The following is a 55262-nucleotide window of genomic DNA, read 5'->3' on the forward strand; positions in this document are numbered from 1 at the left end:
ACGATGATCAGATAGATGATCGCCGCCCAGATATACGACTGAAAGTCGAAGGTGCGCGCATAGGTGAGCCGGGTGATGCCCATCAAATCGTAGACCGTGATGATGGCGACGATTGCCGAGCCCTTGATCATCAGGATGATCTCGTTGCCATACGGGCGCAACGCGACGATCAGCGCCTGCGGCAGGATGATCTTCCACATCGTCTGCAGTTTGTGCAGGCCGAGCGAGGCGGCACCTTCCCACTGGCCCCTCGGCACGCTCTCGATTGCGCCACGCAAAATCTCGGCCTGGTACGCGGCCGTATTCAGCGAAAAGGCGAAGATCGCGCAGTTGAACGCTTCGCGGAAGAAGCCCCACAGTCCGACCATCTCGAGCTCCGGCCGGAAGGAGCCGACCCCATAGTAGACCAGGAAGGTCTGCGCCAACAGCGGCGTGCCGCGAAAGAAATAGACATAGGCATAGGCGAACCCCGAAAGGATCGGGTTCTTCGACATGCGTGCATAGGCGATCGGCACCGACAGGATCGCGCCAAGCACAATCGAGATGGCAACCAGCAACAGGGTGATGCCGAGGCCGGATATGTAGCCGGGTGCATATTTCTGGAAGAACTCCGGGTTCCACGCAGCGACCAGGTAGACGACCATGCCAATGCCGAGAGCGATCCACAGGCCGACCAGGACATGGCCGAGGATGCGTTGGCGCGACCAGCCGCGTGCGGGCGGCGGCGGCCGGTCGACCTTCAGCGTGTCGGTGGCAAGGCTCATCTCTTGACCTCGCTGCCGCCGACCGCTCGTTCGATCGCCTTGATGCCGAAGGAGGAGACGATCGCCAGCAGGAGATAGATGAGGCCGGCAAAACCGTAAAACAGGAAGGCATGCTTGGTGACGCGCGCGGCAACCCCGCTCTGCCGGAGGATCTCGTTGAGGCCGACGGCCGAGACGAGCGCGGTGTCCTTGAGCAGGATAAGCCAGAGATTGGCAAGTCCGGGCAACGCGATGCGGATCAACTGCGGCAGCACGATCAGCCGCATCGTCTGGCCGCTGGACAGGCCAACCGAATAGCCTCCCTCATATTGCCCTTTTGGAATGGCGCGGAAGGCGGATAAAAACACCTCGCTGGAATAAGAGGAAAAAATGAAGCAGAGCGCGATCATGCCGGCGACGAAGCTGTTGACGTCGGCGGAGGTGCCGGGGCTCACCAGCCGGACAATGTACTGCAGGATCAATGGGATGCCGAAGAAGATCAGAAACAGGGTGAGCAGCTCGGGTATTCCGCGAAAAATCGTGGTGTAGATGTTCCCGGCCAGTCTCAGCGACGGCTCTTCCGACTGTTTGGCCAGCGCCACGAAAAAGCCGAGCGTCAGCCCGAAGGGCAGAGTGGCCAGCGCAAGACATACTGTGACAAACACACCCGCGGCGATGTCGTCGAGCCAGCCTTCGGGTCCCCAACTGAGAAGCGTCAGTGCGCTCTGCATCCGCCTGCCTGTTCTCCTTAAGGCTCTTTGAGACCCGTGCCGCGTCACCCCTCGTGCGCGGCATCCTTATAAGAACGGCGGGAATCTCCCGCCGTTCACGTCCTCCTATGTCGGTCGATCAGGACTCGCCGCCATAAACGTCATATTTGAAGTATTTGTCGTTGATTTCCTTGTACTTTCCGTTTGCTCGGATGGCGTCGATCGCCGCATTGAACTGGTTGACCAGATCGGTCTCGCCCTTGCGCACGGCAATGCCGGCGCCCGGACCGTGGATTTCGATAACCGGCTTGATTGTGCCGACCAGCTTGCAGCAGGCGCCGTCCGGCGAATCCAGCCATTGCTGCAGCACGACGACGTCGTCATTGGCGGCATCGAGCCGGCCATTGGCCAGATCGAGCTGGTATTCCTGTGCGGTCGGGTACGGCTTGACGGTGCTGTCGGTATAAGTCTTGGTCGAATAGTTGAAATGCGTGGTGGACGCCTGCACGCCGATCGTCTTGCCGGCCAAATCTTCCTTGGTGACACCCTTGATGTCGGTGTCCTTGGGGGCGGCGATCGCCGGCGGCGTATTGTAATATTTGTGGGTGAAGTCGACCTTCTCGGCGCGTTCCGGCGTGATCGACATCGACGCGACGATGGCGTCGAACTTGCCTGCCTGAAGGGCGGGAATGATGCCGTCCCAGTCCTGCGCGACAAAGGTGCACTTCACCTTCATCTCGTCGCAGAGCGCCTTGGCAATGTCGATATCGAAGCCTACGAGCTGGCCGTCGGCTGTCAGATTGTTGAATGGGGGATAGGCTGCCTCGGTGCCGATCCTCAAGGTCTTTTCCTGGGCCTGGGCAACGCCAAGCGTCAGCAGCGCAGCCGAAGCGGCAAGCGCGATACGCAGTGCAATACGCATAATGGTCCTCTCTGTTGGTCCCGGCCGTCGTTCCCGAACGGCTCTGTGGGCGGTGCTTTTGACCGCCCGCTGATGCGATACTCCCATTCTTTCCCAAGAAAAAGCAACTGCAAAACCGTCGCTTGAGGGAAGGTCATGTTCAGAAAGCGATGACGCTGGGTCAGACGCCTAAATTGGAAAGCAAGTGGGCGGAAACTGTCTTCTGCCGCATTTTCAGCGCGACAGGCTTGTGGCGCGCTCGATGAAGTCAGCTATCGAATTCGTGTCGTCGAGATCGAAGGCCGGCAGGTCTTCGCCGACAATGGGGAAGTCGGAGGCGATGGCGACAATGTGTGGATCGCCTGCCGAGAGCGGTGTCCGGTCCTTGGCCTCGAGCCGTCGCGTCTCGATTTTCTTGTGCGCTTCGCGCTTGTAACCCTCGACCAACACGATGTCGCACGGTGCCAGCCGTGACAGGATCGCGTCCAGCGTCGGCTCGTCCTCGCCGCGCAATTCGTGCATCAGCGCCCAGCGCCTGCCCGACACGACCGCGACCTCCATCGCTCCCGCCTGCCGGTGGCGAAAGCTGTCCGCTCCGGGTTTGTCGATGTCGAAATCATGATGGGCGTGTTTTACCGTCGACACTTTCCAGCCGCGCCGGACGAGTTCGGCTACCAGCTTTTCGGTCAATGTCGTCTTGCCGGAGTTCTTCCAGCCGGTGATGCCGAAAATACGTCTTTTCATGGCTCGATGCTCTGCAACAGATGCACGGCCTGGGCAAGGTCGTCGGGAGTGTTGATGTTGAAGAACGGATCGATCTCGGCCCCGCCGGATTTCAGGATGGGAAATTCCACCTCGACAAAACCGTGCCGGTCGATGAACGCCGCAACGCGCCGGTTGTCTTCCTCGACGAGAAATTGTCGCAAGACCTGATCTAACCCTAGCGGCCAGAGTGCAAAGGTCGGATGCCGTTTGCCGCCGGAACAGGCGACCGCAATCGAGCCGGGGCGTTCGTCGGCTGCCGCGAGCAGCCGCTCGACCATATCCCTGGGCAGGAAAGGCGTATCGCCGGCAGCCGTGACCAGCGCCTGGCAGGTCGTGTCGGAAGCCCATTCGAGGCCGGTCAGGATCCCGGCAAGCGGCCCGGCATAACCTTTGACAGTGTCGGCAAGCACCGGAAGCCCCGTCGCGGCAAACCGTGCCGGATCGCCATTGGCGTTTAGCGCAAGCGGTCCAACCTGCGGGCCAAGGCGCGAAACGACACGGTCGAGCAGGGTGCCGTCGCCAAGCGCAAGCAGCGTCTTGTCGCCGCCGCCCATCCGGCTCGACCTGCCGCCGGCCAGAATGATCCCTGCAATATGTCGGCCCATGGTTTGCTGCCTAGACCCAAAATCCAGTTTTCAAATCAGACAGTCGTCGACAGTCACTCTATATGCCGTCCGGCGCCATGTCCGGTCCAGTGCTTTCGGCGGCTGTTTTTCGCCGTCCAACGATCCGTTCGCGGTAGAGTGCATAGAGGCCTGACGCGATGATGATCGTGGCACCGAGGATCATCGGCAGATCGGGGACATCGCCGAAGATCGTGAAGCCAAGCAAGATCGACCAGAGCAGGGCGGTGTAGCGAAACGGCGCGATGAAGGAGATATCGCCCACCCGCATCGCCGTGATGATGAAGTGATAGCCGATGAGCACGAGCACCGCCGCCAACGCCAGGAACGCCGTGCTTTGTCCTGTCATCGGTTTCCAGCCGCCCATCGGCGAAAGCAGTGCCGCGCCCAGAAACGTCATGGCAAGGGCGGTGGCGCTCGACACCAGCAATGTCGGAATTGCCTGCGGTATCCGCTTGGTAGCGAGATCGCGCACCGCGCAGCATGCGACGCTGGCCAGCGCCAGCAGTGAAAAGACGCTGAACCCTTCGAAGCCGGGCCGCACGATGATCAGCACGCCGGCAAAACCGGCGGCAATGGCCAGCCAGCGCCGCCAGCCGACGCCCTCGTTGAACACAAGCGCGGCGCCCATCGTCACCGCCAGCGGCAGCGCCTGCAGCACGGCGGAGACATTGGCGATCGGAAGATGTGCCAGAGCAACCAGGAACGACACGGTGGCGCCGGCCTCGCCGGCGACGCGCAGCGCAATGGTCGGCTGCAGCATCGAACCGGGCCGGGCAAGCGCGCCCCGTTGCCACGCAAGCAGGCCAACGAAAAGCGAAGCGAAGGCGCCGCGGATCAGCATGACCTGCGCCATGTTCATCGATTCCGATAAGAATTTGGTGATCGCGTCGTTGAGAGTGAAACCAGCCATGGCCACCATCATGAACAACGCGCCGCGGAGGTTTGGCGAAAGAGGCAAGGCGATTACCGGGTGAGTCCTGCAGCAAGCGTCTAGCAGGCACCCACAAGACAGCAACGTCAAAGGGCTGGGCCACAGCCTTTCTGTGGCCCGTGACATCTGCCGCGCAAGAGCGGCAGGGCTTATTTGGGCGTCAGTACCTCGGTGCCGTTGCCTTCCTTGCCGGCAATCGTCCACAGGCCATGCAGCGAGCCGTCTTCCTGCACTTTGTAGACGACTAGACCGACTGCCTTGCCCATGACATAGCCGGCGGAGAAGGCATCGTCGTTGCGCATGCAGATACCGTCCGAGGACGAGCCGCCTGTCTCCCAATGGATCGTGCAGGTCGTCTCGCTGGTCAGCGTGATCGTCGCGTCGCCACCATAGGACGACCCATCGAAATTGGTGCCGGCCACGGCATAGGTGCCGCCGATCGACTGAGCCGCCGCGGGCAGGGCCGCGAGGCTGAGCAATGCAAGAGAAAGAATGAGTTTGCGCATATCGTATTCCCCCACTGGGCGAAGAACCGCTCCAGAGCAGAGGCTAGGCCCGAATGGGCTTGCGGTAAATCCGGTGACCGTTTGCGGACAAGACCTTTTCTGGGTGTGACCCCAAAAAAGGTGCCGTTCTAAAGGATGGGTTCGGAGGGCAAATTTATCACACTGCGGCTCGAGGAAAATTTTTCGATGAGATCAAATTTGCTCGGCAAGATTCACCAAATTGGTCATTGTAAGCTTTTGATCGTGTTGGGGAGATGGTCCATGATGAATGCACGAGGCAATGCGGACTGGCTTGGCACAGGCAGCAGGCGGCATGTTTCATCGGCTTTCCGGTTCTCTTCTGCCCTGGCGGTTATCCTCATGGCGATAGCGCCTGCGTTCGCCGATAACGGCGCTTCGGCGTCGGCAGTCGAACGGATGTCCACGCCGGGTCACGAAGCGGATGAGCTCGCTCGCCGCGTCGGGAAATCGTCCGTCGTCAACACGATCTGGCCAACGCCCGGCGCCCAGCCGATCGTGATGACGGGGCTGGTGGCCGAGCGCACGATGATCGGTCCCTTCATGCAGGAGGTGATGCGCCCGGCGCCCGGGTCGAAAATGCCGGACTTCCAGCGGATAGCCTATTTGAGCTATGACCGGGTGGAGGGCCGCTGGAAGTATGTCTCCATGGACACCCGTTTCCCGGCAGGGATCATGCCCGCCTGGAGTTTTGGTGGCGAGGAGGACGGCAAGATTTCACTGCTGTTCCAGCCGCTTGGTTTCGTCGGCTTCGGCCCGGAGGTCGAAGGGCGGTTCACGGCCTCCGATTTCGTCATTTCCAGGGACGGCGACAATCACGAAGTGGCCGAGCAACATTTCCTCCAGGCCAATGGCAGCGGCAAAAAATGGCTTGCCGTACGATATGACTACACGCGCCAACAACCGTGACTCGCTAGCAAAAACAATAGGCTGCCAATAAGTTCTGACGTCGCCGGATGCTCACGGTCCCCTGAGGCTGCCGGCGATCGCATCGACGAGCGGGTCGTATTTCGATTTCAGGGCTGGCGGGTAGTCGATCCAGACCGTGCGGATGACACCGTCTTTTCCGAGGCGGCGTTCATAGAAGATGTTCCCGCCTTTGATGCCCGACAGCACCGCCCAGTCCTTGCCGGTCTTGCTGTAGGTGATCCTGTAGCCAGGTTCCTTGCTGGCCCTCTCGGCGGAGACGAAGGCTGTAGGGGTGTCATCATCGATGTTGAGGATACCCGAACAGATCAGGCTGGCGCCATCGGCAGTGAGCCATTGTTGTCCATCGCCATTGTCCGGCTCGGGCTGGCGAAGAGTGAAGATTTCATCCGGAAAGGTGCAGATGGTACCGAAGTGCTCGTTCGTGTAGGTAAATGGCGCGGCAACTGCCGTGGTCCCCGCCATCACTCCGAAAAACGTCAGGACTGCAAAAAACCGCTGCACGCTTTGCCTCGCGCCGATACCAAGGCGATTATTCTTGCACGAAATCGGCGAAAAATTAGCCGCCGGTGACGCTCATATGCCGCGACACCGACGGACGGTTGGTGCGGCGATCGATGATGAAGTCGTGGCCTTTGGGCTTGCGGCCGATTGCTTCGTCGATGGCATCGGCGACCAGCTCGTTGCCTTCCGACGCACGCAGCGGCGCGCGCAGGTCGGCCGCATCTTCCTGGCCGAGGCACATGTAAAGGGTGCCGGTGCAGGTCAGCCGGACCCGGTTGCAGCTTTCGCAGAAATTATGCGTCATCGGCGTGATGAAGCCCAGCCGTCCGCCGGTCTCGGCGACTTGGACATAGCGGGCCGGGCCACCGGTCTTGTAGGGAATGTCGCCTAGCGTGAACTGGCGTTCGAGAGCCGCGCGCAACAGCGACAGCGGCAAATACTGGTCGGTGCGGTCGGCGTCGATCTCGCCCATCGGCATGGTTTCGATGACCGTCAGATCCATGCCGCGGCCATGCGCCCAGCTCAGCATTTCCGGCAATTCGGCGTCATTGAAGTCCTTCAACGCCACGGCGTTGAGCTTTACCTTTAGCCCGGCCGCCTGCGCGGCGTCGATGCCGTCCATGACCTTGTCCAGATTGCCCCAGCGGGTGATCTGGCGGAATTTGTCGGCATCGAGCGTATCGAGCGAGATGTTAATGCGCTTGACGCCGCAGTCGGCGAGCTCGGCGGCAAAGCGGGAAAGCTGCGATCCGTTGGTGGTCAGTGTCAGCTCTTCCAGTGCACCACTCTCGAGATGCCGCGAAAGCTGGCGTACCAGGTGCATGATGTTCTTGCGCACAAGCGGCTCACCGCCGGTGAGGCGGAGCTTGCGCACACCCTTTTCGATGAAGACCGTGCAGAGCCGGTCGAGCTCTTCCAGCGACAGCAGGTCCTTCTTCGGCAGGAACGTCATGTCCTCGGCCATGCAATAGGTGCAGCGGAAATCGCAGCGGTCGGTGACCGACACGCGCAGGTAGGTGATCGTGCGACCGAAAGGATCGATCATATCCATGCTTGTGCGCTTCCCGTGGGCGTGAACGGCTTCGTTATATATGGCTATGTGATACGAGCCAACTTGGCATTCAAGATAGAAGCTCGCGATCATCGGTAACATTCCGACGCCGACAGATCATGTCGGAACTTTCCATGCGGCCTTTTCCCTTGACGCGAAGCGGCGTAGGGAAGGGCAGTTCTCCGCAGGATCCACCACCATGACAGCGCCAAAAGAACTTAGGGTCTCGAAGGACCGCAAGCTGCTTTCCGTCACCTTTCCGGGCCATCAGCCGTTCGAATTGTCGGCCGAGCTGCTGCGCGTCGCCTCGCCATCGGCCGAGGTGCAGGGCCATTCGCCCGAACAGCGCGTCACCGTTCCCGGCAAGCGCAATGTAGCGATTCTGAAGATCGAGCCGGTCGGCAATTATGCCGTGCGCATCACCTTCGACGATTTCCATGATACCGGCATCTTCACCTGGAATTACCTGCATACGCTGGGTCATGAGAAGGATGCACGCTGGGCCGCCTATCTCGCCGAACTGGAAGAGAAGGGGCTGAGCCGCGACCGTTGAATGGATCCCGCAGAACTCTCAGGTCAACGCAGGATCGCCAGTATCTCGCTGGTGTCGTAATAAAACGGCCTGCCTTCGATCAGCCGGTCATCCTTGAAGCACAAGACTTCGGCGAACGGCTGTTTGATGGTTGCACCATTGGCCCGCGATGTCAGCGAAAGCGAGCAGCTCATGAACACCGTGTCATCGTTTTGGGCGACCTGAAGGTCCTCCACCGCCACGTCGCTCCAGATTTCCCGCATTTTGCGGAAAAGGGCGCCAACGCCGTCGAGGCCGTTCCAGTCACCGGCATAGGGCAGGGAGCGCGGCTCATGCACGACAATCTCGGTATGAAATGCGCCGGCAAGCACATCGAGGCTCTCCGACCCTGATTGCAGGAAACGCATTTCAACATTGAACATGTTTTCAATAAGTTCCATGGCGGTGCGTCGCCGGTCGAGCGGTTTATCCATTTTGACCTCCGTATCCGTTGGCACGATCATGCAGGTAAAGCGGTTTGCCCTTGTTTGCGTTGCCGCGACACCCGTTTCCTGATGACCGGCAAACGGGCACTTGTCGTGAAAACGTCATCCATCTGGAGTAGCGCCGGCAAAGCTTTGGAGACGAAAACATGTCCATGATCACCAGCATCGAACAGCTTGAAGCGCTCTATGGCCTGCCCGGCGACGCATCGGTGGTCAAGGAACTCGACCAGCTGATTCGCGAATACGCAGCTATCATCGAGGCTTCGCCGTTTGCCGCGCTCGCAACCTGCGGGCCAGAAGGGCTGGACTGCTCGCCGCGCGGCGATCTCGCCGGCTTCGTCCGCATCCACGATCCGAAAACGCTGATGATGCCGGACCGGCGCGGCAACAACCGTGCCGATTCGCTAAGGAACATCCTTCGCGATCCGCGCGTCGCGCTTCTGTTCCTCGTGCCGGGTTCCGGCACGACACTGCGCGTCAATGGCCGCGCCCACATCACCACCGATACCGGGCTCTGCGCCTCGTTCGCCGTCGAGGGCAAGCCGGCGCGCTCGGTGACGATCATCGAGATCGATGCGGTTTATTTCCAGTGCGCCCGCGCCATCCACCGATCGGAACTGTGGAATCTGGCAAGGCATGTCGACCCGAGATCGCTGCCGACTCCCGGCCAAATCCTGGAAATCACCAGCCGCAAGAACATTGACGGCGAGGTCTACGACAAGGAATGGCCCGAGCGCGCGAAAAAATCGATGTGGTGAAGCATTTGGTGGTGGAGCACTGGGCTGTCAGGCGGTCTTCAAAACCTCGGCAATCCTACGCATCTGTTCGCCGATCATGTCACATTGTTCCGGCGTCGACTGGCTCATCGCCTTCTCGATCAGCGCCATATGGACCTTCAGCGCCTGCATCAGCAGTGCCTCGCCGGCCTCTGTCAAGGTCAGCCTCAGCACGCGCTTGTCCTTCTCGTCGCCCTCGCGGCGCAGCAGGCCACGGGTCTCCAGCTGAGGCAAAAGCATGGTGATGTTGGAGCGGCCGACCAGCAGCCGACGAGCAAGGTCGTGCTGCGACATGCCGGGATGACGGTAGAGGTTCATCAGCACGTCGAGCTGCGCCGGCTTCAGGTCGAGCGGCGCAAGCTTCACCGCCAGGGTGCGTTCCACCACATGGCAGGCGCGCGCCACCGCGACCCAGTTGCGAAAACGCGGGTTGTCCCAGGGCAGGTCTTGCTTAATGTTCATGTTTGAACTATTATGTTCATGCTTGAACCAATGAATGGATCGCCACTATGGCATCATTTGGACTGAAGGTCATCCGCGGCACGTTCGGCGTGGCTGAGCATGTGGCACCGCGACTCACCGGGCGTGCTGCATTCGAGCTGTTCTGCCGCACGCCGCACGAGAAGAGCTTGAGCAAAGGCGAGCGCCGCGCAATTGATCGCGCCGCCGATTTCATGACCCAGGCACGCCATCACCGGCTAAAGACCAGAACCGGCTGCGTCATGGTGCATGAATTCCGGCCCGACCCGGGCAGGGCGACTGCCGGCACCGTGCTCGTCATCCATGGTTGGCGTTCGCGCACCGAATACATGCGCACGCTGATCGAAGCCTATCGCGATGCCGGCTACAAGGTGGTCTCGCTCGATCTGCCGGGCCACGGCCAGTCGCAGGGCCGCCGGCTTACCCTGGTCAGTGCGGTCGATGCGGCACGGGTTGCCGGCGAATGGTTCGGCACGTTCGCGGCAATTGTCGGCCATTCCTTTGGTGGTGCCGTTGCCGCCAACGCCGTCGCCGGTTCGATCAGGAACATCCCGCGATTGGCGGCCGGGCGGCTGGTGCTTATCGCCGCGCCGAGCTCGCTGCCGGCGATCTTCGCTGATTTCAGCCGCATGCTGAATGTCGGCTCGCGCTCGCAGGCCGCCATGGCCGACCGGGTCGAGCGCATCGCCGGCCGGCCGTTGCACGAGTTCACCGGTGACCGCCAGCTCGCAAGCACGCCGCTGCCGACGCTGGTGATCCACGCGCCGGACGACCGCGAAGTGTCCGCCGAGCATGCAAGGCTCTACACGCGCGCCGGCGACCATGTGCGGCTTTACTGGGCCGAGGGGCTCGGCCACCGCCGCATTCTCGCCGACAGGGGTGTGGTGGAGCGTGCCGTTGGCTTCGTTGCCGGCAGGCTGGAGTCGTCTCTGCAGTGACCTGAATATCGTTCTTGTCAGCCGGGTTCGACCGTCACGCTGCCCCGGTGCTGGCCATCGCTATCCAAGCTGCCATTGCCCCGGCCACCGTCGCCAGAAGAGCCGAGCGCGACGCGCCGTCGCGCGCCTGGATCGACATGCCGTGCTGCACGGTCGCGTAGAAGGTCGCGGCCGTACCGCAGTCGAAATCGGCCGGCAACTCTCCCTCGGCCACGCCACGCTCGAGGCGTCTCAGCAAGGCTTCGCGGTTTTCGGCACGGCGACGGCGCAGATCATCGCAGATGGCGCCGCGGCTTGAGTCCTGGTGCAATGCGCCGAGCGCGATAAGGCAGCCTTGCGGACGACCGGTCTGTGAATAGGCCCTGGCAGTCTGCCGCAGGAACCGTTCGACGGCCTGACGCGCGGTCGGCGCCTTTTCCAGCGCAGACCAGATCTCGGTTCCCTCGACCCGCGTGTAAAGCTCGGTTGCCTCGAGAAACAGCGCTTCCTTGCTGCCGAAGGCGGCATAGAGGCTGGGAGAGTTGATGCCCATTGCAGCGGTCAGGTCGCTTATCGACGCGCCCTCATAACCCTTGGCCCAAAACACTTCCATTGCGCGCCGCAAGGCGGCGGCTCGATCGAAGGTGCGGGGGCGACCTCGTTCCGGCATGGCATCCTTTCTGTATTGATCGATACATAATTCGGTTGACGTGGTTCAGCAAGGCTGGCAGATATTTATGTATCAATCACTACAAAATGGAGAAGCAGATGTCATCCAGAAGCTTGAACGGCAAGGCCGCCCTCGTCACCGGCGGCAGCCGCGGCATTGGTGCGGCGATCGCAAGAAGGCTCGCGGCTGACGGCGCAGGCGTGGCGATCACCTATGTGAATGGCGAGGAAGGGGCGCGTGCGGTGGTCAGGGAAATCGAGGCGGGCGGCGGCCGGGCCTTTGCCATCAAGGCCGACAATCGCGATGCTGGGGCGATCGAGGCGGCGGTCGATGAGGCAGCAACAGCCTTCGGACGGCTCGACATCCTGGTCAACAGCGCCGGCATCTGGCGCGCTGCGCCGATCGATGCCCTGTCGCTTGCCGATTTCGATGAGACAATGGAGGTCAACCTCAGAGCCCCGTTCGTCGCCGCCAAGGCGGCAGCAGCGCATATGGGCGAGGGTGGCCGGATCATCTCGATCGGCAGCAATCTGGCCGAGCGTGCCACGGACGCCGGCCTGAGCGCCTACTCGGCCAGCAAGGCTGCCTTGGTTGGCCTGACCAAGGCCTTTGCACGCGATCTCGGTCCGCGCGGAATCACCGCCAATGTCGTCCATCCGGGGTCGACGGATACCGACATGAATCCGGCAGGCGGCCCGCACGCCGAGCATCAGCGCCAGAAGATGGCGATGCCTCGCTTCGGCACGGCCGACGAGATCGCCGGCATGGTTGCGTGGCTTGCCGGCCCCGAAGGGCGCTTCGTGACAGGCGCGGCATTGACCATCGACGGCGGCGCCAACGCTTGAGGTTTGGCTCACGGGCACTACCATTGGTCGGGAGCGACGGCGGATTCGCTCCCCCCGTCCCGACGTTGTGAAACCGTTCTGCAACAGACGTTCCGAAATTTATGAAAGCTTAACGAAATCAGTATGAATCAGTGTAGTCACGCCTTACATCCGCCATGGGGTGGGCGAGACCGTGAAAGCGGTGCGGAACGGGATCCGGTTCAACCGGAGCGGGTGATCCATGAAAGTCCTTGGAAACAAAGCAACCGTGCTGCCGTTTGCGGTGGCCGCGGCAATGCTGGCCTTCGGGGCGCCGAAGGCTGAAGCGCAAGGGTTCTTCGACATGCTTTTCGGCGGCGGCGTCAAACACGCACCGCCGAAAAGTGACTTTCCGCCGCCACCGTCAAAATACAAGCCGAAGCCCAGGGCGCCGGCCGCTTCCGGTGGTGGTGCGCAAATCAGCAGCCCGTCCTATTATACCTACAAGAGCGATCCGCTGGTGCGCGTCGATTTTTCGGCACTGTCGGCAGCGCCTGAACCAGCAACGCCTCAGGACGCTGCTTTCGAGCCGGCGGCCACCGGGGCTGCATTCCGCGAAGCCATTGCCGGCCTCGACGGCTATGACCTCTACGCCGAGAAGGACATCGCCAAGGCGCTGATCGCCTATTACTCGGCCAATCCGGATTTCATCTGGGTGACGGGAACCAGTCCCAGCAGCCGTGCCCAGGATGCCGTGCGGGTGCTGGGCGAGGCCGCGAGCTACGGCCTGACGCCCGCCGACTACACCGTGGAAGTTCCGGCAGCAGGCACATCGGCGGGCAATGTCGATGAACGCCTGAAAGAGCTGGTCCGCTTCGAGATGGCGCTGTCGGCGCGTGTCCTGCGCTACGCCCGTGACGCACAAAGCGGCCGCGTCGATCCCAACCGCATGACCGGCTACTACGATTTTCCGCCTAAGCCGCTCGACATGGAAGGGGTGCTGAAGACGCTGGCCCATACCCAGCAAGTGCGCACTTATCTCGAGTCACGGCATCCACAGAATTCCGAGTATCAGGCGCTGCGCGTCGAACTGGAAGCGCTCCAGGCCAGCGCCGAAGACGAAATCACCATCGATCCCGATCTGCTGTTGAAGCCGGGGCAGACCAGCCCCGAGCTGCCGAAGCTTTTGACAAAGATCGCGCGCAATCTCGATGACGAGATGGGCGGCGCCTATGGCGAGGTTCTGGCGAGGCTCGCTACCAGCGAGGTCTACGATCCGGAGCTGGTGCCGGTGATCAAGGCGGTGCAGGAACGGGCCGGCATGAAAGGCGACGGCGTCATCGGCCCGCGTACCGTTGCATCGTTGGCCGGAACGTCCAAGGCCGACAAAGTTCAGAAGGTTCGGGTTGCGCTCGAAGAGTTGCGCTGGTTACCTTCCGACCTTGGCAGCCCGCGCGTCTTCATCAACCAGCCGGCTTTCACCGCGAGCTATATCGATGATGGCGAGGAGAAGCTGAAGACCCGCGCCGTGGTTGGCAGGCCGACCAACCAGACTGCTTTCTTCTATGACCAGATAGAGCAGGTCGACTTCCATCCCTATTGGGGCGTGCCGCAATCGATCCTGGTCAACGAGATGCTGCCGCGGCTGCGCCGGGATCCTGGCTATCTCGACCGCGCCGGCTACGAGGTGGTCAATGCCCGCGGCAAGCGCATTCCCTCGTCCTCGGTCAATTGGGGCGCCTACGGCGCAAAGATACCCTACGGCGTGCGCCAGCTGCCGAGCGAGGCCAATGCGCTGGGCGAGCTGAAGATACTGTTCCCCAACAAGCATGCAATCTACATGCACGATACGCCGCAGAAGTCGTTTTTCCAGCGCGACATGCGTGCGCTCAGCCATGGCTGCGTTCGCTTGCAGGATCCGCGCGGCATGGCCGCTGCCGTGCTCGGCACCTCGGTCGACTACATCGAGGACAAACTGAAACACGGACATTCGACCGAGGACGTGACACGCAAGATCCCGGTCTATGTCGCCTATTTCACCGCATGGCCGGACCTGTCTGGCAAGGTCGAATACTTCAACGACGTCTACGGCCGCGATACAAGGCTGCAGCAGGCGCTCGACAGCACGGAAGCGGTGCGTTCGCCGGCAAGCTGACGAATGCGGTTCTAGCGCTGAAACAGTGGACGCCGAAAACCGGCATCGCGTCCGGCGATGAGCCAATAGACCAAGCCCGCGACAACGCCTGCGGCGGCAATGATGCCGATATCGGCCCAGCGCTCCGGGTTCGTGTCATCCGGTACACTGGGCCAGATCAAGGCGAAGCCGCCAACCGCGGCCGCCGCGCCGAAGACCATATGCAGCCAAAAACTGCGCAGCGAGAAAAACTCGGCAATCAGTGCGAAGATCAGCGTCTGCAGGCCGGTCAGCACGATCGTCAGAAAATAGATGAACATGCCGAGCGGCGGCAACAGCAGCACCGCAACGGGGGTGACGCCCATGACGTCGAAATAATTCGGCGCATTTGGCAACGAACTCAGCCCGCCATAGATCGCCGCCACCGCGATCAGCCCAACCAGTACCGCTATGAAATAACCCGCGAGCATCATCAGAAAGCGTTTCAATACGTGCTTTACCGTCGCCATGCCCACCCCCCGCGCGCAATGATAGCACTCAGTCAGCCATCAAAGTCATATCTACGCAAGCGTGTGCCGAAGGCCGGGGGCCTTCGAGGCGCGCCATTTTTTAGAATCTGGACCGTTGGCGCCCAGCTTCATTTCGGCGCGGCTGTCACCGGATCGTAGGTGATTTCGACTTTCGCCTTGTCGTCCGTGTAGTAGGTGACAGTGTAGGCGCCGCTGTCCCAATCGATTTCCTTGATGTAGCGGAAGTCGTCGCGCTGCTCGACCTTGGCGATGATTTCCGACAGCTTCTTGGCATTCTGCGGCGGCACCGGATTTTCGTCCGCGGCAAAGGCCGATCCGCCGACAAGCAGCACGGCGGCCGCCAAAACAAGTCTGGACATGGCTTTCCCTCACATCTCGATCAGCAGAAACTCGTTTCTATGCAGGTTTGTTCCGGGATAGCGGACCGTTGCGCTATAAGGAGGCGCCGTCCGTACCTGATTTATGGCTGCCGAAAGAAAGGCAGCTCGCTTAAAATCATGATGCGTCGTCTCAACATCGCGGCCATAATAGTGCCGGCGGTCATTCGGGGGGTCTACATACAAATGCGTCATGCCATTATATTTGTACTTTCCATACTTTCCGTACCGGCCGTTTCGATGTCTGTGCAGAAAGCTGCAGCGCTGGAACCTGAACGCTATACAGTCTATTGCGCCGACGATCGTATCGAGGTTTCGTTCTGGGATATCGAGCAGATGAAGGTGCGGGCCGGCTCCGACGTTTGTCAGTTCCAGAGCTATACGAGCTACAGCAGCGCTTTGAATTTCGCCCAAAAGAATTTTGGCGGCGAGGGGGCGACCTGCAGCTGCTAGCCGCTCCGGCTTGGAATTGACTCAGGAAAGCAGATGGTGGGCGATGCAGGGATTGAACCTGCGACCCCACCCGTGTGAAGGGTGTGCTCTCCCGCTGAGCTAATCGCCCGCTCGTTGCCCGAAGGCCAAGCGCGCCGCGATATAAGGGAGGCCGGCCTGCTAAGTCAACCACTTGTCGGTCGGCATTTGGCGGTCCGCCCGATGGGCAGCTTTCAGCCTTCTGCCGCGGCCATCAGCCCTTGTACCAGATCGAGCGTCAGCGAATCGAAATGCGAGATCACCGCCGACGGTTCGAACTCTCGCACATGACGGTCGGTGTAGCCGAAATCGACTGCCACCACCGGAATCCCGGCGGCCTTTGCCGTGTCGATGTCGGTCTGCGAATCACCGACCATCAGTGCACGGTGCGGGTCGCCGCCGGCGCGCGCGATGGTCAGCGTGAGATGGCGCGGGTCTGGCTTGCGGAACGGAAAACTGTCCTGGCCGCAGATCGCCGCGAAATGCCTGGTCATGCCGAGCGCCTCGATCAGCGCCACCGAATTGGCCTCGTATTTATTGGTGCAGATGGCCAGCAGGTAGCCGGCCGCCTCGAACCGCGCGATCGCCCCGGGGACGCCGGGATAGGGGCGCGATTTGCCGGGGATGTTAACGGTGTAATGGTCCAGAAACAGCTTGAGCAGGCGATCGTGCTCCTCCACTGCCAGCGACCTGTGCTGCGCTGCGTGGGCGCGCTCGATCATCACCCGGCCGCCATGGCCGACGAAGCGCCTGAAGCCGGCTTCGTCGACGGCCGCGAGCTGGCTGGCGGCAAGGCTGTGGTTGAGACTGTCGAGCAGGTCCGGCGCCGTGTCGATCAGCGTCCCGTCGAGGTCGAACACGATGATCGGTCGGGTCATGGCCTGTCCTGTGACAATTTGATTGCCGGCAGGCGATAAACGCTGCGGCCCGTTCAGGCAAGCCGGCTTATCCACCGCGGGCAAGGTCCTTTGACCAGCCCGGCAAAAATGCTACGAGCGCCGAAACAAATCTCGGGACCCGGCATGGATGCGAGGCAATTGAAGGTTGAGGCCGCGCGGGCAGCGCTTGCCCATGTCACGGATGGCATGCGGCTCGGCATCGGCACCGGCACCACAGCGGACGAGTTCGTACGGCTGCTCGCCGACAAGGTCGCCACCGGCCTGACTGTCATCGGCGTTCCGACCTCGGAGCGCACCGCCGTCCTTTGCAGCGAGCTTGGTGTGCCGCTGTCGACCCTTGAGGAAACGCCCGAGCTCGACCTCACCATCGACGGCGCCGACGAGATCGATCCGGCGCTGACATTGGTCAAGGGCGGCGGCGGCGCGCTGCTGCGCGAAAAGATCGTCGCGGCGGCCTCCGCCCGCATGATCGTCATCGCCGACAGCTCCAAGATGGTCGAGATGATCGGCCGTTTTCCGCTGCCCATCGAAGTCAACCGGTTTGGCCTGCGCGCCACCGAAATTGCGGTCGGCGCGGCGGCTGCAAACCTTGGCCTTTCCGGCCCTGTTACATTGAGGATGACGGGGAGCCAGCCATTTGTTACAGACGGCGGCCATTTTATCCTCGATGCATCTTTTGGCCGCATTCCGGATACAAGAGCGCTTTCGAATGCTCTCCACGCCATTCCGGGCGTGGTCGAGCATGGTCTTTTCATCGGGCTGGCATCAACGGCCATCATAGCCGGCGGCGACGGCATCCAAACCGTCCATGCCGCCCGAAAATCAGGGAGTTTTACCGATCATGATGTTGCATAACCGGGTTGGCCGCTTTTTTGCCATTCTGGCGGCCTCGGCCGTTTTCGCGTTTTCGTCGCCTGCGTTTTCGCAGGACGTCACCGATGCGCATTTGAAGGCGGCGCGCGCCGCCGTCGCGGCGATCCATGCGACGGATACGTTCGACAGCATCCTGCCGCAAGCGGCCGCGGCACTGGAGCAGCAGCTGATTCAGAAGAACCCGGATATGCAGGAACTGATCGCCAAGACGATCAACGAGAAGGCGATGGCCTTGGCATCGCGCCGCGCCGACCTGGAAAAGGAAGCGGCGCTCGCCTATGCAAAGGTATTCTCGGAAAAGGAACTCAATGAAATCGCCGCCTTTTACAATTCCGATTCCGGCAAGAAGCTGCTCGACAACGGCCCGATCGTGACGCGCGAACTGGTGAAGGCTGCCGAGATCTGGCAGAACGGCCTGGCTCGCGATCTCGCCCAGCAGGTCGGCGAGACCCTGGGTGCAGCGGCGAATGCCAAGGCGCCGGCTGCACCTGCCGACGGTACCGCTCCGGCCGATGGCGCAGCTCCCGCGGACGCTACACCGAATTGATTGCGGACTTCCGAGCCGCCTGACCGCCACTGGACCAAAAGCCCGGCAAGTCCGGGCTTTTCTTTTGATAGTCGGCAGCCTACCTGTCTCGGGGTTTGAGGGGCAAGGAGTTCAGCCATGGCCGGTTACGACTACGATCTTTTCGTCATCGGCGGCGGCTCCGGCGGGGTGAGGGCGGCGCGCGTCGCGGCCGCACTCGGCAAGCGTGTCGGCATTGCCGAGGAATACCGCTATGGCGGCACATGCGTGATCCGTGGCTGCGTGCCGAAGAAGCTCTATGTCTACGCCTCGCAATTCCCCGAGCATTTCGCCGACGCCGCCGGTTATGGCTGGACGGTGCCTGAGGCGCGTTTCGACTGGCAGACGCTGGTCGCCAACAAGGACCGCGAAATCAGCCGGCTGGAGGCCATCTACAAGAAGAACGTGCAGGGCGCCGGCGGCGAGGTCTTTCATTCGCGCGCCACCCTGGTCGATCGGCATGTGGTGCATCTTCTCGGTGAGGATCGCACCGTTACCGCCGACCAGATCCTGATCGCTACCGGCGGGCGACCGGCGCCGCATCCGGCATTGCCCGGCCATGAGCACTGCATCTTTTCCAACGAGGCCTTCGACCTCAAGGAACTGCCGAAGGCAATCATGATCGAGGGCGGCGGCTATATCGCCGTCGAATTCGCCAACATCTTTCACGGCCTCGGCGTCGACACGACGCTGGTCTACCGCGGCAAGGAGATCCTCAGCCGTTTCGACATGGACCTCAGACGCATGCTGCACGACACGATGGAAAAGAAAGGGATAAAAATCCTCTGCCACGCCGTGTCCGAGTGGGTCAGGAAGCGGCCTGACGGCCGGCTCGACGCGCTTGTCACCGGCGGCACGGTGCTGACGGTCGACCAGGTCATGCTCGCCATCGGCCGCATTCCCAATACCGAGAACATGGGCCTGGAAGGCGTCGGCATCGAGATGACCAAAACCGGGGCAATCCACGTCGACGAATACTCCCGCACGAACATCGACAACATCTGGGCAATCGGTGACGTCACCCATCGCGTGCAATTGACGCCGGTGGCAATCCACGAGGCGATGTGCTTCGTCGAGACCGCCTTCAAGGACAAGCCGACGGCGCCCGACCATGACACGATCGCTACCGCAGTCTTTTCGCAGCCCGAGATCGGTACGGTCGGCCTGTCGGAGGATGAGGCGGCAAAGCGCTTTTCGAATGTTGAAATCTACCGCGCCACCTTCCGGCCGATGCGGCACACACTTTCCGGCCGCGACGAAAAGATGCTGATGAAGCTGGTCGTCGACGGCGCCTCGAAAAAGGTCCTCGGCGCCCACATTCTCGGGCCGGATGCCGGCGAAATGGCGCAGCTTCTCGGCATACCGCTGAAGGCCGGCCTGACCAAGGATGATTTCGATCGCACCATGGCGGTGCATCCGACTGCCGCGGAAGAACTCGTCACCATGTACAAGCCGACTTACCGGGTGAGAGATGGTGAGCGCGTCTGACGCGACGACAACCCATCGCGGCAACGAAATTGCCGCGATGGAAGTGCGTGAGTTTTCTTACAGCAACGTTCCGCGCAGGATCGCCAGCGCCACAGAAAAATAGATCACCAGCCCGGTGACGTCGACCAGCGTGGCGACGAACGGGGCCGATGCGCTGGCCGGGTCGAAGCCCATGCGCTTCAGGGCGAACGGCAGCATCGATCCAGACAACGAGCCGAAGGTGACGATGCCAACCAGCGTGGCGCCGATGGTCATTGCGATCAGCGGCCAGTGCGGGCCGTAGTCGTAGAAGCCGAGATACTGCCAGAGCGCGATGCGGCAGACGCCGACCACGCCAAGAATCGAGCCAAGCACCAGGCCGGTGGGCAGCTCGCGCAATGCCACCCGCCACCAGTCGCCAAGGCCGATCTCGCGCAGCGCCAGCGCCCGGATGACGAGCGAGGTCGCCTGCGAGCCGGAATTGCCGCCGGAGCTCATGATCAATGGAATAAATAACGTCAGCACGATCGCCTTTTCCAGCTCGCCCTCGTAGCTCTGCATCGCGTTTGCGGTCAGCATCTCGCTGATAAACAGCGCGCACAGCCAGCCGGCGCGTTTCTGGATCATCGCCAGAAAGCCCATCTTCATATAGGGCTCGTCGAGAGCCTCCATGCCGCCGAAACGATGCACATCCTCCGTCGTTTCGTCGATCATCGTGTCGATAATATCGTCGATGGTAACGATGCCGAGCAGTTTGCCGTTGTCCACGACCGGAACGGCGAGCAGATCATATTTCGAGATCAACTGAGCAACCTTTTCACTATCGGTCAGCGGTGAAACGGTGATAGGCGCACGATCCGGCGCGATTGCCATGATCAGCTCGTCGGGCCCGCCAGCGATAAGTCGACGCAGGCTGGTCGAGCGCAACAGGACATGCGTTTGCGGATCGACGATGTAGATCGCGTAGACGGTTTCGCGCGTCCGCTCCACCTTGCGGATATAATCCAGCGTGCGGGCCACGCTCCAGTCCGGCGGCACGCTGACATATTCGGTCGTCATGAGCGAGGCGGCGCTGCCTTCGGGATAGCCGAGAATGGCAAGCAGCGTCGCGCGCAGCGGTGGCGCCAGGCCACCAAGCAGTTCGGAACGAGCCGGCTCGTTCAGATCGCGCAGTATGTCGGCGGCGCGGTCGACCGACATGGCGGCAAGCAGTCTGCCTGCCTTGATGCGGGGCAGCGCCTCGACCAGTTCGGATGCGCCGTCGAGTTCAGGCTGGTCGAAGATCTCGACCAGCCGCTCGAACGGCACTTCGCAAAGCAGCTCCGATGCCGTCTCGCGGGGCTCCTGGTTCAAGGCCTCGACGATGTCGGCGACGTGTTCGTTGGCAAGTACGCGAGCGATGGCGATGGCATCGCCGCCCGCGACAGGGGAAAACTCGTTCATGGCTCACTCCTTGCCGTCCGGCAGGACGTGAGCCTGTCAGGCCACGTCAAGCGGACGGCGGTTGCGTTCGACTGTGACTGTCGCCAGGCATGGCGCGGTGACCTTTCTGCTCGCGGGTTCGAGTTGAGATTCTGCAAGCCGGCGCAACATAGGAGCGCGCCTTGCCGAGTCAATCGCGAGAGCGGGTTAAAACGGCGGCAAACCGGCGGATCGCGAGACTGTGATCGGGCGACGTGGCAGGCTGGCTGGACGCTGGCAATGGTGCCCGCGGCTATCTCTGCTTCAGCCGGCGGGGAAAGCGCAGCCATTTGTCCTCGGCCGGCCGTGTCGGCTGCGTGAGGATGGTGGTGAGCTCGACCGGCAAGCTCGGAACCAGCGGCTTCTTGGTAGCGACGCCGTCGGCGATCGCAACCACGCTGTGGTAGAATTCGGTGCCCGCGAGCGATCTCGGCGGCGTCGCCTCATGCATGATCGAGATCACCGTTGCATCAGGGCAATTGTCCTTGATCGCCTGATGGAAGGCGATCCGTCCTTCGGGATCGAGCGCGCCGGTGGCTTCATCGAGGAACAGCAATCCCGGCTGCTGCAGCACGATGCGGGCGACAACCAGCTTCTGCTTCTGCCCACCCGAGAGAACCTGATCCCAGATCTTTCCTTCACGGCTCTCATCAGCCAGATGCTCGATGAAGTCGCCGAGACCGGCCTTGTGCAGGGCGGATGCGACCTGCACGTCGGCGTAATCATGCTCGGAACCGGGCAGGCAGACCAGTTGCTTCAGCGAAACCTGCTGCAGCTTCACCTCCTGAGCGGCGTAGAAACTCCTGACCCCTTCCGGGAAGACGATGGTGCCGCGGCCATAAGGCCACAGGCCGTTGATCGCCTTGATCAGCGAGGTCTTGCCGCAACCGGATTCGCCCTTGAGGAAAGTCCACTCGCCACGCCGGAAGCGCAAGTTCGCGGCACTCAGGAAGGGCGTTGCGTCCTCGCCCTGATGCGCCAGTTCGAGCTTCTGGATGGTCAGGCCGAACACCGGGTTCTGGTGGTCGTAGCGGAACTCGGATCGGCCGGTCTGCTGATAGAATTCCTGCGGGTGCTGGACGTTTTCGATTGCCTGCGCCAATTCGATGACGCGCTGGCTGTTGGCGCGCAAGGTGGCGATCTCCGGCATCACATGGATGAACCACGAACAGTTGCTGATCAGCTTATCGACCTGGCCGGAAGCTGTCAGATAACCCTTGAGGTCGAGGCCGTTGTGGATGAAGGGCACCAGCCCGGGCCCGAAAGCGACAATCTTGGCACCGATGAAATTATAGATCAGCTCGAACGAGGTGTAGCCGGTATTGACGATGTTCAGTCTGGCCCAGGTACGGTCAATGTCTGCATAACGCTGGCTGTGTACAGTCTTCTGCACATTCTCGCCCTGCGATGCGGCGACATGAAAACTGCGGCGCAGGAACGTGATCAACTCGCTGCGGTAATTGCCTTCGGCCTGCTGCATTCTGACGTTTAGCCACTCCAGCATTCGGCCGAGTTTCAACGCGATCCAGGTGTTGAACGGCACATAGACAGCGATTGCCAGGAGAGCAAGGACGGCGCTGCCGTAGCTGCCGAGAAACTCCAGCCCCTTCACCTCGACAGAGTTTTTCAGCAATTCGCCGCCGAGAAAGTAGAACGAAGCGAAGACGCCTAGCACACCCGAAGCAAGCCCGATGGCTCCACCGGTCATGGCCTTGATGGATTCCTGCACGCGCTGGTCGATATTGTCGGGAGCTGCATTCCCGGAAGAGCCATGCTGGGCATGGAAATGCGAATGATTGGAGTCGAGCAAGGCCTCGTTGAATCGGCTATCCAGCCAGCCACGCCATTTGCGATGCAATGTCTTGGAAACAAGGTTGCGAATGCCGGCAATAACCAAGTCCTTGAGCACGACCAGCAGCACCAGCCAACCGGCGTTGGTCAGTATTGTCTTAAGTGGCGTCGTGTTCGCGGCATCGTGGAAAAAAGCGATCGAAGCCGCCAGCTCGGCCCCAGCCACCGTAAACCAGACGTCGGCTTTGCTGGACAGCGCGATGATCAGCGCGATCACCAGCGTCAGCGTCCAGGCTTCCCTCCAGCGGTCCGAGAACCAGTAGACCCGCATCAGCCCCCAGAAGCTGCGCATCGAAGATACGGGCGTCAGGGGCGACTGCCTTGCGGCACCGCGGAGCCATTTTTCCGATATTGAATGTCGCGTTGGTCTATCGACCCGAATCACTATCCCGCCCAAACGATTTTTCTTTTGTTACGGACAGTAACACCAATTGATCATTTTCCATTAGCTTTTCACCAGTCGCAGGTGGCTTAGCTTGCCGGCCGTTGCAGTGGAGCAACAGAATGAATGATCACGGCGCTGTGCCGTCACGTTTCGAGGGGCGGAATACCAACGCAATTTCAAATAGTTACTTGCCTGCGCCCGAGCAAGTAGAGATCTTCCCCAAGGGAAGGTCTTCACACAGCTTTGTGAACATAGAAGCGCCTTCCAGCGGCCGATCTTCACAGCCTGAACCGCCTTCACGGCCAGTCCGGCCTCGTCGGCGGCCAGGACGTGACCGTATGATTCGTGTTTGAAGCCGCCTTGTCAGGAACCCGTAATCGGCCAAGCAATGACTTTGCCGACACAGTCCAGGATGCGGATCAATATCAATTGGCCCGTGCTTTTTTAAAAGCGCGCCCAAACCTCGTTTGACAAAGATGCGCTTCGGATCGAACCTGCCGGACGCATCCAGGTTTGAACCGGGGGGAAGTTCTTCATGCTTGCACGGACATTGTTTGCGGCGATGCTCGCAACGTTCGCCTGGCTGCCGCAAACATATGCCGGCAGCCAGGCCGTTCCCGCAAACGCCGAGGGACAGATCGAGTTCAACACGCCGTCCGGCAATATTGGCTGCATCTACACACCGAAGGGCGGCACCAGCACCTACGAGCCGCAGGATGGCGGACCGGAACTGAGTTGTTCGCGCGTCGAGCCCAGCTACGTCACGATCATCCTCGGCCCGAAAGGCCCGGCGACGCTGATCAAGAATCCGGGCGAGCAAGGCTGCTGCGGCGGCGTCACCAGGCTGGCCTACGGCAACAGGTGGAGCAAGGGGCCATTTTCCTGCCAGTCATCCACCAAGGGATTGACCTGCACCGGCAAGCATGGCCATGGCTTTTTCGTCAGCAAGGCCAAGGTGACCGTGAAATAGTCCGACTCAGTTCGCTGTTTCCAGTTCGCCGCGTGCCTTGGCCGCGGCGACCTGGCGGAGTGCATCGGCGAGCGTATCGGCGTCCTGGGCACCCATCACCGCATATTTGCCTTCAAGCAGAAAGCACGGCACACCCGATATGCCCATGCGCGAAGCGGTGGCGATTTCGGTGCGCACGGCCTCTACATCGGCGTCGGTCGGCAGAAGCGTTTCGACCACGGACGCATCCATGCCGGCCTCGCGGGCGGCTTCGATCAGCACGGCATGATCGCCGAGATTGGCGCCTTCCTCGAAATTCAGCTGGAACAGCCGGCGCACCAGCCGGTTCTGAATGGCCTCGCCGGCCGTGCCGGCCCAGCGAATGAGACGGTGCGCATCCAGCGTATTGGGCGCGACCTTGATGGCGTCGAATGCGAAGGAGATGCCTTCAGCCTCGCCCAGCGGTTCGATCCGGGCATGGATTTCGCGGATGCGATGCTCGCTGCCGAATTTCGCCACCATATAGTCGCGGCGGTTCTTGCCTTCGGGCGGGATTGTTGGGTCGAGTTGGAAGGGCCGCCAGCGTATGTGAACGTCGATATCGACGGCGGCAATCGCCTTGTCGAGCCGTTTCTGGCCGATAAAGCACCAGGGACACACGACGTCGGAGACCACATCGACGGTAATCGAGCTCTCGTCGTTCATCTTGATCTCCTGTTGTGAAGAGGTCACTTCGGTTTGCGCCACCAGGTCGGCAACTGATAACCGTATATGGGCGTCTTTTGCGGATGTTCCAGATAGTTCCAATAAGCGAGCCATTGCTGGTTGTTGTGCTGCGTCGGCACCATGTAATTGCCGGAGATCAGCAGCCGGTCGAGAACGCGGACGGCCGCTACATAGTCCTCCTTCGAACGAGCTCTCAGCATCGCCTCGATCGCCGCATCCACTGCGGGGTCGGCGACACCCGCCAGGTTGAACGAGCCTTCGGCCTTGGCGGCAGCGGATCCCCAGCGCCCGGTTTGCTCGATACCGGGCGACAGCGAGTTGTTGAAACCGGTCGAGCCGACCAGCACCTCGAAATCGAAACGCTGCTTGCGCGACTGGATCTGATCACCGTCGAGGCTGCGGATGCCGACATCGATGCCGAGCTTCTCAAGGGTGCGCTGATAGATAGCGGCAAGTCGCTCTTCGTCCTGCGAGGCGGTCAGGATCTCGAAACCGAACGGCTTTCCCTCGGGATCGAGCATCGCGCCGTCCTGCACCGTATAGCCCGCGCTCTTCAGCAGCTCGAATGCCGCCTTCAGCACCTTGCGGTCCTGGCCGGAGCCGTCGGTAGCGGGCGGCCTGTAGGTGCCGTCCATGACATCTGCGGGCACTCGGCCGGGGTAGGGGGCCAGCAGGGCCTTTTCCTTTTCGCTGGCCGGGTGGCCGAGCGCGGACAGCTCGGAATTCTGCCAAAAGCTCATCGTGCGCGTGTATTTGCCGCCGAACAGATTCTTGTTGGCCCATTCGAAATCGTAGAGCATGCCGAGCGCGCGCCGCACGACCGGATTGGAAAATTTCGGCAGCCGCGTGTTGAACAGGAAACCGTTGACCACCGGCGGAATGCCGGTATCGAAAGTTTCGGCGATGACCTCGCCCCTGTGGAAGGCCGGAAAATCGAGATCGCGCTCGCGTTTGACCGGGTCGCTGTCGTCGTCAATGGCGCAGATGCCTTTCTTGAACGCTTCCTGCTTGGCGTTGGCGTTGAGGAAATATTCGATGGTGATCTGGTCGTAATTGTCGAAGCCGCGCTTGGACGGCACGTCCTTGCCCCAATAGTCCGGATTGCGCTTGAACACGATGCGCTGACCGGGCACGACTTGCGCCACCGTGTAAGGCCCGCTGCCGATCACCGGCTTTAGCGTCGTCCTGTCGAAGGTGTCCTTGTTGAAGGCGTGTTTCGGGATGATCGGCGTCAGCGCAATGATCAAAGGAAATTCGCGGTCGGCCTTGTCGTTGAAGGTGAAGCGCACACTGCGGTCGCCGGTCTTTTCGAGCTTGGCAATCGCTTTCATTCGCTGGCTGTAAGGTGGGCGGCCCTTCTCGGTGAAGACGTCATAGGTAAACAACACGTCTTCCGGCGTCACCGGCTCGCCGTCCGACCATTTGGCGTTGGGATCGAGGTGGAATTCGATGCTCTTGCGCTCGGGATCCATGTCGGCGGTATCGGCGAGCAGGCCGTAGAGACTGAAGGCCTCGTCGTAGTTGCGCTGCATCAACGGCTCGAAGACAAGATTGCCAAAGGCTTGATCCATCATGCCGCGCGCGGTGGTGCGCAGGCTTCTCAGGATGAACGGATTGAGATTGTCGAAGCTGCCTACGACGCAATAGGTAATGCTGCCGCCTTTCGGCGCGTCGGGGTTGACGTAGTTGAAATGCTTATAGTCGGCCGGCAGCGCCGGCTCGCCCTGCATGGCAAGCGCGTGCTTCGGTTCCGACAGGGCCGGCTGCAGGGAAAGGCCGACAAACAACATTGCGGCGATCAGCCAAACGACAACGCGGCCCATGACCGTCTCCTTCCCGATTCGATGCGCAGCATACATGAGCCGGTCGTGCACCGGCCAACCCCTTGAGCCTATCCTTCGGCCAAGATTCGCGAGACCCGGGCTGGATTCGGCACCGCTTGCAGTGTAACACGCCGTCCGAAGTCATTCTGTTGCCTCATTTCGGCAACAGGTAGCTGGACCACACGGCATGAAAAAAGCCGGTTCCGGGATCATTTGAGAGGAATGCACGACATGACGAGCCTGAACAGCAACGCGTACCGCCTGTCGGTCATGGCCGCTGGCGTGGTCGGCATTCTGGGCGCCGGGATTCCCGCTGCTTCCGCGCAGCAGCAACAGCAGATTCCGCAAGGCTGGTTCAAGGCCTGCACCAAGCAGGAAGACGTCGACATCTGCAATGTCCAGAACATCACCACCGCCGGCAACGGCCAGCTCATCACCGGCGTCAGCCTGATCGAATTGAAGGGCAAGGTGAACCGCAAGGTGTTCCAGGTGACGGTTCCGACCGGCCGTCTCGTTCCTCCCGGCATCGGCCTCCAGATCGACGGCGGCAAGGCGCAGAAGCTCGACTATGTGATCTGTTTTCCGGATCGCTGCGTGGCGGAAGTGCCGCTGAGCGATCAGCTTGTCGCATCCTTCAAGAAGGGATCGGCGCTGACGCTCACCTCGGTCAATTTCCAGAACCAGCCGAACCCGATCAAGATTGCGCTGACCGGCTTCAGCGGCGCCTTCGACGGCCCGCCGCTGCAGCAGTCGGACATCGAGGACCGACAGAAGAAGCTCCAGGAGTTCGTCGCCAAGAACAATCAGGATTTTGCCAAGAAGCTCAAGGAAGAGCAGGAAAAGGCGAAGGCCGCCAACTGATCGACGGGTTTTCGAACCAACAAAAAAGCGGGGTTCATGCCCCGCTTTTTTCGTTTGGACCGGCTGTTTGTCGGGTCCAGCCATGTCTCAAGCCTGTCCCAGTCCAGCCAGATCCCGGCTAAGTCAATGTCTCAATTGGTACTTCGGCTCGTAGCGCCCGTCAGGCTTCTTGTCGAACATTTCACCAATCTGCGGATGCCGGACCGGTTCGCCCGACCGGTCCTCGAGTAAATTCTGCTCGGACACATAGGCGATGTATTCCGTTTCGGAATTCTCGGCGAGCAGATGATAGAAAGGCTGGTCCTTGCGCGGCCGCACGTCAGCGGGGATCGCCTCGTACCATTCGTCAGTATTGGCGAATTGCGGATCGACGTCGAAAATGACGCCGCGGAACGGAAACAGCCGGTGCCGAACCACCTGTCCGATCGAGAATTTGGCTGTCTTCATCGCACTCACCACTTGAACTTCTTGAACGCCACCCATCCTGGAACACGCAAGGAACGCTCCAGGACTTTAGATTCTTACGCACCGGTCCGGCAAAGACTGGCCCAGACCTTAAGGTCGACATCGTCATTATTTGGCGCATACGCCGCGTCAATTCAATCCCGATCCCCTTGATGCCGGGTTGAGCATCGCGAGATGCGGATCAAGGGCGGTGGCCAAGATCGCTATCGCTCAGCCGGTTTTCGCAATCCGCCAAAAAACGCCGCAAAACCGCTGCCGGGTCGAAGACCCTCACGCATGAAAAACGCCCGTAACGGCGCAAACCCCTCAAGCGCGCCAAGGCCAGCGCTGCGCACCATCTGAGCCGGCAGCATGTCGGAAAGCAACGACATGTTGAGCAGGTTGACCGCGCTGCTGCGCGCCAGAATGTCCGGCCGCCGCTTGAAATCATAGGCTGCAAGCGCCTTGGGGGCGCCCGGGTCCGAGCGGTTTCTGCTTGCGGCACCAATCAGGTCGTCGATGTCCCGGATGCCGAGATTGAGGCCCTGCGCGCCAATTGGGGGAAACACGTGGGCGGCTTCACCGACAAGTGCCACGCGGCGATGCGCAAACCGCCACGGGCTCACCGCTGAAAGGGGGTAGACCTGCCGGCCGGGCTCAACCGACACGCGGCCCAACATCGATTGCATCCGCTGTTCGACCCGCGTCGAAAGCTCGGCGTCGTCGAGTGCTGCAAGGTCCTTGGCGATATCGGGTTCGAGCACCCAGACAAGGCTGGACCGGTTGCCGGGCAGGGGAACCTGTGTGAACGGACCGGTCTCGGTGTGGAATTCGGTCGAGGTGAAGGCATGGTCGCTGCGGTGACCGAAATTGAGCACCAACGCCGCCTGCGGATAGGATCGGATCGAGGTGCGGATGCCGGCTGCCTCGCGGGCCGGCGACTGACGGCCATCGGCGGCAACTGCCAACGATGCCTCAACCTCGCTGCCGTCGGCGAGAACGGCATGGGCATGGTCGGCATCGAGGCGCCATGCCTCCACCATCGACTTTCGCCATTCGATGCCCGAATGCGCGACAGCCTCGGCTAGCGTGCGGTTGAGAACGCTGTTGGGCAAGTTCAGCCCGAATTGCTCTTCGTTGATCTCGCTGGCGCGAAAGGTCACTGTCGGGCTGCGGATCAGCCGGTTGGTTGCGTCAACGATACGCATCACCTTGAGCGGCGCTGCGTGCGGCCTGATTCCGTCGAAGATCCCTAGCCGTTCGAACATCTTCAGGGCAGGGTTCATCAAGGCTGTCGTCCGGCCGTCGGGGCCGGCTGCATCGGGTCCGACGAGCGTCACGGGAAAGCCCGCCTCGGCAAAGCCAAGCGCCGCGATCAGCCCCGCAGGGCCGCTGCCGGCGACCAGTATCCGTGCTGTTTCCCGATGGTTCAAATTCGACTTCCGGATTGCGAGGTGAGGCCCGTCCGACCTGCTGGTCCATATAGGTCAGGTGATGCGGCTTGATCAACGCGGCGATTCGGCCCATTCGGTTGCCATGACCGGCCAACAAGACGATTTCAGCCATCTCGACGGCACCGGCCGCGCGATGGCGAGCGTTGCGCGCAGCCCTCGACTGACGGTGAGCGTCGTTGCCGGCATGGGCATCGCCCTTGCCTGGCTCCTTCTCGGCGCAATGGCAGTTCGTGGTGCCGTAAGCCGGCTCCCGGGCACCGATGCACCCGGCGACACGATGCTGGGGAACCTGCCGCAGCTGCCGCTGCCGGATTTCCTTGCGCGTTTCTTCGCCCTTTGCCTGGCGCCGGCGCCGCTTCGCGCAAGCGTAGGGGCGCAAGGCGGGGCACTCACCGCGATGTGGCTGTTGATGGCCATCGCGACCATGCTGCCCTCCGCGGCGCCGATGATCCGCACCTATTGCGAGATCGCAGATACCGCCAGGATCAAGGGGTAACCCGTTGCCCATCCGTTGATCCTTGTCGCTGGATATTTGAGCGTCTGGCTTGCCGCCTCGGCAATATTCGCTGCCCTGACGCTCGCAGTCCATGCATTCGTGTCATCCGGGCAGATGCTCGATCCGCTGCTTGGAATTGCCGGAGCGGCCGCGCTGTCGATCGCTGGCCTCTATCAGTTCAGCTGGCTGAAGAAAGCCTGTCTGGAGAAGTGCAGAAATCCGTTCTCGGTCCTGTTCGCCAACTGGAGCGCCAGGCCCATTCGCATTTTCCGGCTCGGTATGGAGCAGGGCCTGTGGTGCCTTGGATGCTGCTGGGCGCTGATGCTGGTAATGTTTGCCGTCGGTGTGATGAACGTGTTCTGGATGGCGCTGATCGGCTTGTTCAGCCTGGTCGAAAAACAGACGGCAGGCAATCTGCCGACGCGGTTGGGCGGTGCGATACTGCTTGTCTGGGCAGCCGCGCTACTAGTAGTCTCGGCATGAGGGGGAGAATTCGATGACAGATCAAAACTGGGCAATGAAGGGAGAGCTCATCCTTTCCTGCAATTGCACGGTTTTTTGCCCTTGCGTTCTGTCGCTCGGCAATCATCCGCCCACGGAAGGCTATTGCCAAACCTGGGCGGGGTTCCGGATCGATGCCGGCCATTTCGGCGAGGTCGACCTGTCCGGTCTCAATCTTGGGCTGGTCATGGAAATCCCCGGTTATATGAGCCGCGGCAACTGGACGGCGGGCCTGTTCATCGACAAGCGCGCCTCGGTTTACGCTGTGAAGGGACTGACGAAGATATTCACCGGCAAGGCCGGTGGAACCACATCGCTGCTCTCCATCCTGGTCGGACAGTTCCTCGGCGCCGAGCAGGTGCCGATCACCTACGAGACGCGTGCGAAAACACGCATCTTTCAGATACCGAAGATCATCGATGGTGCGGTGACGCCAATCACCGGCAAGGATCGCGACAAGGATGCGATCATCAGCAATTCGGAATACTGGATTGCGCCGGAAATCATCGTCGCCAAATCCGACAAGAGCAAAATGCGGGCCTTTGGCCGCAACTGGAACTTTGCTGGCCGTTCGGCCGAAATCTGCAAGCTGGACTGGCGGGGCCCGTGAGCAAGAAGACGACGGCCAGGAAAATCGCCGACCGGATTCCGCGGCCGAAGAAGAAAGTCACATGGCCTCAGGCGCGGGCGTTCTCGGTCCATCTCTTGACCGCGTCGGGCTCATTCCTGGCGTTTCTGTCGCTAGTGGCAGCAAGCGAGCAGCGCTGGACGGCGATGTTCTGGTGGCTGGGGCTGGCGCTTTTCGTCGACGGCATCGACGGGCCGATCGCCAGGAAGCTCGATGTCAAGGAAATCCTGCCGACTTGGTCGGGCGAACTGCTCGACAACATCATCGACTACGTGACCTACGTGTTGATTCCGGCCTTCGCGCTCTATCAGCGCGGCTTCATGGGCGAGCGCCTGTCGTTCCTGTCGGCGGCGATCATCGTGGTGTCGAGCGCAATCTACTATGCCGATACCGGCATGAAGACGAAGGAGAATTTCTTCAAGGGCTTTCCGGTCGTCTGGAACATGGTGGTGTTCACGCTGTTCGTCATCGAGCCCGGACAATGGGTTTCTTTCGCGGTGGTCGTGGTGGCCGCCATTCTCACCTTCGTGCCGATCAATTTCATCCATCCGGTGCGGGTGAAGCGGCTGCGGCCAATCAATCTCGGCATGACGCTGCTTTGGTGCGCTTTCGGCGCGCTGGCGCTGGCGCAGGCCGCACTTGCCTCCTTCTACGACCAGATCGGCGTGCTGGGCGAGCAGGTCAGCGATTTCATCAAGTTCGGGATTACGTTCACCGGGCTTTACCTCGCCTGCATCGGCGCTATCATGCAGTTCTTCCCAAATCTCGGCGCCAAGCCGGATAAGAAAGCCTGATCCCAAGAGAGCCAGAAAATGTCCAAAGCGATCCGCATCCATGCCCATGGCGGCCCGGAGGTCCTGACCTATGAGGATGCCGATCCCGGGCAGCCGGGCTCGGGACAGATCCTGGTCAAGCATACCGCGATCGGTCTCAATTTCATCGACGTCTATTATCGCTCTGGCCTTTATCCGCCGCAGGGCGGATTTCCGCTGATCCCTGGCGGCGAGGCGGCCGGCGTGGTCTTGGATGTCGGCTCGGATGTCGACTGGCTCAAACCCGGCGATCGCATCGCCTACGCCGTGACGACCGGCGCCTATGCCGGGCAGCGCGTGATCGCCGCCGACCGCGTGGTGAAGGTGCCGGACGGCATCAGCGCCGAACAGGCCGCAGCCATGATGCTAAAGGGCATGACCGCCGAATATCTGTTGCGCCGTACATTCAAGGTGAAAGCCGGCGACACGATCCTGTTTCATGCGGCGGCCGGCGGTGTCGGGCTGATCCTCGGCCAATGGGCCAAGCATCTCGGCGCGACAGTGATCGGCACGGCGAGTTCCACCGACAAGATCGAGCTCGCCAAGACGCATGGCTTCGACCACGTGATCAACTATCGCGAACAGGATTTCGTGGCCGGCGTTGCCGCTATCACCGGTGGCAAGAAATGCGACGTTGTCTACGATTCAGTCGGCAACGACACATTTCCAGCCTCGCTCGATTGCCTGCGGCCGCTCGGCACTTTCGTCAGCTTCGGTCAATCGTCTGGGCCGATCCCGCCCTTCAGCATCTCGTTGCTGGCGCAGAAGGGCTCGCTGTTCGCAACGCGGCCGACGCTGTTCGTCTATAATGCCAGGCGCGAAGACCTCGAGGTTTCCGCCGCCGCCTTGTTCGACGTGGTGCTCAGCGGCGCCGTCAAGATCAAGATAAACCAGCGTTACGCGCTCAGCGAGGCCGGCAAGGCGCATTCCGATCTCGAAGGGCGCCGGACCACCGGGACAACAATACTTATCCCTTAGGCGCCCGCCGTTTCGGGCCGCCGACGCCGCCGTTCTTGCGAACTGCTCTTTACCGCTTGAGTTTCCGCTGAAATTCTTGAAGCTCTTTCAAGTCGTGAGGCGCTTACCGTAGAGAGCAGCCCGCGCATACGATGCTTGCGGGAACACAGAACATGTCTGGCAAACCAGATGGAGGCACCGTGAGTGCAGATCAGGACGGCGCAAACTTGCTTGAGGTTCGCGGCCTCACAAAGATATTCGGCACGTTGACGGCGTGCGACCATGTCGATCTCAACATTGCCAAGGGTGAGATCCACGCGTTGCTTGGCGAGAACGGCGCCGGCAAGTCGACCCTGGTGAAAATGCTGTTTGGATCGCTGGAACCGAATTCCGGCGAGATTTTCTGGAATGGCCAGGCGGTCAGGATCACCAGCCCCGGTACCGCAAAAAAGCTCGGCATCGGCATGGTTTTCCAGCATTTTTCGCTGTTCGAAGCGCTGACGGCGGCGGAGAACATCGCGCTGTCGCTGGATGATGGCTCGCCGATCAGCACGATCGCGGCCAAGGCGAGGGCGCTCTCATACAGTTACGGCCTGCCTCTCGATCCGCTGTCGCTGGTCGGTGATCTGTCGGTCGGCGAGCGTCAGCGTATCGAAATCATCCGCTGCCTGCTGCAGACGCCGCAACTTATCATCCTCGACGAACCAACTTCGGTGCTGACGCCGCAGGAGGCCGATAAGTTGTTCGAGACGCTCGAACGGCTGCGTTCGGAAGGAAAGTCCATCCTCTACATTTCGCACCGGCTGGAAGAGGTCAAACGGATCTGCGACCGCGCCACCGTGCTGCGTCACGGCAAGGTGGTCGGCCATTGCAATCCGCGCCAGGAAACCGCATCTTCGTTGGCGCGGATGATGGTCGGCAACGAGGTGCTGGCCGTGGTGCGGGCGCCGGCCGAGGGTATCGAGACCGCGCCGGTGCTGCTTCAAATCCGCGAACTCACCCGCAAGCCGGCGACCCCGTTCTCGATCCCGCTCAGGAACATCAATCTGGACGTCCGCGCCGGCGAGGTGATCGGCATTGCCGGTGTGGCCGGCAACGGCCAGGGCGAATTCTTCGAATCCGTTTCCGGCGAGGTGCTGCAGCAGGATGCCGGCTCGGTCCGCATCCGCGGCAAGGATGCCGGCGGCCTCACCATCACCGGCAGGCGCCTGATGGGCGCTGCCTTCGTCCCGGAAGAGCGGCTCGGCCATGGCGCAGCACCGCGCATGAAGCTTTCGGAGAACCTGCTTCTGTCGCGCCACGCCACCGATGGCAAGATGTTTGTCGGCGCTGGTGGAATGGTCAAGGGCGATGCGATCCATACCGCTTCCCAGCGCATCATAAAGGCAATGGACGTGCGCAAGAGCGCGCCGGATCCGGAGGCTGCGGCTCTTTCGGGCGGCAATCTGCAGAAATTCATCGTTGGCCGCGAACTCGACCGCCGGCCGAGCGTCTTGGTGGTCAATCAGCCGACCTGGGGGGTCGACGCGGGGGCGGCGGCCCACATCCGCCAGGCGCTGATCGAACTGGCGCGCAGCGGCTCGGCGGTGCTGGTGATCAGCCAGGACCTCGACGAGCTGTTCGAGATTTCCGATGCGATCACGGTCATGCACAATGGCGAACTGTCGAAGCCGCTGCCGATAGCTGAAGCGACATTCGAGAAAATCGGGCTGCTGATGGGCGGCGCCGAACCCGGTCATGCCGAACATACGCTGGAGACGGCTTGATGCGCCTCGAACTTGTAAAACGCCCGCAGCGCTCGATGCTGTTTTCGGCACTCTCGCCTTTCATCGCTTTCGTTTTGACGATCATTGCCGGTGCCATCATGTTCGCGCTGCTCGGCGTCAACCCGTTGACTGCGTTCCGCATCTACTTCATCGAACCGATCAGCCAGGTGTGGCAGTTGCATGAGCTGGCGATCAAGGCCGCCCCCCTGATCCTGATCGCGGTCGGACTGTCGGTCTGCTACAAGGCCAACATCTGGAACATCGGCGCCGAAGGCCAGTTCATCCTGGGCGGCATTGTCGGCTCGATCATCCCCGTGCTGTTTCCGCAGTTCGAAGGCCCATTGGTGCTGCCGCTGATGCTTCTGCTCGGCATGGTCGGTGGGGCCGCCTATGCTGCAATCCCGGCACTGCTGAAGACGCGCTTCAACACCAACGAGATCCTGACCAGCCTGATGCTGGTCTATGTCGCCCAGCTCTTCCTCGATTGGCTCGTACGCGGGCCGTGGCGCGATCCGCAGGGCCACGGTTTCCCGCAGACCGTCCAGTTCAACGACTCGGCCATACTGCCGGAACTCCTCCCGGAATCCGGCCGGGCAAACTGGGGATTTGTCTTCGCGCTGATCGCGGCGATACTGATCTGGATCCTGATGAGCCGTATGCTGAAAGGCTTCGAGGTCCGCGTGCTCGGTTCAAGCCCAAGGGCAGGGCGCTTCGCCGGGTTTGGCCTTAACCGCATGGTCTTCTTTGCCTTCCTGCTGTCGGGCGCACTGGCCGGACTTGCAGGGATTTCGGAGGTCTCGGGAGCCATCGGACAATTGCAGCCGGTGATCTCGCCCGGCTACGGATTTACCGCTATCATCGTGGCATTTCTCGGCCGGCTCAATCCGCTCGGCATCGTCGCCGCAGGCCTTGTGCTGGCGCTGACCTATCTGGGCGGCGAGGCAGTGCAAAGCGCGCTCGGCATCTCCGACAAGGTGGCGCGCGTGTTCCAGGGCATGCTTTTGTTCTTCGTGCTCGGCTGCGACACGCTCATCCATTACCGCATTCGCCTGACCGGCTTTTCCGCGCCGAAGCTCGAGGCAGCGCCGAAGCTGGAGGAAGCCCGCTGATGGACATCACCGTCAACATCCTCTTGACCATCGCGACGGCGGCGACGCCGCTGCTGATCGCGGCGATCGGCGAACTGGTGGTCGAACGTTCGGGTGTACTCAATCTCGGCGTCGAAGGAATGATGATCATGGGTGCCGTCGGCGGTTTCGGCGCCGGCTATCTCACCGGCTCGCCTTGGATAGGGCTGTTGGCGGCAATCACCATGGGGGCAGTGTTCTCGCTGCTGTTCGCCGTCATGACGCTGTCGCTGGCCACCAATCAGGTGGCCACCGGCCTGTCGCTGACACTGCTCGGCCTCGGCCTTTCCGGCATGATGGGAACGAATTTTGTCGGCCAGCCCGGCGAAAGGCTGCCAAACCTCGATATTCCCGGCCTGACCGCAATCCCGGTCGTTGGCAGGCTGCTGTTCGGCCAGGATCCAATCTTCTACATCTCGATCGCGCTGACCGCCGCCGTCATGTGGTTCCTGTTCAAGACCCGCACCGGGCTCACGCTGCGCTCGATCGGCGACAGCCATGCATCCGCCCATGCGCTTGGCATCCACGTCATCCGCTACCGCTATCTCTCAGTGATTTTCGGCGGCGCTTGTGCCGGCCTCGCCGGCGGTCACCTATCGCTGGTCTACACACCGCAATGGGTGGAGAACATGACCGCCGGCCGCGGCTGGATCGCGCTGGCTCTGGTCGTCTTCGCCTCCTGGCGGCCATGGCGGGTGCTGGCCGGCGCCTATATTTTCGGCGCGATCTGGGTTGGCCAGCTTCACGTCCAAGCCATTAATCTGCAGGACTTCGTCGACGCGCCCTGGTTGCTCTACAAGTTAATTGCGTTCTTAAAATCGTTTCCCTCGCAACTGCTTTCTTCGCTGCCCTATCTGGCAACCGTCGTGGTTCTCGTTCTAATCTCGCGCAACAAGCGTTTGACGATGATGAACACGCCGGCCTCCTTGGGCCAGCCATTCGTTCCGGATCGTTGACAACAAAAAGACGGAAGCTCCAAGGCTTAACTCAGAGAGGTAACACAATGAAAAAACTGCTTATTGCCCTGATGGCGACGACGGCCGCATTGTCGCTGGCGGCATCAGCCCAGGCGGCGGACAAGCTGAAGGCGTGCTGGGTCTACACCGGCCCGATCGGCGATTTCGGCTACTCCTACCAGCACGACCAAGGCCGCCTCGAGGTGGAAAAGGCACTCGGCGACAAGGTCGAGACCGCCTATCTCGAAAACGTCTCCGAAGGCCCCGATGCCGACCGCGCCTTCGAGCGCCTGGCGCGCGAGGGATGCAAGATCATTTTCGGCACGTCCTTCGGCTTCATGGACCCGGAAGTAAAGATCGCCAAGAAATTCCCCAAGGTGATGTTCGAGCACGCCACCGGCTACAAGACGGCCGAAAATCTCGGCATCTACAATGCGCGTTTCTACGAAGGCCGCTACGTGCTTGGCCAGATCGCCGCCAAGCAATCGAAGTCGGGCGTCGCCGGCTACATCGTTTCCTTCCCGATCCCGGAAGTGGTGATGGGCATAAATTCCTTTATGCTCGGCGCACAGTCGATCAACCCGAACTTCAAGGCGAAGATCGTGTGGGTGAACTCCTGGTTCGATCCGGGCAAGGAGGCCGATGCTGCCAAGGCATTGTTCGACCAGGGCGCCGATATCATCGTCCAGCACACCGACTCGACCGCTGCCTTGCAGGTGGCGGAGGAGCGCAAGCTGCACGGCTTCGGGCAGTCCTCCGACATGATCAAGTTCGCGCCGCACGCGCAGCTGACCGCGCTGACCGACGAGTGGGGTCCCTACTACATCAGCCGCGTCCAGGCGGCGCTCGACGGCACCTGGAAGCCCGACAATGTCTGGCTCGGCATTAAGGACGGCGCCGTCAAGCTGGCGCCGTTCACCAACATGCCCGACGACGTCAAGGCGATGGCCGAAGCCACCACCAAGAAGATCGCCGACGGCTGGAACCCCTTCACCGGGCCGATCGCCAAGCAGGACGGCACACCTTGGCTGAAGGAGGGCGAGGTCGCCGACGACGCGACGTTGCTCGGCATGAATTTCTACGTGAAGGGCGTCGACGACAAGCTGCCGCAGTAGGTGGTCGGAAACATATCGAACGAAAGGGCGCCACGCGGCGCCCTTTTCATTTTGGACGGAATATCAGACTGCTGAGCCGTAAAGGTCGTAAGCGTCGGCGCGCTCGATCTTGACCGTGACGATGTCGCCGGCGCGCAGTGGCCGCCGCGACTGGATATGGACCGAACCGTCGATTTCGGGCGCGTCGTATTTGGTCCGGCCCTTGGCCGAATTGCCATGCGCCTCGTCGATCAGGACCGGCAGGCGCTTGCCAATTTTCTTGGTGAGCTGCGTTGCCGAAATCTTCTGCTGGCGCTGCATGAAGCGGTGCCAGCGGGCTTCCTTGATCTCCTGCGGCACTTGCTCGAGGCCGAGCTCGTTGGAGCGGGCGCCTCTGACCGGCTCGTATTTGAAACAGCCGGCGCGGTCGATCTTGGCCTCGTTCAGCCAGTCGAGCAGCATCTCGAAATCGTCATCCGTCTCGCCGGGGAAGCCGACGATGAAGGTGGAGCGGATGGCAAGGTCCGGGCAGACGTCGCGCCAGCCGCGAATGCGCTCGAGCGTCTTTTCGCCATGAGCGGGCCGGCGCATGTTCTTCAGCACCTGCGGCGAGGCGTGCTGGAATGGGATATCGAGATAGGGAAGAATCTTGCCTTCGGCCATCAATGGGATGACGTCCGCGACATGCGGGTAGGGATAGACATAGTGCATGCGCACCCAGACACCGAGCTTGCCCAGTTCTTCCGATAGATCGAGGAATTTCGCCCGCACTTCGCGATCGCCGAACATGCTGGTCCGGTATTTGATATCGATGCCGTAGGCGCTGGTATCCTGCGAGATGACGAGGATCTCCTTGACCCCGGCCTTGGCCAGCTTCTCGGCTTCGCGCAACACGTCGGCGGCCGGCCGCGATACGAGGTCGCCACGCAGCGCCGGGATGATGCAGAAGGTGCAGCGGTTGTTGCAGCCTTCCGAAATCTTGAGATACGCATAGTGGCGCGGCGTGAGCTTGACCCCTTGCGGCGGCAAAAGGTCGATGTGGGGATCATGGCTCGGGGGGGCAGCCTCATGCACCGCCGCCATCACGCTTTCATAAGCTTGTGGTCCGGTGATGGCGAGGACGTTCGGATGTCTTTCACGGATGACGTCCGGCTCGGCGCCGAGGCAGCCGGTGACGATAACTTTGCCATTCTCCGAAAGTGCGGAGCCGATGGCGTTGAGCGATTCGTCGCGAGCCGAATCGAGGAAGCCACAGGTGTTGACGACGACCAGGTCGGCGCCGTCGTGCTTGCGGGCGATCTCGTAGCCTTCGGCGCGCAGGCGGGTGATAATGCGCTCCGAATCCACAAGGGCTTTCGGGCATCCAAGGCTGACGAAACTGACGCGAGGGGCGGACATCAAAGCTTTCCGGATTTTCAGGATTGGCGGCGCAGTACCACACTTGTCGCGGCATTGGTATGGGCAGCGGCTGCGGCGAAACGCAACCGCCAGCGTCGCCGAAGGCTCGCCGAAGCTGAAAGGCCGGCCGATGAGAATTCGAGTCGGCGTGTCAGCTCACCGCACTGCTGACATGCGGCAAGACTTCCACCGCGCCCCGGTAGATCATATCGAGTGCGACATAAAAGATGATCAAAAGGCCGATATAGGCGATCCAGCGATGGCGGTGCAGCAGCTTGGCGATGAAGCTCGCGGCAAGGCCCATCAGCGCGATCGACAGGACGAGGCCTATCACCAGCACCTGGAAGTGATCGCGCGCCGCGCCGGCGACCGCCAGTACGTTGTCGAGCGACATCGACACGTCGGCGATGACGATCTGCAATGCCGCCTGACCCAAGGTCTTCTTGCGCGCCTTGCCGGCCACCATATCATCGCTGTTGATATCGGAATTGGACAGCGCTTCGGTCGCCTCCACCTCGTCAGCATACGACGTGCGCAGCTCGCGATACATCTTCCAGCACACCCACAGCAGCAAGATGCCGCCGGCCAGCAGCAGGCCGACAATCTGTAACAGGGTGACGGTGATCGCAGCAAAACCGATACGCAGCACCGTCGCCGCCACCACGCCGATGAGAATCGCTCTCTTGCGCTGCTCGACCGGCAAGCCCGCCGCGGCCAAACCGATGACGATGGCGTTATCGCCTGCAAGCACGAGGTCGATGGCGATGACCTGGAGCAGGGCCGAGAAGCCCGCGGCAGTGAAAATTTCCATCGACTGGAAGTCCCTTGCTGGTTGGCCGACCGTTCGCGTCGAATGCCTGGAGGGCCTAACGTGTATGGTTCCTGCGCGTCAAGGGACTGGTTGGAACAAGGTCGGCAAACCGCCCGTTATTGCGGCAATATACAGAGTTTGCGACGATCGGCCCGAACACCGGCAAAATGCGGCCACAGGTCGCGAATGCCTAGTTATAGAGATTGTATTTGGGCCAGTCGCTTTCCGGAATTTCATCACCGATCCGATAGCGGAGCTGCAGGACTTCCATATGGTCCGGCGCTGTTTCGCATTTGAATTTCAGCCGGTACCACTGTCCCTTGCTGCGAAACGCAGCACCCGGGCTCTTGATCGCATCGGCGCCCATTTCGGGCGTCGCAAAAGCGTAGGCGACGACACGATCGGCTTTGTATTTGTGGTCGTCGCGGGTAATCCGGTCGAGAATTTCGGCGTCGCATCGCTGCTCCAGCCGGGTTTGCGGATCGAGTTTCAGCAGGCCGGCGCGCAATGCGCTGTCCATCGCGCTGGCCGGCCAAGCCACTATCGTCCATCCGAGGACCGCAGAAAATAGTTTATTCATAGGCGGGAGAAGCATCATATTCGGGCGGAGAAATCAACCCGACGAGCGCGGCTGCGCGGCGGGTGATAGACTTCGCTTTGTGGCAGGTTGTTGATTACGCAATAGTATCACCGGTACTTTGGTATCGTTGCCACGATCAGCACCTGTCGCATTTCAGCGACGCGAGAGGTGGTGCGCTGCATGGGGCAGAGCGGCGGTTCTCCCCGAAGCGGACCGGCCTGTTAAACCCAGGCAGTCGAGAATCCGACGAGCGGAAAACTCGACGTCCATGCCTGCAGGATTGAAGAAACGGATCTGGCGGAGGGAGTGGGATTCGAACCCACGGTGGGCTTGCACCCACGCCGGTTTTCAAGACCGGTGCCTTAAACCGCTCGGCCATCCCTCCAAGGTGATTTTTCAATCACTTAGGATATCGCGAGAGGAGCGGGTTCGAGCTGTCGGTACCGGATTGGCACCAGGACGTTCCCCGACCGGTTCGCGCTCCATTCCTGTAAAGCCGCATTCAACGCCAAGTCAACCGTGGCGGCCGCACCTTTCGGCGCGATCCAGGGCGTGAGCAGCGTCATGGCAAGCTGTGTTTGTGCTGAGTGTGGAAAATCGTTTTTAAAACCCGCACGGACTATTAATCGTTGAGCGCTGATATGTGGAGCGCATTAGGCACATGTAAGTAAATCGTATTCTGGAGTTGATTTTGGCCGTACTTGGCGCTCTCCCGCCCGGTCTTCGCTGTAGACCAATCCGCGAAACCGACTGGGAGGGAGTGGTTGATTGCCTGTGCAGGGGCTTTCCGGCGCGTAACCGGAGTTACTGGATACACGCTCTGACCCGTTTGTCGCAGCGGCCTGCGGTTGCCGAGTTCCCACGATATGGCTTTGTTTTGGAGCATGCCGGTCGGATCGTCGGCGTTGTGCTCACCCTTTATGCTCGCTACCAGGGGCCAGAGGGCGACGAAATCCGCTGCAATCTTTCAAGCTGGTCAGTCGATGCAGATTTCCGTCCCTATGGCGCCATGTTGGTTGCGGCGGTTCTCAAGCGGAAGGACGTGACCTACACGAACATTTCGCCGGCACAAGCGACATTGAAAGCCAACCGGGCGCTAGGCTTTCGGCTCTTCTCCAGCGGACAATTTACCTTCTTGCCGGCTTTAAGTTCGACGCAGCGGTCATGTCGCGTGGTCGAAGTGCGTCCCGATCTTCCGGAATTGGCGATGCTGCCCGAGAGTGAGAGATACATACTCTCGGAACACGCCGCGCTGGGCTGCCTGTCGTTGATCTGCATCTGCGACGGAGCAGCGTTCCCCCTGGTATTGATGCCGCGCCGAATGTTGCACGGTGTTATCCAGTGCCATCAGGTCATCTATTGCCGCTCGCTTGCGGATTTGAGCCGCTGCGCCGGCGCGATGGGGCGCTTTCTCTTGCGAAGCGGAATCCTGGTTTGCTTTGTCGACGCCAAGGAGCCGATTCCAGGCTTGGTGGGATGGTACCGCCCCAACAAGGGGCTGAAATACTACAAAGGTCCCAGACCACCCGCACCTGGAGATCTGACGTTCACCGAACTTGTGATATTCGGTCCCTGAATCTGCGCTCGCAGACACGCCAAGCCAAGGGACGCGCCACGAACCACATTGCTGATCGATCAGCGATGATTTTCATGCCGATCAGCGAGGCGGTCCGTGCCACAATCTCGCCCGGTTCCGACCACAATCGGTTAATACGGTGATAAACAATTCCTGCGCACAAAAAGGATTGGGGTAGGGCGTCGCCGGCGTTTCTGGAGTGGGTGCTTTGGCATCGCTGACGTTCATGCTGCGGTGCCTTCGTCGATGCTATAGGGGACAATCAAAATATGCAGACCACGGCGCGCCCGCGTCTTCGTCGCGCTTCCGCTTTCGCGCTGTTTGCCTTGTCGGCAGCCTTTCTTGCAGCATGTGCCGGGCCGCAGCAAAAGGCGATGGTCAACAAGAAACCTCGCTCCAAGGAATATTTTTCCGAAGCAGAATACGGCGTGAAAGCCAGCCCGCGCGTCATGTTCAAGACGTCTCGCGGACGCGACCAGCTCGGCAAGCCCTATCAGGTGCGCGGCAAGTGGTATTATCCGAAGGAAGACAAACGTTACGCCAAGGTTGGCCTCGCATCCTGGTACGGTGAGGCCTTCCACGGCCGGTTGACCGCCAACGGCGAAGTCTACGACATGGCAGATCTGACGGCGGCGCATCCGACCATGCCGCTGCCGAGCTATGCGCGGGTCACCAACATGAAGACCGGCAGCTCGGTGATCGTGCGCGTCAACGACCGCGGACCCTATCATGATGGACGCATCATCGATGTGTCGAAGCGCGCTGCTGAAATGCTCGATTATGCCAACATCGGTACGGCCGAGGTGAAGGTCGAATATGTCGGCCGTGCGCCGCTCGAAGGCAATGACGGGCAGTATCTTATGGCTTCGTATCGTCCAGGCAACAGGGCGCCGGATCCGTCGGACGGCCTGCCCAGCGATGTCATGGTCGCGATGAATGGGCCGTCGCCAAGCCTGCCGGTGAGCGCTGCTGCCGTGCCGTTCCCCGGTCAGCTGACGAATTCCGGGCAGGGATCCGATGCAGGGCCTGTCACGGCAGTGCAAGCATCTGCTTTGGGAGACATTGTACTGCCCGATTTCGGCCCGATCGTGCCGGAGCGCCCGGAGATCAACCTGCCGGCGCAATCGCCGTTCACCGTGGCGTCGCTGTCTTACGCGGACGAGCGCGTGCAACGCGCCTCCAACGCATTTGCCGAGCTGGATGGCGCCGGCATGTCGCCCGCCGAAATTCTTCAATCGTGGAAGCGGCAAGCTCCTCCAACCGGGTCGCCCACGGACTATGTCGCGGCGGGTTCGTTCGAGAATGCCGCCGAAGCGGAGCGTGTGGCGGCCCAGCTTTCCAGCTTCGGCAAGATCGAGATCCAGCGCTCGGAACTTGAAGGCAAGGACTGGTACTCGGTCAACCTCTTTGCCGACGGTCGTGGCAGCCTGGACGAGATGCTGCAGGCAGCGTGGTCGCATGGTGCGCCGGATGCGCTTGCTGTACGCAACTGAGCTCGGGCTGCCTGGTTTTTTCGTGCGCGATTGATACGCCAGGCAAAAGCCTGATAGCTTCTGCCAACTTGCAAAAGCGCCGGCTCACTGGTCGAACCTGATGAAATCTTTTCACCCTTTCACCGGGCTTATGGCGCTCGGCCTGCTGCTGCTCTCGCTTGCGCAGGCCTCAGCTCAGCTTTTCGAGACCAAGGCCGCGCAGGCCTTCATGATCGATGCCGAAACCGGAACCGTGCTGTTTTCCAAGGACGCCGACAGGTTGATCCCGCCGGCCTCGCTGGCCAAGCTGATGACGATGGAAGTGGTTTTCGACGCCATCAAATCAGGGCGCATGACGCTCGATGACACCTTCGTGGTGAGCGAGAACGCCTGGCGCAAAGGCGGCGCTCCTTCGGGGACATCGACCATGTTCGCCAAGCTCAAGTCGACGATCCGGCTGGAAGACCTGATCCAGGGCGTGACCGTGCAGGCGGCCAATGACGGCTGTATCGTCATCGCTGAAGGGATGGCCGGGTCCGAAGCAAACTTCGCGGCGCAGATGACCGAGCGTGCCCGCCAGATCGGCTTGCAGAAATCGACTTTCGTCAATTCCACCGGTCTGCCGGCCGATGGGCAGCAAACGAGCGTTCGCGAACTCGCGCTTCTGGCGCTGCATATCTGGCGCAACTACCCGGATCTCTACCGCTATTACGGCCAGAAGGATTTTACCTGGAACAAGATTTCCCAGAGGAACCGCAATCCGCTACTGGCCATGGACATAGGCGCCGACGGGCTCGCGGTCGGTGCCAGCGAGCAATCCGGGTTCGGCATTGTCGGCTCGGTCAGCCACAACGGCACAAGGGTAATCGCGGCGATGAGCGGCCTGGCAAACGACCGTGAGCGTGCTGAGGAAGCGCGAAAGCTGCTCGACTGGGGCGTTCGCTCCTTCGAGAAGACTGAAGTATTCGCCAAGGACGAAGTGGTTGGCGAAGCCCAGGTCTTTGGCGGCGCCAAGTCCGGTGTCGCGTTAAAGGCAAAAGGACCGGTGCAGATCTTCCTGCCGATCACCAACCGCGACAAGCTCACCGCCAGGATCGTCTATGACGGACCGGTGGCAGCGCCGGTGGAGGAGGGGCAGCCGGTGGGTACGCTGCGCGTCTGGATCGGCGATACGCTGAGCCAGGAGACGCCGCTGTTTGCCGCCGAGTCGATCGGTGTCGGTTCGCTGCCGCAGCGCGCGCTCGATGCCGCCAAGGAACTTGCCGTCGGCTGGCTGCGTTAGCACCGTCGCGGTGGACCTTTTTTCCCGCCGGGACTATACGGTCCCCGAAGTATGGACAAAGGCTTTGGCGCGCGGATTTTTCATCACTTTTGAAGGCGGCGAAGGAGCAGGCAAGTCGACGCAGATCGAGCGGCTGGCAAAGAAGATGCGCGCCAAGAAATACGATGTGCTGGTGACGCGTGAGCCGGGTGGCTCGCCGGGCGCGGAGGCGGTCAGGCATGTCCTGCTTTCAGGCGCAGCCGAGCCGTTCGGCCCCAAGATGGAAGCGCTGCTTTTCGCCGCTGCGCGTTCCGACCATGTCGAACAGGTCATCCGGCCGGCAGTCGAGCGCGGTTCGGTCGTGCTTTGCGATCGTTTCATGGATTCCTCGCGCGTCTACCAGGGCGTCACCGGCGGCCTCGACCCGGCATTTATGGACGCATTGGAGAAGGTCGCCATCAACGGCATGGTGCCGGACATGACACTGATCTTCGACATCGACCCCGCCGAGGGCCTGAGGCGCGCTACCGCCCGGCGGGGCAGCAGTGACGGACCGGACCGCTTCGAGAAAGAAACATTGGCCATCCACCAACGCCGGCGCGAGGCGTTTCTCGCGATCGCCTCAGCTGAACCCGAACGCTGCGTTGTCGTCGATGCCTCAGCCGACCTAGATGCGGCGGAGGATGTCGTTACCGCCGCGGTCTTCGCGGCTCTCGAGAGGATGATGCCGGCGCAAAGAAGGCAGGCGGCGCCAGCATGATTTTCGAACGCATCGCGCCCGAACAGCACGACACGCTGGACGGGGTGCCCGAGCCATCCGAGACGCCGCGTCTTGTCGGTCACCTGCAGGCGGCCAACATGCTCGCCACCGCTTACCGCTCGGGAAAGCTGCCGCACGCACTGATCTTTGCCGGACCGGTTGGCATCGGCAAGGCGACGCTGGCCTTTCACCTGGCGCATCATCTGTTGAAGCACCCGGCCTTCGAGCAGGCGCCGGAAAGCCTTGCCGTTCCAGATCCGGCTTCGTCGCTGTTTCGACAGATCGCCACCGGCGCGCATCCTTCGGTGCTGCATCTTACACGCCCGGTGAACGACAAGACCAAGAGCTTCAAGACAGTGGTCACGGTCGACGAAATCCGCAAGGTCAGCCGTTTTCTGTCGCTGACCTCGCATGACGGCAGCTACCGGGTGGTTATCGTCGATCCCGCCGACGACATGAACACCAATGCTGCCAATGCCTTGCTGAAGAATCTTGAAGAGCCACCCGCGCGCACCTTGTTCATCCTCATCGTCCATGCGCCGGGCAGTCTGCTGCCGACGATCCGGTCGCGCTGCCAGATGGTGCGGTTGGCGCCGCTCGATGCCGAGAGCTTGATGACGGTTCTGGAAGGCATCGAGCCGCCGCCACCGGAGGATCCTGGGGCGCGCGCGGCGCTGGCGGAGCGGGCAGGGGGCAGCGCGCGCAATGCGATCCTGTTGACGCAGTATGGAGGGCTCGAAATCGCCGCCACCCTCGACGCCCTGGTGATGTCCAAGAAGATAGATGTCGCAGGCGCCTACCGTCTTGCCGAGGCGGTCGCCGGCCGCGACCAGGCAATCCCGTTCGAGATATTCAATCGCCGCGCGCTTGATCTGCTGTCGGCCGGCGCCAGCCAGGCCGCGCTCGCCGGCGATCTCGCGCGGGCCAAAACGCTGTCGGATACTTGGCACGAGGCTTTGAACGCTATATCTGAAACCGAGACCTACAATCTCGACAAAAAGCAGCACGCCCTGACCATGATCGACCGCCTGAATTCTGCAATGCGAATGTGACGGCCGCCGGCGTGGCTTTGAAGCCCCTGAGTATTGATCCCAATCAATCGCAGGAACTTCGAAGCCACCACATTGGCGTCGGATGGCAATTGCCGTTTCGATGCGATATCTCACCGCGACATCTTTCATTCAGACATTCATGACGGCTCATCCATGGCACGCGAAAAATACTACGTCACGACGGCTATTTCCTATCCGAACGGCAAACCGCATATCGGCCATGCCTACGAGTTGATTGCCACCGACGCGCTGGCCCGCTTCCAGCGGCTCGACGGTAAGGACGTGCTCTTTCTCACCGGCACCGACGAGCACGGCATCAAGATGCTGCAGACGGCGAAGAGAGAAGGTATTTCAGCGCGCGATCTGGCAGACCGCAACTCGGCCGATTTCGAGCGCATGGCCGTCGCGCTCAATGCCTCCAACGACGATTTCATCCGCACCACGGAAAAGCGGCACTACAAGGCCTCGCAGGCGATCTGGAAGGCGATGGCCGCCAATGGCGACGTCTATAAAGGCGGCTATGCCGGCTGGTACTCGGTGCGTGACGAAGCCTATTACGGCGAAGAAGAGACCGAGGTGCGTAGCGACAATGTCCGCTACGGGCCGCAGGGGACGCCGGTCGAATGGGTCGAGGAAGAGAGCTACTTCTTCCGGCTGTCGGCTTATCAGGACAGGCTCCTTGCACTTTACGAAAACCAGCCCGATTTCGTCGGTCCTGCCGAGAGGCGCAATGAGGTGATGAGCTTCGTCAGGTCCGGCCTGAAGGACCTATCGATCTCGCGCACCACGTTCGACTGGGGCATCCCGGTGCCGGGCGACGAGAAGCATGTGATGTATGTCTGGGTCGACGCCTTGACCAACTACATCACCGCCGCCGGCTATCCGGATCCGGCCAATGAGAGATGGTCGTTCTGGCCGGCAAACGCGCACGTCATCGGCAAGGACATCGTCCGCTTCCACGCGGTCTACTGGCCGGCTTTCCTGATGTCGGCTGGCATCGAATTGCCGAAGCGCGTGTTCGCGCATGGTTTTTTGTTCAACCGCGGCGAGAAAATGTCGAAGTCGGTCGGCAACGTCATCGACCCGTTCGCGATGATCGAGCACTACGGCCTCGACCAGGTGCGCTATTTCTTGCTGCGCGAAGTGCCGTTCGGCCAGGACGGCAGCTACAGCCATGATGCGATCGTCAACCGCACCAATGCCGACCTTGCCAATGGCCTCGGCAATCTGGCGCAGCGCTCGCTAAAGATGGTCGCCAAGAACTGCAGCGGCGCGGTGCCAAAGCGCGGCGAACTGACCGAAGCCGACAGCGCCATCCTCGACCAAGCGGTGGGGGCACTCGCCGTCGCGCGAAAGGCGATGGCGGATCAGGGCATCCATTTGGCGCTGGCGGCGATCTTCGGAGTGGTGGCCGAAGCTGACCGCTATTTCGCCTCTCAGCAACCCTGGGCGCTAAGCAAAAGCGATCCGGACCGTATGAAGACAGTTCTGTGGACGACGATCGAAGTCGTCCGGCGCGTGACGCTGCTCTGCCAGCCCTTTGTTCCGGGGTCGGCTGCAAAGCTGCTCGACCTGCTGGCGGTGCCGGCAAACAACCGTGACTTTGCGCATGTCCACGCCGACTATGCGCTGGTGCCCGGCACGGCATTGCCCGCGCCGGAGGCGGTCTTTCCGCGTTACGAAAAGCAGGACGCGAACGCCTGATGCTGGTCGACAGTCACTGCCACCTCGACTTTCCGGATTTCGCCGAAGAGCGGGCGGCCATTGTCGCCCGCGCCCTAGCGGCCGGCATCGGCCGAATGGTGACGATCTCGACGAGGGTTAGGCGATTTAACCAAGTGCTTGAGATTGCAGAGACTTTCGATGAGGTCTATTGCTCGGTCGGCACCCACCCGCATAATGCGGCCGAAGAGCTTGATGTCACTGTCGATGATCTGGTGCGGCTCTCTGCTCATCGCAAAGTGGTGGCGATCGGCGAGGCCGGACTCGACTATTTCTACGATCATGCGCCGCGCGACGCACAGGCGCAGGGCTTTCGCACCCACATCGCCGCGGCGCGCGTGACCGGTCTGCCGCTGGTCATCCATTCGCGCGACGCCGACGACGACATGGCTGATATCCTCGAAGAAGAAACGGGGAAGGGCGCCTTCCCCTTCATCCTGCACTGTTTTTCGTCGGGGCGCCGGCTGGCCGAGATCGGCGTGGCGCTTGGCGGCTACGTCTCGTTTTCCGGCATCCTCACCTTCAAAAACTCCGCCGAGCTGCGCGCCGTCGCCGCCGATGTGCCGCGCGACCGTCTGCTGGTCGAAACCGACGCGCCATACCTTGCGCCGATCCCGTTTCGCGGCAAGCGTAATGAGCCCGCCTATGTCGCGCATACAGCCAAGGTGCTGGCCGAGACGATCGGCTTCAGCGAGGCCGAGATCGCTAATATCACCACGGATAATTTCTTCCGGCTGTTCAGGAAAATGCCGCGCCCGAGCGCGCCGGGCGCCTGACGCATGAGCGACCGGTTACGTCTTACCGTCCTCGGCTGCGGCTCATCGCCGGGCACGCCACGCATCACCGGCGACTGGGGCAATTGCGATCCCGCGAACCCCCGGAACCGGCGCACGCGCACCGCAGCGCTCGTCGAGCGGATCGCGGCGAGTGGCGCCCGGACCACGGTCGTCATCGACACCGGCCCGGATTTCCGCGAGCAGATGCTGCTGGCATCGGTCAAGCGCATCGATGCGGTGGTCTATACACATCCGCATGCCGACCATATCCACGGCATCGACGATTTGCGCGGCTTCGTGCTCGAGCAGCGCCACCGGATCGACATCCATGCGGATCAGGCTACCATGCTGCGCCTACGCGAGGCGTTCCGCTACTGTTTCGAAACACCGAAAGGCAGTTCGTATCCGCCGATCGTCAACGCCCATATCATCGACCACCACAGGCCGGTGGTGATCGCAGGCGAGGGCGGCGCCCTCACCCTCGAACCGCTGCTGCAGCTCCATGGCGACATCACCTCGCTGGGTTTCCGCATCGGCGGGCTGGCCTATTGCCCTGACGTCAGCGACTTTCCGGAGGCGACCGCCAAGCGTTTGCGCGGGCTGGACATGCTGATCATCGACGCGCTGCAATACACCGTCCATCCGAGCCATCTGTCGCTTGGCCAGGCGCTTGGCTGGATCGAAAGACTGGCGCCGAAGAACGCGGTGCTGACGCATATGCATGTGCCACTCGACTACGCTGCGGTAATGGCCGAGACGCCGGCCAACGTCGAGCCTGCTTATGACGGCATGACGATCGAAATCCCTTACGAATCAGCGTGAAAGACTAAGTTTTTACGTCCTGGGTTCCCGAGTTGGATCTCGCGAGGTGCTAGCTTCACGTCACATCCAATCGGCCATGCCAGTTCCATAATCTATCTTATGCGACTACACCTATAGGATCCGTCGGCGGCGAGATCAGGCCGGTCACTCTTAGACATTCGCAACAGCGCTGTGGGGCAACGGGCATGCTAGGGTTGCGAATCATGAACACGCTTCCGCTGCTTGCAAGTCTTGCCCTCACCCTCGCCTGCGCGCTCACTGGCGCGCGAGCGCAGGACCTTGATCGTGCGCCAGGCGAGAACGACCTGGCTTTCGCCAAACGTGTTGTTGGGTTCGCCGACAATGCTGATCCGCACACCACAGCCGTGAGCTGGAATGGCCTCCAGACACTCTTCGTCGATTACCAGACCGCTGAGGACTATCCGGAACGCCCGCTCGTCGCGCTGCAACGGCTAGCCGACAACAGATATCGCGCAATCCAGGTCACGATCGGTGAACAAGAGGGCGACACACCGGACATAGCGCTCGGCCTCGCCAACGCCGACCACGACCCGGCAAAGGAACTGATCGTGATACTTTCCTGGGCTCAGATGCACTACGATGTCGAAGGGACGCTCTACGAAGTTCGCATCTTCGATGGCCCCAAGCCAGGCCAGAAGGCGCTGACTCAATTGAAAGCGAGCCGGAAGTTCGATGCCACATGCGACTGCCATTGGCGCGACGGCGCAACGAAGCACTTCCGCTTCAAGACGATCGCGGCGGTCAAGGCTGAACTGAAGCGCCTGGGCTATTAGCCGCCGGCGAGGGCTCGCTTCCCGGATGTTGCCTCGCCATCTCGCCTATGCTGACCCGCAATCGTCACCAGCGCCAGCACAGGCACAGGCTGGGTCGCTCGTCAGAACTCCATATCACCGAAGTCACCGCCATTATCGGAGCTGGAATCGCCTGCCTGATCGGCTTCGTCCGGCTGCGGCGTCGGCTGTTCAGCTGCCTTCGCTTCGCTGCCGCCAAACCCGCCGGCGATCGCGTTGCCGAGCAGCACGCCGCCCGCCACGCCCATCGCGGTCTGCGCGGCGCCGGCAAGAAAACCGCCGCCTGCCCGCTGTGGCGAGTCCTGCGGCCCTTCAGTTGCAACGGAGGCGGTGCGCCCTACCCGCGGAACCGAGCCTGAGCGCCTGCCGCCGCTGCGGCCGAAGAAGCCGCTGAGCGGTCCACCGCCGGCCGGCTGCCGCGCCTGCTCCTCCAGTTCTTCTATGCGCGCCTGAGCTGCGTTCAGGGCCTGCTCCTGAACCACGATCGTCTGGGCCATGTAATATGGCGCCCCAGGCTGCTGGGTGATCTGGTCCTGGATGAAGCGCTCTGCTTCGGCATCGCGCGGCGGCGCCTGGCGCTCGGCGCTTGCCAACTTCTCGAAGAGCTGTCCGATCGCTTGCTGATCGTTTCTGTCCATGATGTCCAACTCCGGTCTTGGTTCAACGCCGGCTATTCGCGCTCGCCGGTGAAGTTCAACAGCAGTTGGAAGATGTTGATGAAGTTCAGATAGAGCGAGAATGCACCGAAGACAGCGAGTTTCTGCTGTGATTCCGCGCCGAAGTTTTCCGCATACTGCTCCTTGATCGTCTGGGTATCCCAGGCGGTGAGGCCGATGAAGACGGCGATGCCGATCACAGAGATCGCGAATTGGAGCGCGGTCGAGCCCAGGAAGATATTGACGATGCTGGCGATCACCACGCCGATCAGGCCCATGATCAGGAACGACGAAAACTGCGTCAGGTCGCGTTTGGTCGTGTACCCGTAAAGGCTGGTCACGCCGAACATGGTGGCGGCGATGAAGAAGGTGCGCGCGATGCTGGTGCCGGTAAAGACCAGGAACACGGAAGCCAGCGACAGGCCCATGACCGCGCAGAATGCCCAGAACATCGCCTGGGCGCCGCCTGCCGACATCGCCTGCATCCGAAACGAGAACAAGAGCACAAAGGCCAGCGGGGCCAGCATCACCACCCATTTCAGCGGTGTGGAGAAGATCGGCACGTAAAGAGCGGGCGTAGAAGCCACCACGAACGCGATCACGCCCGTAACGACGAGGCCAAGGCCCATATAGTTATAGACGCGCAGCATGTGCCGGCGCAGGCCTTCATCGTAGACGGCTCCGGCTCGGGCTCCGGCCCCGATATATCCGAGATTGTTCATGTGGTTCTCCTTCTTGCAGGTCGATCAGTAAAGCGTTTTGGCGAGGGCTTCGGCCGTGCGATCGAGACCGCCGACATCGCTGCGTCCGACGACCGCGTAGGCGACCTCGCCGATCTGGAAATAAGCCGAGGAAACTTCGCCCGAGGGAACGACGGTCGGCTTGACGACGTCGAATGTTCCGGGCCTGATCGCGAACAACGAGACCAGCCCCATCTCTTTCGTCTCGACAGCCATCTCGACGCTCGGTCCGAATTGCGATGGATAGATCTGCACGTCACGGACCGTCCAGTCCGCTGGCAGCGATGGCATCACGATCGCCGTCGCGGCGCGGATTTCGTCGGCATTGTAGCCGGGTGCTTCGGGTTGCGACGACATCGCCTCGCGCACGAGCGTCGTGCGGTGCGCCCGGACCGCATCCTCCACATAGGCCGGCGGATGGGTCGAAGCGACGACTTCCGTCACCGATATCGGTCCGATGAGCCCGTTCGCAAGCCAGCCGGCAGCGACGAAGACAGCGACTGCCGCAGCTCGCTGCAAAGCACCAAGGACGCGGCCGCGCGCCAATCCCCGCTCCAGCCGCCGTGCAGCATCGGCCGTCGCGGGCCGCGCCATGCCTTTCGATCCGGCAAGCGCCACGCGCAATTCGTCACGCATCCGTAAGTCGGACATCACCCGCGCGGCCGCGTCCGGGCGGGCCGAAAGGAACGCCTCGACCTCGATGCGACGAGCCACGTCCAGCTGATCGTCGACATAGGCGTCGAGATCGGCGTCGGTCACGGGATCGCGCAGTTGGTTCATGATCCACCTCCGACGATCTTCAGATGGCCTTTCGCGCGTGCCGGCACCGCGCCCTCCATCTCGCGCAGGGCCGCACGCGCCCTGCCGATGCGCGACATCAGCGTGCCAAGCGGCACGCCACTCACCTCAGCGGCCTGGCTGTAGCTAAGCCCCTCGATGGCGACGAGATGCAACGCCGAACGCTGCTCCTCCGGCAATTCGAAAAACGCTTCGCGCACCTGCGCCAGACGGACCGAATGTTCCTGCGGAGCCGGGACATTCGCCTCGGCGAGATAGCCCGCCTGTTCGATGCGCATTGCTTCGGATTTGCGGGACCGCAGACCGTCGATGAATGCATTATGGACGATCGACAGCAGCCATACGCGAAGATTTCCGCCGGAGCGGAAGCTGCCGCGTCGCTCATAGGCACGCACCAGCGCATCATGCACCAGATCCTCTGCATCGGCGCTGTCGCGCGTCAGCGAGCGTGCATAGCGGCGCAGCGAACCGAGCTGTCCCAGAATATCGAAGCGTGGCATCGGCCGTTTCATGTCCTGTTTACGGAGCAGGTCGGGATGTTAATCCCGCTCTCCCCGAAATTTTCTTACGGCTCGCCGCGTTCTCGTCCTGGGAGATATCGGGCCCGCTCTCGCCCGCCAGATAGTATCGGCCGCCTTCGAGGCAAACCGGCGCCGAGTTGGCGCATATGAAACTGCTGGCAAAGCACGGCCGGTTTGCGTATCACTCCGCCGCCAACGGAACCTTATCGATGTTCGAAAATCTCCAGCCCGCGCCTGCCGACAAGATCCTGGCCTTGATCGGCCTCTATCGCGCCGACCCGCGTCCCGACAAGGTCGATCTTGGGGTCGGCGTCTATAAGGATCGCGACGGCAAGACGCCGGTGATGCGCGCGGTGCGCGAAGCCGAAAAGCGGCTGCTGCAGGGCCAGGATACCAAGACCTATCTCGGCCTTGCCGGCGATACCGCCTTCAACGCGGCGATGGCCCGGTTGGTGTTCGGCCCAGCCGCCGACATGACGCGCATTCGTGCGGCGCAGGCGCCAGGCGGCTCCGGCGCGCTGCGGCTGGTAGCAGAGCTGCTGAAAAGGACCCGCACCGACGCGATGGTCTGGCTGTCGGATCCGACATGGCCGAACCACATGCCGGTGATGCGCGCCGCTGGCCTGCAGACACGCGAATATCCCTATTTCGACGCTGCTTCTGGTGCGGTTCGCTTCGACGACATGCTGAATGCATTGAGAACCGCGAATCCTGGCGACGTCGTATTGTTGCATGGCTGCTGCCATAACCCGACAGGCGCCAATCTAGACATCTCGCAATGGGCTGCCATTGCCGATCTTGTCGTTGAGCGCGGCCTGCTGCCCTTTGTCGACATCGCCTATCAGGGCTTTGGCGAGGGACTTGATGCGGATGCCGCCGGCTTGCGCCTTCTGGCGGCAAAAGTTCCGGAAATGGTCGTTGCCTCCAGCTGCTCGAAGAACTTTGCCGTCTATCGCGACCGAGTCGGTGCAGCGCTGATCATGGCGAAAGGTGGCGCGCAGGCGGATTTGGCGATGGGCCAGATGCTGTCGGCGGCGCGCGCCATGTATTCGATGCCGCCGGACCACGGCGCGGCGGCGGTGCGCATCGTGCTTGAAGACCCCGTATTGCGTTCCGACTGGGAGGCAGAGCTTGAAGAGATGCGGCTGCGCATGCTGCGGCTGCGCGTCCAGTTCGCCGAGGCGCTGCGGCGGCAGTCCAACTCCGACCGTTTCGATTTCGTCGCCAGCCATCGCGGCATGTTTTCCCGGCTTGGCCTGTCGGAAGCGCAAGTCGAGCGGCTGCGCGCCGAGCATGCCATCTATATGGTCGGCGACAGCCGCATCAACGTTGCCGGCCTGCCCGAGGACGGCATGGATGCGCTCGCCAAGGCGATAGTCTCCGTGCTCGACTGATGCTTTTGCTAACTAGGATCTTCCGGAAACCGGCTTCCACTTTCGTATCATGGTCTGGCGGCCCGTCTGTGGACAAGGCGCCCTCACCGGCTGAAGCCGTTGGCCGCACAGCCGTGTACAGGATAGCGTTTCCCAGATGAAACCCTCGAAAGACATTTC

60 protein-coding genes and 2 tRNA genes (2 of these 62 cut by a window edge) are annotated in these 55262 nt (G+C 61.5%); 32 read left to right on the forward strand and 30 right to left on the reverse strand.

The features are described 5' to 3' along the window. The 7 genes from NKI97_RS06140 to NKI97_RS06170 form a co-directional block, all read right to left on the reverse strand. On the reverse strand, positions 1-764 hold the 5' portion of the coding sequence (locus NKI97_RS06140) for an ABC transporter permease (RefSeq protein WP_023675012.1). Its footprint begins 64 nt before the window's first position; only the first 764 of its 828 coding nucleotides appear in the window; the start codon lies at positions 762-764; its stop codon lies off the left edge, out of view. Then, the gene (locus NKI97_RS06145; RefSeq protein ID WP_352742767.1) at positions 761-1474 is read right to left on the reverse strand and encodes an ABC transporter permease; all 714 of its coding nucleotides are present in this window, start codon (positions 1472-1474) and stop codon (positions 761-763) included. Before NKI97_RS06145 ends, NKI97_RS06140 begins: the two co-directional genes overlap by 4 nt. 118 nt (positions 1475-1592) lie before the next feature. Further along, positions 1593-2375 (reverse strand): ABC transporter substrate-binding protein, encoded by a 783-nt coding sequence (locus NKI97_RS06150; protein ID WP_352833103.1) that lies wholly within the window; start codon positions 2373-2375, stop codon positions 1593-1595. A 213-nt stretch (positions 2376-2588) separates the two neighbouring features. After that, complete coding sequence (mobB, locus tag NKI97_RS06155; RefSeq protein WP_023675015.1) at positions 2589-3098, reverse strand: molybdopterin-guanine dinucleotide biosynthesis protein B; 510 nt, start codon at positions 3096-3098, stop codon at positions 2589-2591. Next, entirely contained in the window at positions 3095-3724 is a 630-nt protein-coding gene (gene mobA, locus NKI97_RS06160; protein WP_352754748.1) for a molybdenum cofactor guanylyltransferase MobA, read from the reverse strand. Before mobA ends, mobB begins: the two co-directional genes overlap by 4 nt. Positions 3725-3782: 58 nt before the next feature. Then, on the reverse strand, positions 3783-4703 hold the full coding sequence (locus NKI97_RS06165; protein WP_352833105.1) for a DMT family transporter: 921 nt from the start codon (positions 4701-4703) through the stop codon (positions 3783-3785). A 122-nt stretch (positions 4704-4825) separates the two neighbouring features. Next, the gene (locus NKI97_RS06170) at positions 4826-5182 is read right to left on the reverse strand and encodes a hypothetical protein (protein ID WP_023675018.1); all 357 of its coding nucleotides are present in this window, start codon (positions 5180-5182) and stop codon (positions 4826-4828) included. A gap of 198 nt (positions 5183-5380) precedes the next feature. Between NKI97_RS06170 and NKI97_RS06175 the strand changes: the two genes are divergently transcribed. After that, entirely contained in the window at positions 5381-6109 is a 729-nt protein-coding gene (locus tag NKI97_RS06175; protein WP_352833107.1) for a hypothetical protein, read from the forward strand. 51 nt (positions 6110-6160) lie between these two features. Here NKI97_RS06175 and NKI97_RS06180 read toward each other — a convergent pair whose 3' ends face one another. Then, on the reverse strand, positions 6161-6631 hold the full coding sequence (locus NKI97_RS06180) for a hypothetical protein (protein WP_352833109.1): 471 nt from the start codon (positions 6629-6631) through the stop codon (positions 6161-6163). Between the two features lie 55 nt (positions 6632-6686). Next, positions 6687-7682 (reverse strand): GTP 3',8-cyclase MoaA, encoded by a 996-nt coding sequence (gene moaA, locus NKI97_RS06185; protein WP_352833112.1) that lies wholly within the window; start codon positions 7680-7682, stop codon positions 6687-6689. Positions 7683-7881: 199 nt separating this feature from the next. Between moaA and NKI97_RS06190 the strand changes: the two genes are divergently transcribed. Beyond that, positions 7882-8235, forward strand: a complete 354-nt coding sequence (locus NKI97_RS06190) for a gamma-butyrobetaine hydroxylase family protein (RefSeq protein WP_352456745.1) — start codon at positions 7882-7884, stop codon at positions 8233-8235. Between the two features lie 23 nt (positions 8236-8258). Here the strand turns inward: NKI97_RS06190 and NKI97_RS06195 are convergent, their stop codons facing one another. Continuing rightward, entirely contained in the window at positions 8259-8687 is a 429-nt protein-coding gene (locus tag NKI97_RS06195) for a nuclear transport factor 2 family protein (protein WP_352833115.1), read from the reverse strand. Between the two features lie 158 nt (positions 8688-8845). On the opposite strand from NKI97_RS06195, the gene NKI97_RS06200 reads away from it, so the two are divergent. Beyond that, entirely contained in the window at positions 8846-9457 is a 612-nt protein-coding gene (locus NKI97_RS06200; RefSeq protein ID WP_352833118.1) for a pyridoxamine 5'-phosphate oxidase family protein, read from the forward strand. A 27-nt stretch (positions 9458-9484) separates the two neighbouring features. Here the strand turns inward: NKI97_RS06200 and NKI97_RS06205 are convergent, their stop codons facing one another. Beyond that, positions 9485-9937 carry a MarR family winged helix-turn-helix transcriptional regulator gene (locus NKI97_RS06205; protein WP_352448891.1) on the reverse strand — a complete coding sequence of 151 codons (453 nt, stop codon included), beginning with the start codon at positions 9935-9937 and terminating at the stop codon, positions 9485-9487. A 47-nt stretch (positions 9938-9984) separates the two neighbouring features. Here NKI97_RS06205 and NKI97_RS06210 point away from each other — a divergent pair, with 47 nt between their 5' ends. Beyond that, positions 9985-10893: an alpha/beta hydrolase gene (locus tag NKI97_RS06210; RefSeq protein ID WP_352833121.1), complete on the forward strand. Its 909-nt coding sequence runs from the start codon at positions 9985-9987 to the stop codon at positions 10891-10893. Between the two features lie 34 nt (positions 10894-10927). Here the strand turns inward: NKI97_RS06210 and NKI97_RS06215 are convergent, their stop codons facing one another. After that, positions 10928-11542 (reverse strand): TetR/AcrR family transcriptional regulator, encoded by a 615-nt coding sequence (locus tag NKI97_RS06215; RefSeq protein WP_352833124.1) that lies wholly within the window; start codon positions 11540-11542, stop codon positions 10928-10930. A 98-nt stretch (positions 11543-11640) separates the two neighbouring features. Here NKI97_RS06215 and NKI97_RS06220 point away from each other — a divergent pair, with 98 nt between their 5' ends. Next, on the forward strand, positions 11641-12387 hold the full coding sequence (locus tag NKI97_RS06220) for a 3-oxoacyl-ACP reductase family protein (protein WP_352833126.1): 747 nt from the start codon (positions 11641-11643) through the stop codon (positions 12385-12387). Between the two features lie 220 nt (positions 12388-12607). After that, positions 12608-14500 (forward strand): L,D-transpeptidase family protein, encoded by a 1893-nt coding sequence (locus NKI97_RS06225; protein ID WP_352448895.1) that lies wholly within the window; start codon positions 12608-12610, stop codon positions 14498-14500. Positions 14501-14511: 11 nt separating this feature from the next. Here the strand turns inward: NKI97_RS06225 and NKI97_RS06230 are convergent, their stop codons facing one another. Beyond that, positions 14512-14988, reverse strand: coding sequence for a hypothetical protein (locus NKI97_RS06230; protein WP_352448896.1), 477 nt, complete (start codon positions 14986-14988; stop codon positions 14512-14514). A gap of 128 nt (positions 14989-15116) precedes the next feature. Beyond that, positions 15117-15368: a PepSY domain-containing protein gene (locus NKI97_RS06235; RefSeq protein WP_352448897.1), complete on the reverse strand. Its 252-nt coding sequence runs from the start codon at positions 15366-15368 to the stop codon at positions 15117-15119. A 138-nt stretch (positions 15369-15506) separates the two neighbouring features. Here NKI97_RS06235 and NKI97_RS06240 point away from each other — a divergent pair, with 138 nt between their 5' ends. Beyond that, a complete protein-coding gene (locus NKI97_RS06240; RefSeq protein WP_352448898.1) occupies positions 15507-15839 on the forward strand; it encodes a hypothetical protein in 333 nt (110 codons plus the stop codon). A gap of 34 nt (positions 15840-15873) precedes the next feature. On the opposite strand, the gene NKI97_RS06245 is transcribed toward NKI97_RS06240, so the two are convergent. Both NKI97_RS06245 and NKI97_RS06250 read right to left on the reverse strand, forming a co-directional pair. Then, positions 15874-15948: transfer RNA gene (locus tag NKI97_RS06245), tRNA-Val, on the reverse strand. A gap of 103 nt (positions 15949-16051) precedes the next feature. Beyond that, complete coding sequence (locus NKI97_RS06250) at positions 16052-16735, reverse strand: phosphoglycolate phosphatase (RefSeq protein WP_352448899.1); 684 nt, start codon at positions 16733-16735, stop codon at positions 16052-16054. A 144-nt stretch (positions 16736-16879) separates the two neighbouring features. On the opposite strand from NKI97_RS06250, the gene rpiA reads away from it, so the two are divergent. From rpiA to gor, 3 genes are all read left to right on the forward strand, one after another. Continuing rightward, entirely contained in the window at positions 16880-17611 is a 732-nt protein-coding gene (gene rpiA, locus NKI97_RS06255; protein ID WP_352448900.1) for a ribose-5-phosphate isomerase RpiA, read from the forward strand. Next, positions 17598-18176, forward strand: coding sequence for a DUF2059 domain-containing protein (locus NKI97_RS06260; protein ID WP_352448901.1), 579 nt, complete (start codon positions 17598-17600; stop codon positions 18174-18176). Before rpiA ends, NKI97_RS06260 begins: the two co-directional genes overlap by 14 nt. Positions 18177-18293: 117 nt before the next feature. Continuing rightward, on the forward strand, positions 18294-19682 hold the full coding sequence (gene gor / locus NKI97_RS06265) for a glutathione-disulfide reductase (protein ID WP_352448902.1): 1389 nt from the start codon (positions 18294-18296) through the stop codon (positions 19680-19682). A gap of 57 nt (positions 19683-19739) precedes the next feature. On the opposite strand, the gene mgtE is transcribed toward gor, so the two are convergent. Both mgtE and NKI97_RS06275 read right to left on the reverse strand, forming a co-directional pair. Further along, entirely contained in the window at positions 19740-21104 is a 1365-nt protein-coding gene (gene mgtE, locus NKI97_RS06270; protein ID WP_352448903.1) for a magnesium transporter, read from the reverse strand. Between the two features lie 271 nt (positions 21105-21375). After that, positions 21376-23265: an ABC transporter ATP-binding protein/permease gene (locus tag NKI97_RS06275; protein ID WP_352448904.1), complete on the reverse strand. Its 1890-nt coding sequence runs from the start codon at positions 23263-23265 to the stop codon at positions 21376-21378. 628 nt (positions 23266-23893) lie between these two features. On the opposite strand from NKI97_RS06275, the gene NKI97_RS06280 reads away from it, so the two are divergent. Beyond that, entirely contained in the window at positions 23894-24328 is a 435-nt protein-coding gene (locus NKI97_RS06280; RefSeq protein WP_352448905.1) for a hypothetical protein, read from the forward strand. Between the two features lie 6 nt (positions 24329-24334). Here NKI97_RS06280 and NKI97_RS06285 read toward each other — a convergent pair whose 3' ends face one another. Beyond that, on the reverse strand, positions 24335-25012 hold the full coding sequence (locus NKI97_RS06285; RefSeq protein ID WP_352448906.1) for a DsbA family oxidoreductase: 678 nt from the start codon (positions 25010-25012) through the stop codon (positions 24335-24337). Between the two features lie 23 nt (positions 25013-25035). Then, complete coding sequence (locus tag NKI97_RS06290; protein ID WP_502907075.1) at positions 25036-26823, reverse strand: extracellular solute-binding protein; 1788 nt, start codon at positions 26821-26823, stop codon at positions 25036-25038. Between the two features lie 264 nt (positions 26824-27087). Here NKI97_RS06290 and NKI97_RS06295 point away from each other — a divergent pair, with 264 nt between their 5' ends. Then, complete coding sequence (locus NKI97_RS06295) at positions 27088-27717, forward strand: invasion associated locus B family protein (RefSeq protein WP_352448908.1); 630 nt, start codon at positions 27088-27090, stop codon at positions 27715-27717. 123 nt (positions 27718-27840) lie between these two features. Here the strand turns inward: NKI97_RS06295 and hspQ are convergent, their stop codons facing one another. Together hspQ and NKI97_RS06305 are read right to left on the reverse strand one after the other, a co-directional pair. Next, positions 27841-28164, reverse strand: coding sequence for a heat shock protein HspQ (gene hspQ, locus NKI97_RS06300; RefSeq protein WP_352613626.1), 324 nt, complete (start codon positions 28162-28164; stop codon positions 27841-27843). Between the two features lie 221 nt (positions 28165-28385). Further along, positions 28386-29594 carry a UbiH/UbiF family hydroxylase gene (locus NKI97_RS06305; RefSeq protein WP_352448910.1) on the reverse strand — a complete coding sequence of 403 codons (1209 nt, stop codon included), beginning with the start codon at positions 29592-29594 and terminating at the stop codon, positions 28386-28388. 61 nt (positions 29595-29655) lie between these two features. Here NKI97_RS06305 and NKI97_RS06310 point away from each other — a divergent pair, with 61 nt between their 5' ends. The 9 genes from NKI97_RS06310 to NKI97_RS06350 all read left to right on the forward strand — a co-directional run bounded on the left by NKI97_RS06310 (position 29656) and on the right by NKI97_RS06350 (position 37973). Next, positions 29656-30111, forward strand: a complete 456-nt coding sequence (locus tag NKI97_RS06310) for a hypothetical protein (protein ID WP_352833133.1) — start codon at positions 29656-29658, stop codon at positions 30109-30111. Positions 30112-30126: 15 nt separating this feature from the next. Next, positions 30127-30594 carry a DUF2182 domain-containing protein gene (locus NKI97_RS06315; protein WP_352833136.1) on the forward strand — a complete coding sequence of 156 codons (468 nt, stop codon included), beginning with the start codon at positions 30127-30129 and terminating at the stop codon, positions 30592-30594. A gap of 13 nt (positions 30595-30607) precedes the next feature. Next, positions 30608-31222, forward strand: coding sequence for a DUF1326 domain-containing protein (locus NKI97_RS06320; protein WP_352448912.1), 615 nt, complete (start codon positions 30608-30610; stop codon positions 31220-31222). Between the two features lie 35 nt (positions 31223-31257). After that, positions 31258-32034 carry a phosphatidylcholine synthase gene (pcsA, locus tag NKI97_RS06325; RefSeq protein ID WP_502894951.1) on the forward strand — a complete coding sequence of 259 codons (777 nt, stop codon included), beginning with the start codon at positions 31258-31260 and terminating at the stop codon, positions 32032-32034. Positions 32035-32052: 18 nt separating this feature from the next. Beyond that, the gene (locus tag NKI97_RS06330) at positions 32053-33030 is read left to right on the forward strand and encodes a quinone oxidoreductase family protein (protein WP_352833139.1); all 978 of its coding nucleotides are present in this window, start codon (positions 32053-32055) and stop codon (positions 33028-33030) included. Between the two features lie 152 nt (positions 33031-33182). After that, positions 33183-34775 carry an ABC transporter ATP-binding protein gene (locus NKI97_RS06335; protein ID WP_502904454.1) on the forward strand — a complete coding sequence of 531 codons (1593 nt, stop codon included), beginning with the start codon at positions 33183-33185 and terminating at the stop codon, positions 34773-34775. Then, positions 34772-35884, forward strand: coding sequence for an ABC transporter permease (locus NKI97_RS06340; protein WP_352833142.1), 1113 nt, complete (start codon positions 34772-34774; stop codon positions 35882-35884). The genes NKI97_RS06335 and NKI97_RS06340 overlap by 4 nt, the downstream gene beginning before the upstream one ends. Further along, a complete protein-coding gene (locus NKI97_RS06345; protein WP_352448916.1) occupies positions 35884-36858 on the forward strand; it encodes an ABC transporter permease in 975 nt (324 codons plus the stop codon). Before NKI97_RS06340 ends, NKI97_RS06345 begins: the two co-directional genes overlap by 1 nt. A 47-nt stretch (positions 36859-36905) precedes the next feature. Further along, a complete protein-coding gene (locus tag NKI97_RS06350; RefSeq protein ID WP_352466189.1) occupies positions 36906-37973 on the forward strand; it encodes a BMP family ABC transporter substrate-binding protein in 1068 nt (355 codons plus the stop codon). Positions 37974-38036: 63 nt separating this feature from the next. Here the strand turns inward: NKI97_RS06350 and rimO are convergent, their stop codons facing one another. The 4 genes from rimO to NKI97_RS06370 form a co-directional block, all read right to left on the reverse strand. Continuing rightward, positions 38037-39350, reverse strand: a complete 1314-nt coding sequence (gene rimO / locus NKI97_RS06355; protein WP_352747209.1) for a 30S ribosomal protein S12 methylthiotransferase RimO — start codon at positions 39348-39350, stop codon at positions 38037-38039. 151 nt (positions 39351-39501) lie between these two features. Beyond that, positions 39502-40161 carry a TerC family protein gene (locus tag NKI97_RS06360; RefSeq protein WP_023675054.1) on the reverse strand — a complete coding sequence of 220 codons (660 nt, stop codon included), beginning with the start codon at positions 40159-40161 and terminating at the stop codon, positions 39502-39504. A gap of 190 nt (positions 40162-40351) precedes the next feature. Then, the gene (locus NKI97_RS06365) at positions 40352-40759 is read right to left on the reverse strand and encodes a DUF930 domain-containing protein (RefSeq protein ID WP_352577861.1); all 408 of its coding nucleotides are present in this window, start codon (positions 40757-40759) and stop codon (positions 40352-40354) included. 277 nt (positions 40760-41036) lie between these two features. Beyond that, a tRNA-Ser gene (locus NKI97_RS06370) sits at positions 41037-41126 on the reverse strand. Between the two features lie 306 nt (positions 41127-41432). Between NKI97_RS06370 and NKI97_RS06375 the strand changes: the two genes are divergently transcribed. The 9 genes from NKI97_RS06375 to NKI97_RS06415 all read left to right on the forward strand — a co-directional run bounded on the left by NKI97_RS06375 (position 41433) and on the right by NKI97_RS06415 (position 50976). After that, on the forward strand, positions 41433-42317 hold the full coding sequence (locus NKI97_RS06375) for a GNAT family N-acetyltransferase (protein ID WP_352747214.1): 885 nt from the start codon (positions 41433-41435) through the stop codon (positions 42315-42317). 269 nt (positions 42318-42586) lie between these two features. Further along, a complete protein-coding gene (locus tag NKI97_RS06380) occupies positions 42587-43810 on the forward strand; it encodes a septal ring lytic transglycosylase RlpA family protein (RefSeq protein ID WP_352833145.1) in 1224 nt (407 codons plus the stop codon). A gap of 130 nt (positions 43811-43940) precedes the next feature. Further along, positions 43941-45071, forward strand: a complete 1131-nt coding sequence (locus NKI97_RS06385) for a D-alanyl-D-alanine carboxypeptidase family protein (protein ID WP_352448967.1) — start codon at positions 43941-43943, stop codon at positions 45069-45071. 64 nt (positions 45072-45135) lie between these two features. Further along, positions 45136-45810: a dTMP kinase gene (gene tmk, locus NKI97_RS06390; RefSeq protein WP_352833148.1), complete on the forward strand. Its 675-nt coding sequence runs from the start codon at positions 45136-45138 to the stop codon at positions 45808-45810. Beyond that, positions 45807-46862: a DNA polymerase III subunit delta' gene (locus NKI97_RS06395; RefSeq protein WP_352750099.1), complete on the forward strand. Its 1056-nt coding sequence runs from the start codon at positions 45807-45809 to the stop codon at positions 46860-46862. The genes tmk and NKI97_RS06395 overlap by 4 nt, the downstream gene beginning before the upstream one ends. Before the next feature lie 153 nt (positions 46863-47015). Further along, positions 47016-48566: a methionine--tRNA ligase gene (metG, locus tag NKI97_RS06400; RefSeq protein ID WP_352448923.1), complete on the forward strand. Its 1551-nt coding sequence runs from the start codon at positions 47016-47018 to the stop codon at positions 48564-48566. After that, positions 48566-49360, forward strand: coding sequence for a TatD family hydrolase (locus tag NKI97_RS06405; RefSeq protein WP_352448924.1), 795 nt, complete (start codon positions 48566-48568; stop codon positions 49358-49360). The genes metG and NKI97_RS06405 overlap by 1 nt, the downstream gene beginning before the upstream one ends. Before the next feature lie 3 nt (positions 49361-49363). Beyond that, positions 49364-50182 carry an MBL fold metallo-hydrolase gene (locus NKI97_RS06410; protein ID WP_352833152.1) on the forward strand — a complete coding sequence of 273 codons (819 nt, stop codon included), beginning with the start codon at positions 49364-49366 and terminating at the stop codon, positions 50180-50182. 203 nt (positions 50183-50385) lie between these two features. Continuing rightward, positions 50386-50976 carry a hypothetical protein gene (locus NKI97_RS06415; protein ID WP_352681267.1) on the forward strand — a complete coding sequence of 197 codons (591 nt, stop codon included), beginning with the start codon at positions 50386-50388 and terminating at the stop codon, positions 50974-50976. A gap of 101 nt (positions 50977-51077) precedes the next feature. Here NKI97_RS06415 and NKI97_RS06420 read toward each other — a convergent pair whose 3' ends face one another. From NKI97_RS06420 to NKI97_RS06435, 4 genes are read right to left on the reverse strand one after another with little or no spacing between them, the layout of a single operon-like run. Next, positions 51078-51632 (reverse strand): DUF2076 domain-containing protein, encoded by a 555-nt coding sequence (locus NKI97_RS06420; protein ID WP_352747224.1) that lies wholly within the window; start codon positions 51630-51632, stop codon positions 51078-51080. Between the two features lie 32 nt (positions 51633-51664). After that, positions 51665-52372 carry a Bax inhibitor-1/YccA family protein gene (locus tag NKI97_RS06425; RefSeq protein WP_352750102.1) on the reverse strand — a complete coding sequence of 236 codons (708 nt, stop codon included), beginning with the start codon at positions 52370-52372 and terminating at the stop codon, positions 51665-51667. 24 nt (positions 52373-52396) lie between these two features. After that, complete coding sequence (locus NKI97_RS06430) at positions 52397-53170, reverse strand: anti-sigma factor family protein (protein WP_352448928.1); 774 nt, start codon at positions 53168-53170, stop codon at positions 52397-52399. Beyond that, complete coding sequence (locus NKI97_RS06435; RefSeq protein WP_502901495.1) at positions 53167-53700, reverse strand: sigma-70 family RNA polymerase sigma factor; 534 nt, start codon at positions 53698-53700, stop codon at positions 53167-53169. Before NKI97_RS06435 ends, NKI97_RS06430 begins: the two co-directional genes overlap by 4 nt. Positions 53701-53918: 218 nt before the next feature. On the opposite strand from NKI97_RS06435, the gene NKI97_RS06440 reads away from it, so the two are divergent. Together NKI97_RS06440 and mazG are read left to right on the forward strand one after the other, a co-directional pair. Beyond that, the gene (locus NKI97_RS06440) at positions 53919-55103 is read left to right on the forward strand and encodes an amino acid aminotransferase (protein WP_352448930.1); all 1185 of its coding nucleotides are present in this window, start codon (positions 53919-53921) and stop codon (positions 55101-55103) included. Between the two features lie 136 nt (positions 55104-55239). Beyond that, positions 55240-55262 carry the start of a nucleoside triphosphate pyrophosphohydrolase gene (gene mazG / locus NKI97_RS06445; protein ID WP_352750104.1) on the forward strand. The gene runs 802 nt beyond the window's last position, so the window shows 23 of its 825 coding nt (coding positions 1-23); the start codon lies at positions 55240-55242; its stop codon lies beyond the right edge, outside the window.

It is taken from the genome of Mesorhizobium sp. M0296 (assembly GCF_040321675.1).
Classification (GTDB): domain Bacteria; phylum Pseudomonadota; class Alphaproteobacteria; order Rhizobiales; family Rhizobiaceae; genus Mesorhizobium.

What these genes read in the sequence shown, in the direction of transcription:
- NKI97_RS06145 (WP_352742767.1), bottom strand. Translation starts at nt 1,474, where the DNA reads ATGCAGAGCGCACTGACGCTTCTCAGTTGGGGACCCGAAGGCTGGCTC.
- NKI97_RS06150 (WP_352833103.1), bottom strand. Translation starts at nt 2,375, where the DNA reads ATGCGTATTGCACTGCGTATCGCGCTTGCCGCTTCGGCTGCGCTGCTG.
- mobB (WP_023675015.1), bottom strand. Translation starts at nt 3,098, where the DNA reads ATGAAAAGACGTATTTTCGGCATCACCGGCTGGAAGAACTCCGGCAAG.
- mobA (WP_352754748.1), bottom strand. Translation starts at nt 3,724, where the DNA reads ATGGGCCGACATATTGCAGGGATCATTCTGGCCGGCGGCAGGTCGAGC.
- NKI97_RS06170 (WP_023675018.1), bottom strand. Translation starts at nt 5,182, where the DNA reads ATGCGCAAACTCATTCTTTCTCTTGCATTGCTCAGCCTCGCGGCCCTG.
- moaA (WP_352833112.1), bottom strand. Translation starts at nt 7,682, where the DNA reads ATGGATATGATCGATCCTTTCGGTCGCACGATCACCTACCTGCGCGTG.
- NKI97_RS06190 (WP_352456745.1), top strand. Translation starts at nt 7,882, where the DNA reads ATGACAGCGCCAAAAGAACTTAGGGTCTCGAAGGACCGCAAGCTGCTT.
- NKI97_RS06195 (WP_352833115.1), bottom strand. Translation starts at nt 8,687, where the DNA reads ATGGATAAACCGCTCGACCGGCGACGCACCGCCATGGAACTTATTGAA.
- NKI97_RS06200 (WP_352833118.1), top strand. Translation starts at nt 8,846, where the DNA reads ATGTCCATGATCACCAGCATCGAACAGCTTGAAGCGCTCTATGGCCTG.
- NKI97_RS06205 (WP_352448891.1), bottom strand. Translation starts at nt 9,937, where the DNA reads ATGAACATTAAGCAAGACCTGCCCTGGGACAACCCGCGTTTTCGCAAC.
- NKI97_RS06210 (WP_352833121.1), top strand. Translation starts at nt 9,985, where the DNA reads ATGGCATCATTTGGACTGAAGGTCATCCGCGGCACGTTCGGCGTGGCT.
- NKI97_RS06215 (WP_352833124.1), bottom strand. Translation starts at nt 11,542, where the DNA reads ATGCCGGAACGAGGTCGCCCCCGCACCTTCGATCGAGCCGCCGCCTTG.
- NKI97_RS06220 (WP_352833126.1), top strand. Translation starts at nt 11,641, where the DNA reads ATGTCATCCAGAAGCTTGAACGGCAAGGCCGCCCTCGTCACCGGCGGC.
- NKI97_RS06225 (WP_352448895.1), top strand. Translation starts at nt 12,608, where the DNA reads ATGAAAGTCCTTGGAAACAAAGCAACCGTGCTGCCGTTTGCGGTGGCC.
- NKI97_RS06230 (WP_352448896.1), bottom strand. Translation starts at nt 14,988, where the DNA reads ATGGCGACGGTAAAGCACGTATTGAAACGCTTTCTGATGATGCTCGCG.
- NKI97_RS06235 (WP_352448897.1), bottom strand. Translation starts at nt 15,368, where the DNA reads ATGTCCAGACTTGTTTTGGCGGCCGCCGTGCTGCTTGTCGGCGGATCG.
- NKI97_RS06240 (WP_352448898.1), top strand. Translation starts at nt 15,507, where the DNA reads ATGATGCGTCGTCTCAACATCGCGGCCATAATAGTGCCGGCGGTCATT.
- NKI97_RS06250 (WP_352448899.1), bottom strand. Translation starts at nt 16,735, where the DNA reads ATGACCCGACCGATCATCGTGTTCGACCTCGACGGGACGCTGATCGAC.
- rpiA (WP_352448900.1), top strand. Translation starts at nt 16,880, where the DNA reads ATGGATGCGAGGCAATTGAAGGTTGAGGCCGCGCGGGCAGCGCTTGCC.
- NKI97_RS06260 (WP_352448901.1), top strand. Translation starts at nt 17,598, where the DNA reads ATGATGTTGCATAACCGGGTTGGCCGCTTTTTTGCCATTCTGGCGGCC.
- gor (WP_352448902.1), top strand. Translation starts at nt 18,294, where the DNA reads ATGGCCGGTTACGACTACGATCTTTTCGTCATCGGCGGCGGCTCCGGC.
- mgtE (WP_352448903.1), bottom strand. Translation starts at nt 21,104, where the DNA reads ATGAACGAGTTTTCCCCTGTCGCGGGCGGCGATGCCATCGCCATCGCT.
- NKI97_RS06275 (WP_352448904.1), bottom strand. Translation starts at nt 23,265, where the DNA reads ATGCGCAGCTTCTGGGGGCTGATGCGGGTCTACTGGTTCTCGGACCGC.
- NKI97_RS06280 (WP_352448905.1), top strand. Translation starts at nt 23,894, where the DNA reads ATGCTTGCACGGACATTGTTTGCGGCGATGCTCGCAACGTTCGCCTGG.
- NKI97_RS06285 (WP_352448906.1), bottom strand. Translation starts at nt 25,012, where the DNA reads ATGAACGACGAGAGCTCGATTACCGTCGATGTGGTCTCCGACGTCGTG.
- NKI97_RS06290 (WP_502907075.1), bottom strand. Translation starts at nt 26,823, where the DNA reads ATGTTGTTTGTCGGCCTTTCCCTGCAGCCGGCCCTGTCGGAACCGAAG.
- NKI97_RS06295 (WP_352448908.1), top strand. Translation starts at nt 27,088, where the DNA reads ATGACGAGCCTGAACAGCAACGCGTACCGCCTGTCGGTCATGGCCGCT.
- hspQ (WP_352613626.1), bottom strand. Translation starts at nt 28,164, where the DNA reads ATGAAGACAGCCAAATTCTCGATCGGACAGGTGGTTCGGCACCGGCTG.
- NKI97_RS06310 (WP_352833133.1), top strand. Translation starts at nt 29,656, where the DNA reads ATGCGGCTTGATCAACGCGGCGATTCGGCCCATTCGGTTGCCATGACC.
- NKI97_RS06320 (WP_352448912.1), top strand. Translation starts at nt 30,608, where the DNA reads ATGACAGATCAAAACTGGGCAATGAAGGGAGAGCTCATCCTTTCCTGC.
- NKI97_RS06330 (WP_352833139.1), top strand. Translation starts at nt 32,053, where the DNA reads ATGTCCAAAGCGATCCGCATCCATGCCCATGGCGGCCCGGAGGTCCTG.
- NKI97_RS06335 (WP_502904454.1), top strand. Translation starts at nt 33,183, where the DNA reads ATGTCTGGCAAACCAGATGGAGGCACCGTGAGTGCAGATCAGGACGGC.
- NKI97_RS06345 (WP_352448916.1), top strand. Translation starts at nt 35,884, where the DNA reads ATGGACATCACCGTCAACATCCTCTTGACCATCGCGACGGCGGCGACG.
- NKI97_RS06350 (WP_352466189.1), top strand. Translation starts at nt 36,906, where the DNA reads ATGAAAAAACTGCTTATTGCCCTGATGGCGACGACGGCCGCATTGTCG.
- rimO (WP_352747209.1), bottom strand. Translation starts at nt 39,350, where the DNA reads ATGTCCGCCCCTCGCGTCAGTTTCGTCAGCCTTGGATGCCCGAAAGCC.
- NKI97_RS06360 (WP_023675054.1), bottom strand. Translation starts at nt 40,161, where the DNA reads ATGGAAATTTTCACTGCCGCGGGCTTCTCGGCCCTGCTCCAGGTCATC.
- NKI97_RS06365 (WP_352577861.1), bottom strand. Translation starts at nt 40,759, where the DNA reads ATGATGCTTCTCCCGCCTATGAATAAACTATTTTCTGCGGTCCTCGGA.
- NKI97_RS06380 (WP_352833145.1), top strand. Translation starts at nt 42,587, where the DNA reads ATGCAGACCACGGCGCGCCCGCGTCTTCGTCGCGCTTCCGCTTTCGCG.
- NKI97_RS06385 (WP_352448967.1), top strand. Translation starts at nt 43,941, where the DNA reads ATGGCGCTCGGCCTGCTGCTGCTCTCGCTTGCGCAGGCCTCAGCTCAG.
- NKI97_RS06395 (WP_352750099.1), top strand. Translation starts at nt 45,807, where the DNA reads ATGATTTTCGAACGCATCGCGCCCGAACAGCACGACACGCTGGACGGG.
- metG (WP_352448923.1), top strand. Translation starts at nt 47,016, where the DNA reads ATGGCACGCGAAAAATACTACGTCACGACGGCTATTTCCTATCCGAAC.
- NKI97_RS06405 (WP_352448924.1), top strand. Translation starts at nt 48,566, where the DNA reads ATGCTGGTCGACAGTCACTGCCACCTCGACTTTCCGGATTTCGCCGAA.
- NKI97_RS06410 (WP_352833152.1), top strand. Translation starts at nt 49,364, where the DNA reads ATGAGCGACCGGTTACGTCTTACCGTCCTCGGCTGCGGCTCATCGCCG.
- NKI97_RS06415 (WP_352681267.1), top strand. Translation starts at nt 50,386, where the DNA reads ATGAACACGCTTCCGCTGCTTGCAAGTCTTGCCCTCACCCTCGCCTGC.
- NKI97_RS06420 (WP_352747224.1), bottom strand. Translation starts at nt 51,632, where the DNA reads ATGGACAGAAACGATCAGCAAGCGATCGGACAGCTCTTCGAGAAGTTG.
- NKI97_RS06425 (WP_352750102.1), bottom strand. Translation starts at nt 52,372, where the DNA reads ATGAACAATCTCGGATATATCGGGGCCGGAGCCCGAGCCGGAGCCGTC.
- NKI97_RS06430 (WP_352448928.1), bottom strand. Translation starts at nt 53,170, where the DNA reads ATGAACCAACTGCGCGATCCCGTGACCGACGCCGATCTCGACGCCTAT.
- NKI97_RS06435 (WP_502901495.1), bottom strand. Translation starts at nt 53,700, where the DNA reads ATGAAACGGCCGATGCCACGCTTCGATATTCTGGGACAGCTCGGTTCG.
- NKI97_RS06440 (WP_352448930.1), top strand. Translation starts at nt 53,919, where the DNA reads ATGTTCGAAAATCTCCAGCCCGCGCCTGCCGACAAGATCCTGGCCTTG.